Source organism: Streptomyces sp. 71268, from assembly GCF_029392895.1.
Classification (GTDB): Bacteria; Actinomycetota; Actinomycetes; order Streptomycetales; family Streptomycetaceae; genus Streptomyces.
Genome location: NZ_CP114200.1, coordinates 3338743 through 3395558, shown reverse-complemented (window position 1 = coordinate 3395558; position 56816 = coordinate 3338743). Strand labels below are relative to the sequence as shown.

The window sequence follows — 56816 nt, the reverse complement described above, 5'->3', positions numbered from 1 at the left end:
CAGGGTGGTGCCCACGGCATGGCCCATGACCGGCATCACGAGGTGGTGGAGCGCGTAGCCCGCCGGCACGCCGAGCAGGCCGCCGAGTGTGCCGAGCGCGGTGACCGGGGTGAGCACCAGGAGCATGGTCTGGCGTGGTGACATGCCGATCGCCTTGCAGACGCCCAGGTCGTGGACGCGTTCGCGGGTGTCGAGGAGGGCGGAGTCGAGTACGCCGAGGCCGGCCACGCAGACGAGCATCAGGGTGAGCAGCGCGGCCAGCGCGGACATGAGGAGGACGGTGCCGTCCTGGCCCGGGGAGGTGTGGGTCGTGGCGTCGCCGCCCAGGGGCTGGACGAGTGCGGCGACTTCTCGCGTGTACGCGTCGGCGGAGACGCCGGGCCGCACCTCGATGAGGAAGGTGTCGGGCTCGGCCGAGGGGAAGTCGGCCAGGTCGGCATGGATTTCCAGTTCGTCCCCCGAGGTGTCGAAGGACTCGCCCACGATGCGCAGGCGCGCGCTCTCCCCCGCGTGGGTGACCCGCACCGGGTCGCCGATCCTGGTGCTGGTGCGCTCCAGGAAGCGGCTGGGCACCACCACCTGTCCCGGGCCGGTGAGCCAGTGTCCGGCGAGCATCTCGTAGCTGCCGGAGCGCGCGTCACCCTCGTACAGGCTGGCCTGCACCGAGCCGGGGACGCCGGCGACGGTGACCTCGGTGTGGGCCTTGCCGTAGTACGAGTCCGTGCCCGGTCGCGAGGCGAGGGCGGCGCGGACCTTCGCCGGGTCGGCAGCCCTGAGACCGGTCGGATTGGGCGCGGCGCCGCGCGAGGGTGACGGGCTGGTCGCGCTGTCGCCCGCGGGAGGGGGCGGTGGGGGAGCGATCTGGTGGGCTCGGGTGGTGGTGACCGTGACGGCGGCCCGGCGCTCGGGGTCCTGGGCGGTGCCGATCGCGGTCAGGGACGAGGTCAGGCCCACCGCGAAGGTCGCCGCGACCGTGCCGGACGCCACCGCGAGCAGCGTCGCGAGGGCACGGACCGGGTGCGTGAAGGGGGTGGCCAGGCCGTAGGTGACCGGACGCGGCAAGGGCAGTCGCCCCAGCGCGCGGTGCGCCCACTGGCCGCGCCCCGGGCGCGGGGACCGGCCGAGCGCGATGGCCTCGACGGTACGCAGCCGCCCGGCCCGCAGGGCGGGGGCCAGCGCCGCGAGCCCCACGATCACCAGGGCGGCGGCCGGCACCAGGGCGCTCACCCACCAGGCCGCCGCGAGCGGGCCGGCGCCGTACATCTCCTCGGTGTCCGCGAGGAGCGGCACCGCCAGGAGGTTGCCCAGGGCGACGCCCAGGGCGGTGCCGACGCTGGCCGGGAGTAGTGCCTGGGCCAGGTAGGCGCGTACGACCTCGCGCGGGGTGAAGCCGATGGCCTTGAGGATGCCGATCCTGCGCCGGCTGGTGCCGACCGCGCCGCTGATCACGCTGCTGACGGTGATCACCGACATCACGATGCCGAGCACGCCGAAGGCCGTGACGAACGGGACGGTCGCCGCCGCGGCCTGGTCGGCGGCGCGCTGGGTGTCCAGCCAGGACCGGGTGCCGAGGAGCGCCCTGGGCGGCACGGCGGCGGCGAGCTTCCTCCGGTCGGCGAGGACCTGTTCCGTGGTGCTCGCGGAGTCGAAGCGGTAGAGCATCTGGCGCGTGACCGGGTTGCCCTCCGACGCCAGGGTGTTGACCTGCGCAGGCGTCGTCCAGGCGTCGGCGGTCTGGCTGACCGACACGGCGAGGCCGACGACCGTGAGGGTGGGCGCGTTCGGGGCGTCCGAGGCCCGCAGCGTGGTGCCGACGGCGATGGTGGGCCCCTCGAACGAGGCGGCGAGCACGACCTCGCCCGGTGCCCGCGCCCACCGGCCGGAGGTCAGGTCCACGCGGTCCACGGCGCCGCCCGGGTCGGGCCGGCCGACCAGGGTCAGCGTCGGCAGCCGGAAACCCGTCGGGTCCACCGGGCGGAACGTCGTGGCGGGGTAGGGGCCCGCGCTCGCGGTGACGCCGGTCGCCTGTCCGGTACGGGCCAGTTGGGCCGCGCTCGCCCTGGCCGGATCGTACTCAGCGCTCAGGTGCGCGCCGCGCTGCTTCCCGAAGGCGTGCGCGAAGGGCTCGGACGAGGCGACCAGCAGCGTCCCGGCGACCACGGCCGAGGCCACGGCCATCATCGTGGCCACGGCGATCACCACCGTCCGCCCCCACCGCCGCCCCACCCCGGAGCGTACGACCCGGCCCATGGCGCCGCTGCCGAACCGGATCACCGCGCGGCCCGCGCGGACGAGTCGCTGGCGATACGACCGTCGACCAGGTGGACCGTGCGGCTCGCGCAGGCCCGCGCCAGCGCCGGGTCGTGCGTCACCAGCACGATGGTCTGCCCGGTCCGGCGCAGGTCCAGCAGCAGGCCGCGCACGTCGTGGCCCGCCGCGCTGTCGAGCGCGCCGGTGGGCTCGTCGGCGAGCAGCAGCGCTGGGCGGTTGACCAACGCCCGGGCGAACGCGACTCGTTGGCGCTCTCCCCCGGAGAGCCGGCCCGGGTAGGCGCGGGCGTGCCGCTGGATGCCCAGCGCCTCCATGAGTTCAGCCGCGCGGGCGGCGGCCTGGCGCCGGCTGGCCCCGGCGAGCTGGGCCGGGAGCTGGATGTTGTCGGTGACGGTGAGGTCGTCGAGGAGGTTGAAGAACTGGAAGGCGATGCCGATGTGCGCGCGCCGGAACGTGGCCAGGGCGCGTTCGCTCAACCGGTCGATCCGCCGGCCGGCCACGGTCACGGCGCCGGCGGTCGGCCGATCGAGGCCGGCGACGAGGTTGAGCAGGGTGGACTTGCCGCTGCCGGAGGGGCCCGTCACGGCGAGGGCCTCGCCCTGGGCGACGCTGAGCGTGCACGGTCCGAGCGCCGGCGCTCCGCCGCTGTCGTAGCGCTTGGCCACACCCTCCAGTTCGATCACCTGACGCATACGAGTAGCCCGTCCTCACGGTCGCTGGGGGCGCCTGCTGTTGCCGGCCCGGTGAACGTAGAGGCGGTCGCGTGGCGGGCGCGTCGGCCGTGGAACCAGCATCGGGCCCTCCGGAGGGAGGAACCGGCCGCGGCGTCCTCCCCGAGGAGTACGACGTGCGGACGAGGCCCTGACCGCACAGGCGGACGCGGCCCGTGCGGCGGGCACCGCACAATCTAGGGATGGACACCGAACGCCGGCGCGGCGCCTACCAGCAGCTCGTCGACGCGCTGCGGCCGGAGGCCAAGGCGGCCCCGCCGTCCCGGCGAGCGGTGCGCGCCGACGTGGCGCTGGCGGTCGTGCTGACCGTCGTCGCCCTGTTCGTGGCGGTGCGCTACTCCGGCGACGGGCCGGTGGACATCCCGCCGCGGGTCGACGCCGGGGCCGGGGTCCCGGCTCCGCCCGCGCCGCCCGACCCGGGCCAGGTGGCGGTGCCGGCGGCGGAGGAGCGTGACCCCGTGCCCTGGGGCCTGGTCGTCCTGTCGACGCTGCCGCTGGTGGCCCGGCGCCGGTACCCGCTGACCCAGTTCGTGGTGGTGCTGGGCGCGGCCCTGGCCGTGGGCGACTCGGCTTCCTGGATCACCGTGGTGGCCTGCGTCATCGGGGCCTACAGCGCCGTCGTCCACAGCCGGTACCGGGTGGCGGCGATCGCCGTCCTGGTGATCGCCGCGGCGCTGTCCGGTTACGCCTTCCGCAACGCGGACCCCGTGCTCCCCGGCTGGTCGAGCCCGGGATTCGTACTGCTCGTGGCCGGGATGCTGGCCAGCCTCGTCCGCTTCCTGCAACTGCGGTTGGCGGCCAGCCGGGACCGGGTCGCCGAGTTGCGGGCGGCGCAGGAGGAGGCCACGCGCCGGGCCGTCGAGGAGGAGCGCGCCCGCATCGCCGCCGAGCTGCACGACGTGGTGACCCACAACGTGAGCGTGATGGTGATCCAGGCGGGCGCGGCCCGCAAGGTGATGGACGTGGTGCCCGAACAGTCGAAGGAAGCGCTGCTGGCCGTCGAGGCGGGAGGCCGGGCCGCCATGGCCGAACTGCGCCACGTGATGGGCCTGTTGGCCGCCCCGGACCAGGAGCGGCCCGACGCTTTGGAGCCCCAGCCCGGGCTCGCGCGACTCGACGCGCTGGTCCACCGGGTACGCGCCGCCGGGACGCCCGTCACCGTCGACGTGTCGCTGCCACCGACCCCGCTGCCACCGGGGGTTGACCTCGCGGCCTACCGCGTCGTCCAGGAGGCGCTGACCAACACGCTCAAACACGCGCGCGGCGCGCACGCCTCTGTGGCCATCACGTACGCCGACGACCGGCTGGAGATCGAGGTCACGGACACCGGCGGCGACCAGGCCCACCCGCCGGTGGAGAGCAACGGCCGCGGCCACCTGGGGCTGCGCGAACGGTTGGCCGTCTACCGGGGCGAGCTGACGACCGGGCCGACGAACGCCGGCGGCTACCAGGTCACGGCCCGCATCCCCTGGAGCGCCGCATGAACCCGCCCACGAGCGGGTCCGTACCCACGGACCACCCACCGCTGCGCGTTCACCCACCGCTGCGCGTCGTCATCGCCGACGACCAGGCCCTGGTGCGCACCGGCTTCCGCATGATCCTCGCCGCGGACGGCATCGACGTGACGGCCGAGGCGGCCGACGGGGCCGAGGCCGTGGCGGCGGTCCGGCGCACGCGGCCCGACGTGGTGCTGATGGACATCCGGATGCCGCAGACGGACGGCATCGAGGCCACCAGGCGCATCGTCGGCGACGCGGGCCTGGACGGCACCCGGGTCATCATCCTCACCACGTACGACCTCGACACTTACGTCTACGCCGCGCTCACGGCCGGCGCCAGCGGCTTCCTGCTCAAGGACGTCACCCCGGAACACCTGGTCGCCGCCCTGCGCCTGGTACGGACCGGTGACGCGCTGCTCGCGCCCACCATCACGCGGCGGCTGATCGAGCGCTTCGCCCCGCGCGAGGAGCCGCGCACCGTCGCACCGCACCGCGACCTGTCCGGCCTCAGCCCGCGCGAGATGGAGGTGCTCCGGTTGCTCGCGACGGGCCTCAGCAACGCCGAACTCGCCTCCCGGCTGTTCCTCAGCCCGACCACGGTCAAGAGCCACATCGGCCGCATCCTGTCGAAACTGGACCTGCGCGACCGCGTCCAGGCCGTCGTCTTCGCGTACGAGACGGGGCTGGTCACCCCGGGCGGGGACACGCCCAGCGGCGCGTAGTGCGTGGCGTGCCCGCCGGCCGGTCCGGTGGGGCGAGCGCCCGGCCCGGCGCGACGCCGTCAACCGCCCCGCCCGGTGAGCGGAGAGGTGAGCGGAGAATGGAGCGGTGACATGGCGTGGTGATGTGGCCGAGTTGCTGGCGGCGGCCGGCGTCCTCGACGTGGACGTCGAGGAGGCCGTCGCGGACGAGCACGTCCGGTCGGCCGCGTACCAGCGCGTCGTCTCGGTGGCCGCCTCCGCGCCGAGCCGCGAACGTGACCGCGCGCTCGTGGCCACGATCCTGCGCGACCCCCACGAGATGACGTCCAAGACGGCGGTGGTCGCCCTCGTGGACAAGGTCGCGACGCGGGCGAGCGGTCCCGCCGAGTTCCGGCGGTGGGCGGCCGGGCTGCTGCCGGAGGTCGAGCGCCTGACGACGGAGGCGTACCGCGAGTTCATCCGCCGTCGCGTCCACGACTGGCTGTTCCACCTGTCCGTCAGGGACGGTCACGTGCCGACGGCGGCCGAGTTGGCGCGGGTCACGGACTGGATGCAGCGCCTACTCGCCGAGGAGTCGACATCGCCGGCGGTACTCGCCCTGCTCGCCGAGTCGGGCCACCGCAGGAAGACGCGGAACGTGGCGCTGAACCGGAGCCGGAGCGTTGACGGTTCGCGGGGAGGTCGGCGAGCGGCGGCCGACAGGCGCGCCGGACGCGGTTGAGCGCGGCGGCGACGGCCGCGCCGGCTTGGGCGGGGGGCGGCCCTGCTGGCCCCGGCCGGCCAGGCGTTCAGGCCGCCGATTCCCCGAGGGTGAGAAGCGCGCGTTCCGACGGGGAGCCCGGCTCGGCCTGGTAGATCCACAGTTGGAGTTCCGGGTGGTCGGGCGGGGTCAGGACGTGCTGGCGCAGGGTGAGCGGGCCGGCCACCGGGTGGCGGAAGTGCTTGGTGGCACTGGCCTTGCGGTGGACGTCGTGGCGGGCCCAGAGGCGACGGAACGAGGCGCTGCGGTCACTGAGTTCGCCGACCAGGTCGGCCATCTGGGGGGTGTACGGCGCGGGGCCGGCCGCCGCGCGCAGCGTGCCGACGGTGCACTGGGCCAGGTGCTCGGGGTCGGGGACGAACTCCCCGACGGCGGGGTCCAGGAACGCCATCCGGGCCAGGTTGTCGCGCAGCGGGAGGCTGGCGTAGAGCGCGTCGGCGGGGCCGTTGCGTACGAGCACGTCCAGCCAGGGGGTGACCAGCATGGCCGGGGCGGTGACCCAGTGGCGTACGAGGTGGGTGAGGGCGTCTTCGGTGCCGGTGGGCAGGGTGTCCGGGGCGGTGGGTGGGGTGGGCTGGTCCGCGAGGGCGCGCAGGTGGGTGTGGGCGGCGGTGTCGAGGCGTAGGGCGCGGGCCAGCGCGGCGAGCACCTGGGAGGAGGGCCGGCGCTCGCGGCCCTGTTCCAGGTGGACGTAGTAGTCGGTGCTGACGCCGGCGAGCAGCGCGACCTCCTCGCGCCGCAACCCCGGCACCTGCCGGGCGGGCCCGGGGGCGAGGCCGTGGTCCGTGGGACGGACGAGCGCGCGGCGGGCGCGGAGGTACTCCGCGAGCGGTCCCGCCGATCTCGACGCGGCACCCGGCCCGCCCCTGTCGCCCTCGCCAGCCGCGTCACCCACGGTCACCCTCCTCACCTGTGCCAGCCATGTCACCCGTGCCAGCCATGCCAGCCGGGCCAGTCATGCTAGGCGCCGGTCTCGCGCTCGCGGGTGGGTGTGCCACCACCACCCGCGCTGCCCGGCCGGCGCCTAGCGTCGCCGTTGGTCAGGCGGCGCGGCGCGCCGTGGGAGCGAGGAGGAGAGGCATCACATGTACGTGGTGACAGGGGCCACCGGGCGTACGGGCAGCGCCGTCGTGGACGAGCTGGTACGCGCCGGCCACGGCGTGCGCGCGCTCGGGCGCGGTGCCCGTGGCCTGGCGCCGGCCGCCGCCGCCGGCGCGGAGCCGGTGGTGGCGGAGCCGACCGACGCGCAGGCGCTCGCCGCGGCCTGTCACGGCGCCGAGGGCGTCTACGTCATGGTCCAACCCAACTACATCCCCGACAGCCCCGACTTCGCGGCGCACCAGCACCGGATCGTCGAGGCCATGACGGTGGTGCTGGCCGCCGCCGGTGTGCGGCGGGTGGTGACGTTGAGTAGCTGGGGCGCGGACCAGGAGGCCGGCACCGGCCCGGTGGCCGGGTTGCACCGGCTGGAGCGGCGTACGAACACCCTGGACGCGGCGGTCACCCACCTGCGGGCCGGCTACTTCATGGAGAACCTGCTCGGCCAGGTCGAGTCCATCCGCCGGGACGGCCGGGTCGCGGCACCCTTCACCCCCGACCTCCCGATGCCGTTCATCGCCGCCGAGGACGTCGGCCGCGCCGCCGCCCGCCACCTCGTCGGGCCGACCCCGGCACGCCCGGGCGCGCCGGAGGTGGTCGAACTGCACGGCGAGCGCGACCTGAGCATGGCCGAGGTGACGGCCGTGATCGGCAGGCTCGTGGACCTGCCGGGCCTGCGATACGAACAACAGCCGATCGAGCGGTTCGTGGCCGAGCAGCGCGCGGCCGGGGCGTCGGCGAACGTCGCCGGCCTGATGGCCGAGGTGGCCCGCTCGATCAACTCCGGACGCATCGCCGCTCGCCAACCCCGGTCCGCGGCCACCACCACGCCGACGACGATCGAGACCTTCGTCGCCCGCAGCCTCCTGCCCGCGCTGCGGGCCGGTTCCTTGGAGGAGGCCGCACGGTGATCGGCGTACGCGCCCATCTGCCTTCCGCCTGAGACGTACGGGCTGTCCCTCCGAGAGGTACGGGTCGTCCGTCCGGGACCTGCGGACCGTCCGTCCGAGACCTCCGGACCTTCCGCCCGCGCTGCACGGACCTTTCGTCCAAGACAGGCGAGCCGAAGTCGGCGACGGTAGGGGCATGCGCAGACACGAAGTGGGGGGCGCCCCCACGGATCGCGATGCCGAGCGCGGCTGGGAGGTCGCCCGCCCGCTCGGCGGTACGTCACTCGACGGCGTACGGATGGCCGGATACCGCGACCGCGCCGCCGCCGGCCTGGACCTGCGGGTGCTCCCGCAGCCGGCCGTGATCCTCGTCATCGGGCTCGGGAGCGAGCCGCTCGCGGTGGAGGGCGCCACCGGGCACCGGCCCATGCGGAGCCTGGTCGCCGCGCTGTCGCCCGGCCCGGCCCGGGTGCGCGGCGAGCGCGTCGAGTGCGTGGAGGTACGGCTGACGCCCCGTGCCGCCTACGGGCTGCTGGGGGTCTCGCCGCCCGAACTGGACGGGTCGATCACCAACCTCGCGGACCTGTGGGGAGCGCGCGAACAACGTCTGCGCGAGCGGTTGACCGAAACCGCGACGTGGCAGGAGCGCCTCGCGCTGACCGAGGAGTTCCTCATTGAGCGGGCGGCGGCGGCCCCGTCAATGGCCCCCGAGGTCGCCGCCGCCTGGGACACCATCGTGGCCCGCCGAGGCCGGATACGGGTGGGTGACCTCGCCGCGTCCTGCGGCTGGAGCCGCAAGCGACTGCGCACCCGATTCCACGCCCAACTCGGCCTCACCCCCAAGCGGGCCGCCATGCTGGTCCGCTTCGACCACGCGGTACGGGCGCTACGCGCGGGCGAGAGCGCCAGCACGGTCGCCCTGACCTGCGGCTACGCCGACCAGCCGCATCTGCACCGGGACGTGGCGGCCCTGGCCGGGTGCACCCCCGGCGCCCTGGCCGCCGACTGACCTCCGCCGGCCGGCCTCAACTGGCTGGCCTGTGCCGGCTGGCCTGTGCCGATTGATCTCTGCTGAGCCACCGCCCCCACATGCAGCAGGCGGGCCGCGCCCGCGTGCCCGCGCCCTCCCACCCTTACCGCCCACCCACCCGAAGGAAGGAAAGCACCGTGACGAACACCGATGCCCAACCCATGAGCGATGTCCGAACGACAGCCGATGCCGGAGGAGCGGGCGATGCCCGAGGAGCAGGTGATGCCCGAGAAGCGGGCGTGGCCGACCGCGATCTGATCGTCCGGCTCGCGTTCGGGAGCATGGCCGCCCAGACCCTGCGCGCGGCGGTCCGATTGAAGGTGATGGAACGGGTCGGCGCCACGCCGCGCCCGGCCGCCGAGTTGGCCGCCGAGGCCGGCGCCGAACCCCAGCCCATGACGCGGTTGCTGCGCGCCCTGGCCGGCCTCGGCCTGCTGGTGGAACACACCCCCGACCACTTCTCGGCGACCCCCGCGGGCGCCCTCCTCGACCCCGGAAACCCCGACTCGCTCACCTCGTTCGTGCGGATGTTCACCGAGCCGACGATCGTGCGGGCCTGGGAGCACCTGGACGACAGCGTCCGCACCGGGGACATCGCCTTCGACGCCGTCTTCGGCACCGACTTCTTCAGCCACCTCGCCCAGCACCCCGAGCTGTCAGCCGAGTTCAACGCGGCGATGAGCCAGGCCGTCGCGGCGACCGCCGCCGCGCTGCCGTCCGCGTACGACTTCGGCCGCTTCACCACGGTCACGGACGTCGGCGGGGGCGACGGAACCCTCCTGGCCGGCGTGCTGGCCGCCCACCCGGGCCTGAACGGCGTGCTCTTCGACACCACGGAGGGCCTGTCCAAGGCCCCGCAGACGCTGGAGCGGCACGGCGTGGCGGGCCGCTGCTCGCTGGTCGCCGGCGACTTCTTCCGCTCGGTCCCCGCGGGCTCGGACCTCTACCTGATGAAGAGCGTGCTGCACGACTGGACGGACGACCAGGTGGTCACCATCCTGCGCAACTGCCGCGCGGTGCTCCCGCCCGGTGGCCGCGTCCTCATCGTGGAGCCCGTACTCCCCGAGGTCGTCGACCCCCGCGCCGAGGCCGACGTCACCGACGGCGGCATCACCTACCTGTCCGACCTCAACATGCTCGTGAACGTCGGCGGCAGGGAGCGCACCCGCGCGGACTTCACCGACGTCTGCCACCGCGCGGGCCTGACCCTCACCTCGGTCACCCCCATCGCCGACGCCGCGCCGTTCTCCCTCATCGAGGCCGTGGCTGGCTGACCCGGCGGGCCGCCGGCGGACCACGAGTCGCCGCCGGTGCGCCGCGCGCCGCCGTCATCCGCCGGTTGCCAGCCGCCGGGTGGGCCCTCCTCAGTACGATGATCCGGTGATGTCCCAACGCGGCCCGATAGCGCAGCAGTTGATCGCCGTCACCTGGCTCGTGGCTGCCCTGGGAGCGGTGGCCGCGGAGCGGTACGCGACTCAGGACGTGGGCGGCTCCGAGTGCGTCATCGCCTACTCCAGGATGACCGTCGGCACCGAGTTCAGCGACACGTGGACGCCGGACGAGGAGACCATCGACCGGGCCTACCAGAAGGCCGTCGAAACCGGCCGATGCGAGCGGCCTCGCAAGCGGTGGGAGGAATGGCTCGACTGACGACTCGGCGCCGCGCCCGGCGCTTCCAGACGGCCCGCCCCAAAATCCCGCCCCTCCCGCCACCCCCACCCCCTACCCTCCCCACCATGACCGAGCCCGAGCCCATCGCCACCCACCCGACACAGCCGCGCCCCCGGGCCGCCGGTGACCGTTCGTCCGAATCCGCACCCGCGACGGCCTATGTCTGGCGCGGGGACTTCGCCAACCCCGAGGTCAACGTCCTGCACGCGCAGGGGTTCGACCATCCGCCGTTGGACATCGACTGGCACACCCAGGTGCACCGGCACAGCCTGGGCTGGGTGTGCGCGCGGCGCGGGGAGGAGTTGGTCGGGTTCGTCAACGTGGCCTGGGACGGCGGGGTGCACGCGTTCGTGCTGGACACCGTGGTGGCTGAGGGCACGCGGCGGACGGGGGTGGGGACGCGGCTGGTGGCGGCGGCCGTGGACGGGGCGCGGGCCGCGGGGTGTGAGTGGCTGCACGTGGACTTCGACGACCACCTGCGCGCGTTCTACTTCGACGGCTGCGGTTTCACCCCCACCGACGCGGGGCTCATCGCTTTGTGAGCGGGCCCCCGGCCCCACCGCGCCCCTCCGGGCCCCCAGCTCCGCCGCGCCCGCCCGGGCCGCCAGCCCCGCCACGCCCGCCCGGGCCACCAGCCCCACCGCGCCCCTCCCGGCCCTCGGGCCCACCCCGCCCCTCGGGCCCGCCCCGAGAGGCGCTCCCGGGGCGGATGGAGCCGGCCTGGCGGGACCAGTACAGGCGCTGGGCCAGCAGTGTCAGCGTGCCGGCGAGGGCGATGCCCGCGAGGTTGAGCAGGAGTTGTTCCGTGGAGCCGCGGGTCTGGCCCAGGTCGCCGTAGCCGAGGGCGACGGCGGCGTTGGCGGCGGCCGGGACCGTGGTCACCGAGATCGCCACGCCGACCAGCGCGCCCGACTTCGCCGACGTCAGCGACAGGGTGCCGGCGATGCCGGCGAGGAAGGCCACGACGAAGGAGAACAGGTCGGGCCGGTAGATGAAGTTGGTGTTCGGCCGCTCGGCCTCCACGTCCGCCTTGTCGAAGAGCCCCACCGCGTCCATGAACAGGCTGAACAGCGTCGTCAGCGCCATCGCCACCGCGAACCCCGTCAGCAGGGCGATCAGCGAGCGCGCGGCCAGTCGCGGGGCGCGCCGCACCAGCGCGGTGCACAGCCCGGCCAGCGGGCCGAACTCGGGGCCGACGGCCATCGCGCCGACGATCAGGATCGCGTTGTCGAGGACCACACCGCAGGCGGCCAGCATCGTCGCCACCGTCAGGAAGGCCAGGAAGGTGACGGAGAGGGTGGACTCCTCGTGGGTGGCCTCCACGAGTTGTTCCCACACCACCGCGTCCGAGCCCTCGCCGGGCGCCTCCTCCTCGGCCCGGTCCGCCCGGTGCGAGAGCGTCAGGTCGATGTTCTCGACGGTGATCGCGCCGCACTCGTCGATGCCGATCGCGCGCAGTTCGTTGAGGACCTCGTCGGCGGCCTCCCGCGCCACGTCACACAGCACCACGTCACCGGCCGGGTCGCGGCCGGCCCCGGTGAGTACGGCCAGGTGGGTGGCGCCCACGCTGCGCTCGAAGAGCGCGACCACCTCGTCGGTGCGGTGCGCGGGGACGATCAACCGCAGGTGCAGCACGGCGGGCTCCTCGGAGTCGGCGTCACGTCAGCATCGGGTCGGCGTCGCCCGGACGGTCGGGTCGGGGGCGCGGAGAGGCAGCCTACGGGGGCGGGGCGGGGACGGGCGCCCCGGTCCGTACGGGGCGCGGACGCCCCGCGCGGTCACAGCTTGCGCAGCCGCAGGCGTTGCACCTTGTGGTCGGGGCCCTTGCGGAGCACGAGGGTGGCCCGGCCCCGGGTGGGGGCCACGTTCTGTTGCAGGTTGGGCCGGTTGACCGTGCGCCAGATCATGCGCGCGTAGTCGAGCGCCTCGTCCTCGGAGACCTGGGTGTACTTGCGGAAGTACGAGAACGGGTTCTGGAACGCCGTCTCGCGCAGCTTGCTGAACCGGCCCAGGTACCAGCGCTCGATGTCCTCCGTCCGGGCGTCCACGTACACGCTGAAGTCGAAGTAGTCGGCCAGCGCCACCCGTGTCCTGCCGTCCTTGCCGGGCAGCGCGGGCTGGAGCACGTTCAGGCCCTCGACGATGAGGATGTCGGGGCGGCGCACGGTCAGCCGCTGGTCGGGGACGATGTCGTACACCAGGTGGGAGTAGACGGGCGCGCTGACCTCGTCCTTGCCGGCCTTCACGTCGGCCACGAAGCGGGTCAGCGCCCGGCGGTCGTAGGACTCGGGGAAGCCCTTGCGGGACATCAGGCCGCGCCGGTGCAGTTCGGCGTTGGGCAGCAGGAAGCCGTCCGTGGTGACCAGCTCGACGCGCGGGTGCTCGGGCCAGCGCGCGAGCAGGGCCTGCAGGAGGCGGGCGGTGGTGGACTTGCCGACCGCGACGCTGCCGGCCACCCCTATGACGAACGGCGTCCCCTGCTGCGCGCCCTGGCCGCTGCCCGCGTCGCCGAGGAAGGTGTTGAGGGCGCCCCGCAGGTTGCTGGTGGCCCCCACGTAGAGGTTGAGCAGCCGGGACAGCGGCAGGTACACGTCGCGCACCTCGTCGAGGTCGATGACGTCACCCAGGCCGCGCAGCCGCTCCACCTCCTCCGCCGTCAGCGGCAGCGGCGTCTTCTCGCGCAGCCCGCTCCACTGGGCGCGCGAGAGATCCACGTACGGGCTCGACTCGGCCCGCCTCGGGACACCGCCCTGCGGCCCGCCGTGCGGCCGTTGGTCACTCACCGAAGACCTGATCACTGATTCATTGTGGGTTCTCACGGCGCGGTACGGGGCGTGCGTTCGGTCACGCCGGGGCGTGGCGACCCACTCGGCGACCCGCCCCGCGACTCATCCGGGACCCGCCCGGCGGGCCGTCGTGGCGGGTCGCCACGACGGCCCGCCGCGCGGGGGCCGCGCGTACGCTGCACCCCATGTGCGGAATCGTTGGCTATGTGGGAGGGCAGTCCGCCCTCGATGTCGTTCTGGCCGGGCTCGGGCGCCTTGAGTACCGGGGCTATGACTCGGCGGGGGTCGCGGTCCTCGCCGACGGCGGCCTGGCCGCCGCGAAGAAGGCGGGCAAGCTCGCCAACCTGCACAAGGAGCTGGCCGACCGACCGTTGCCGACCGGCACCGCCGGTATCGGCCACACCCGCTGGGCCACCCACGGCGGGCCCACCGACGCCAACGCCCACCCGCACCTGGACAACGCGGGCCGGGTCGCCGTCGTCCACAACGGCATCATCGAGAACTTCGCGTCGCTCCGCGCCGAGCTTGCCGAGCGCGGCCACGCCCTCGCGTCGGAGACCGACACCGAGGTCGTCGCGCACCTGCTGGCCGAGTCCTTCTCCTCCACGGGCGACCTGGCGGAGTCGATGCGGCAGGTGTGCGGGCGGCTTGAGGGCGCGTTCACGCTGGTCGCGGTGGTGGCCGACGACCCCGACGTGGTGGTCGGGGCGCGCCGCAACTCGCCGCTGGTGGTGGGCGTCGGGGTCGGTGAGAACTTCCTGGCCTCCGACGTCTCCGCGTTCATCGAGCACACCCGCGAGGCCATCGAGCTCGGCCAGGACCAGGTGGTGGAGGTGCGCCGGGACGCGGTCACGGTCACCGGCTTCGACGGGGCGCCCGCGACCGTGCGCCCGTACCACGTGGACTGGGACGCCTCGGCCGCCGAGAAGGGCGGTTACGACTACTTCATGCTCAAGGAGATCGCCGAGCAGCCGAAGGCCGTGGCCGACACGCTGCTCGGCCGGATCGACGCCGCCGGCAACCTCTCGCTGGACGAGGTCCGCATCCCGGCCGCCGAACTGCGCGAGGTCGACAAGATCGTCATCGTGGCGTGCGGCACCGCCTTCCACGCCGGGATGATCGCCAAGTACGCCATCGAGCACTGGACCCGCATCCCCTGCGAGACGGAGCTGGCCAGCGAGTTCCGCTACCGCGACCCGATCCTGGGCCCGCGCACCCTGGTCGTCGCCATCTCCCAGTCCGGCGAGACGATGGACACCCTGATGGCGCTGCGGCACGCCCGCGAGCAGGGCGCCCGGGTCCTGGCCATCTGCAACACCAACGGCTCGACCATCCCGCGCGAGTCCGACGCCGTGCTCTACACGCACGCCGGGCCCGAGGTCGCCGTCGCCTCCACGAAGGCGTTCCTCACCCAACTCGTCGCCTGCTACCTCGTCGCCCTCTACCTCGGCCAGGTGCGCGGCACCAAGTGGGGCGACGAGGTGCACGCGGTCATCCGGGAGCTGTCGGAGATCGCCAGCCAGGTGGAGCGGGTCCTGGAGACGATGGAGCCGGTGCGCGAGCTGGCGCGCTCGCTGGCCGACCAGGACACGGTGCTGTTCCTGGGCCGGCACGTGGGCTACCCGGTGGCCCTGGAAGGCGCCCTCAAGCTCAAGGAGCTGGCGTACATGCACGCCGAGGGGTTCGCCGCGGGCGAGCTGAAGCACGGGCCGATCGCGCTGATCGAGGACGGCGTGCCGGTGGTCGTGGTCGTCCCCTCGCCGCGCGGCCGGTCCGTACTGCACGACAAGATCGTCTCCAACATCCAGGAGATCAGGGCCCGTGGCGCCCGCACCATCGTGATCGCCGAGCGCGGCGACGCGGGCGTGGCGCCGTACGCCGACCACCTCATCGAGGTCCCGGCCACGCCGACGCTGCTCCAGCCGCTGGTGACCACCGTGCCGTTGCAGGTCTTCGCCTGCGAGCTGGCCACGGCCCGGGGCAACGAGGTGGACCAGCCGCGCAACCTCGCCAAGTCCGTGACGGTGGAGTGAGGATGCGCGTGACGGCGCGGCCGGTGGCCGCCACGGGCCACGGCCCCCACGGGGCGGCCTCGTGATCATCGGGGTGGGGATCGACGTCGCCGAGATCGACCGGTTCGGCGCGGCCATGGAGCGCACGCCGGGGTTGGCCGAGCGGGTCTTCGTACGGCGGGAGCTGTGGCTGCCCAGCGGCGAGCGCCGGGGCACCGCGTCGCTGGCCGCCCGGTTCGCCGCGAAGGAGGCGCTGGCCAAGGCGCTCGGCGCGCCGAGCGGGCTGCGCTGGACGGACGCCGAGGTGTGGACGCTGCCCAGCGGCCAGCCCCGGCTGCGGGTGCGCGGCACCGTCGCCGAGCGGGCGGCCGAACTGGGCGTGCGCACCTGGCACGTCTCGCTCAGCCACGACGCGGGCGTCGCGTCGGCCGTGGTCATCGCCGAGGGCGAGCAGGCCGCCGGTTCCGCCCCGGACGGCCCGGCGGACGCCTGGCCGGCGGACGACGGCTGGCCGGAGCGGTAGCGCGCGGCCGGCGGCGCATCCGGCGGGCCCGGGCGCGGCGCTCGCCCGGCCGCCGGGCGCCCGGCGCGGGAGACTGGGGCGCATGAGGACTGCGTACAGCGTGGAGACCGTACGGGCCGCCGAGCGCGAGCTGTTGGCCCGGCTGCCGGAGGGAACGCTCATGCACCGGGCGGCGGCCGGCCTCGCCGCCGCCTGCGCCGGGCTGCTGGGCGCGGGCGCGGGGCCCCGCACCGGGCCGGGGCCGGCGCCGCGCGGGCGGGTGTCCGGAGCGCGGGTGGTGCTGCTCGTCGGCAGCGGCGACAACGGGGGCGACGCCCTCTACGCGGGCGCCCGGCTGGCCCGTCGCGGGGCCGCCGTCACCGCCCTGCTGCTCGCCCCCGACCGCGCCCACGCCGGCGGCGCCACGGCCCTGCGCGCGGCGGGCGGCCGGCTGGTCGACGCCGCCGGCCTGGACGTGGGCCCGGACCCGGCGGCGGCGTCGGGCGGCGACGCGGCGGACCGGAGCGACGGCGGGCGCGCGGACGACGCCCGTACGGGGCGGCGCGACGACCACCCCGCGCTGCGGGCCCTCGCCCGCGCCGACCTCGTGCTGGACGGGATCGTCGGCATCGGCGGCCGGGGCGGGCTGCGGCCGGACGCCGCGCTGCTGGCTCGGGCCGTCGCCGATGCCGGCGTGCCGGTGGTCGCCGTCGACCTGCCCAGCGGCGTGGACGCCGACACCGGCGAGGTGCGCGGCGCGGCGGTACGGGCCACGGCGACGGTCACCTTCGGCACGTACAAGCCCGGGCTGCTCATCGACCCGGCCGCCGAACACGCGGGCGCGGCGCGCCTGGTGGACATCGGTCTCGGCCCGTGGCTGCCGTCCGTGCCCGACGTGGAGGCGTTGCAGCACGCGGACGTGGCGGCGGTGCTGCCGCGCCCGGCGGCGGAGAGCGACAAGTACCGGCGCGGCGTGGTCGGCGTCGTCGCCGGCTCGGCCCGCTACCCCGGTGCGGCGGTGCTCGCGGTGGCCGGGGCGCTGCGCGGCGGCGCCGGAGCGGTGCGGTACGTGGGGCCGGGCGCCGACGCCGTGATCGCCCGCTTCCCCGAGACCCTGGTCTCGGCGGGCCCGCCCGGCAAGGCGGGACGGGTGCAGGCGTGGGTGGTCGGCCCCGGCGTCGGGGACGACGCGGACGCCCGGCGGGCGCTGGCCGACGTGCTGGCCAGCGACGTGCCGGTGCTGGTGGACGCCGACGGGCTGCGACTGCTGCCCCCGGACGGCGTCCGCGCCCGCACCGCCGCGACCCTGCTGACCCCGCACGCGGGCGAGGCGGCGGCGCTGCTCGGCCGCCCCCGCGAGGAGGTCGAGGCGGGCCGGCTGGCGGCGGTGCGCGAACTGGCGGCGAAGACCGGGGCGACGGTGCTGCTCAAGGGCTCCACCACGCTGGTCGCCGGCCCGGCCACGGGCCCGGACGCCGAGCCCGTACGCGTCAACCCGACCGGCACCGGCTGGCTGGCCACCGCCGGCAGCGGCGACGTGCTCTCCGGGCTGACCGGCGCGCTGCTCGCCACCGGCCTGGACGCCCGCACGGCCGCGTCGGCCGGCGCCTACCTGCACGGCCTGGCGGCCCGCCACGCGGCCGCGGCCCCCGGCCGCCCGGGCGCGCCCATCACCGCGTCCGAGGTGGCCGATGCCCTGGGCGCGGCCTGGCGGGACGTGGCCGCCGCCGGGTGAGCTGCGGGCCAGCACGCGGACGGGCCACGGGAGGGGCGGTGGGCGCCTGAGACACTGGCCTTGATGAACGAGACACCGATGCGTGCCCGAGCCACGGTCGACCTGGCCGCGCTCCGGGCCAATGTGCGCGCGCTGCGTGCCCGCGCGCCCCGGGCCGAGCTGATGGCCGTGGTCAAGGCGGACGCGTACGGCCACGGCGCCGTCCCCTGCGCGCGGGCGGCCAGGCAGGCGGGCGCGAGCTGGCTGGGTACGGCGACCCCGCAGGAGGCCATCGCGCTGCGCGCGGCCGGCGACACCGGGCGCCTGATGTGCTGGCTGTGGACGCCGGGCGGGCCCTGGCGGGAGGCCGTCGAGGCGGACATCGACGTGTCGGTGAGCGGGATGTGGGCGCTGCGCGAGGCCGTCGCCGGGGCGCGGGCCGCGGGCCGGCCCGCGCGGGTGCAGCTCAAGGCGGACACCGGGCTCGGGCGCAACGGCTGCCAGCCGCACGACTGGGCCGACCTGGTGGCCGCCGCCCGGCGGGCCGAGGCGGACGGGACGATCAGGGTCACCGGCGTGTGGTCGCACTTCGCCTGCGCGGACGAGCCGGGGCACCCCTCGATCACCGCCCAGCTCACCGCGTACCGCGACATGCTGGCGCACGCCGAGGCCGCCGGCATCGCCCCCGAGGTGCGGCACATCGCCAACTCGCCCGCCCTGCTGACGCTGCCCGACGCCCACTTCGACCTGGTCAGGTCCGGCATCGCGACCTACGGCGTCTCGCCCAGCCCGGAGATCGGCGTGAGCGCCGACTTCGGGCTGCGCCCGGCGATGACGCTCTCCGCGTCGATCGCGCTGGTCAAGCGGGTGCCGGGCGGGCACGGCGTCTCGTACGGACACCACTACCGCACACCGGGCGACACGACGCTGGCGCTGGTGCCCGTCGGGTACGCGGACGGCGTGCCGCGCGCGGCGTCCGACACGGGCCCGGTGCTGGTGGCGGGCAAGTGGCGGACGGTGGCCGGCCGGGTCGCGATGGACCAGTTCGTGGTGGACCTCGGTGGTGACCGGGCGACGGTGGGCGAGGAGGCCGTGCTGTTCGGGCCGGGCGACCGGGGCGAGCCGACGGCCGAGGACTGGGCGCAGGCCGTGGGCACGATCGCCTACGAGATCGTCACCCGCATCGGCCAGCGCGTCCCGCGCGTGTACCTGCACGCCGACAGCGAGCCCGACGCGCCGGCCCCGGCCGTCCCCGGGACGGAGGCCGAGATCGCCCGTACGAGTGGTGTTTCCCCGGCCGGGAACGCGGGGGCGGGCACCCCGACATGAGCCAGGACACCGGGGGGACGGTCGAGGTGGCGGCCGGCGCGGTCGAGGCGGCGGCCGGGACGGTCGAGGCGGCGGCCCGCGCGGGATGGCGCCGGGGCGCGGGGCTCGCGGGCGCCGCGATAGGGGTGGTGGCCGCCGGCGCCGCCGTCGGCGTCGCCGTGGAGCGGCTGACGGTGGGCCGCGGCGTGCGCCGCAAGGCCCGGCTGGCGCTGGACGCGGCCGGCCCGTACGGCACCCTGCGGGGCACCCCCGGGGTGGCCGTCGCCGAGGACGGCACGGAGCTGGCGTACGAGGTCGAGCCCGGTCCGGCGCGGGGGCCCGAGGCCGGCGACCAGGCCGGGCCGCCGGTCACCCTCGTCTTCTGCCACGGCTACTGCCTCGGCCAGGACTCCTGGCACTTCCAGCGCGCCGCGCTGGCCGGCGCCGCCCGCGCCGTCTACTGGGACCAGCGCAGCCACGGCCGCTCCGAGCGCGGCCGGGCCCAACGCGAGCACGCCGAGCCGGTCACCATCGACCTGCTCGGCCGCGACCTCAAGGCGGTCATCGACGCCGCGGCGCCCGAGGGCCCGCTGATTCTCGTGGGCCACTCGATGGGCGGCATGACGGTCATGGCGCTGGCCGCGCAGTTCCCCGAACTCGTGCGCCGCCGGGTGGTCGGCGCCGCCTTCGTCGGCACCTCGGCCGGCAAGCTCAGCGAGGTCAGCTTCGGGCTGCCGGCGGCCGGCGTACGCGCCGTGCGGCGGGTGCTGCCCAGCACGCTGCGGGCGCTCGGCGCGCAGGCGGAGCTGGTGGAGCGGGGGCGGCGAGCGACGGCCGACCTGTTCGCCGGGGTGATCAAGCGCTACTCGTTCGGCTCGCGCGACGTGGACCCGGGCGTGGCACGCTTCGCTGAGCGGCTGATCGAGGCGACGCCGATCGACGTGGTGGCCGAGTTCTACCCGGCCTTCGCCGAGCACGACAAGTCCGAGGCGCTGCCCGTCTTCGCCGCCCTGCCGGTCCTCGTCCTGGCGGGCGAGCGGGATCTGATCACGCCGAGCGAGCACAGCGAGGCCATCGCCGGCTTCCTGCCCGACGCCCACCTGGAGATCGTCCCCACCGCCGGCCACCTGGTCATGCTGGAGCACCCGGAGACCGTCACCGCCGCCCTGCTCCGCCTCCTGGACGCCACCGGCCACCCCGTCACGCCCGACCCGAGCCCCACCACCCCGACCTGACCCGCCCCTCGCCGGGGCCGCGCCGCACGCGCGGGGCCGGGCCACCCCGCCACCCGGCCGGAACGGAAGATTCCGGGGGTCGCCCTGGGGACCGCCCGGAGGGCTCGGGGGAGTGTGGGGCCGGCCGCGCGGGCCCGTACCATCGGCGAACATGAACGTTCCGTACGCCCGCGCACAGATCACCGTCAACACCCCCGAGCGCATGGGGGACTTGGGTCGCCGCCTGGCCGCCCTGCTGCGCCCCGGCGATCTGGTGCTGCTCACCGGCGAGTTGGGCGCCGGCAAGACCACGCTGACCCGCGGCCTCGGGGCGGGGCTCGACGTGCGGGGCGCCGTGACCTCGCCGACCTTCGTCATCGCGCGCGTGCACCCGCCGCTCGGCGACGGGCCGCCGCTCGTGCACGTGGACGCCTACCGCCTCGGCGGCGGCCTGGACGAGATGGAGGACCTCGACCTCGACGTGTCGCTGCCGGAGTCGGTGGTCGTCGTCGAGTGGGGCGACGGCAAGGTCGAGGAGCTGTCGGACGACCGGCTGCACGTCGTGATCGAGCGCGCGGTGGGCGCGGAGGGCGAACTCGCCGCCCCGCACCCCGCCGCCCCGGCCCCCCGCGCCGAGACCGCCGCCATGGTGCCCCCCGCCGACGTCCCGGAGCCCATCCCCGCCAACGCCGCGGGCCCCGCCGTCCTCGACGTCGACGCCGCGACGACCGAGGCCGAGGCCGAGGTGGCCGACGTGCGCCGGGTGACCGTGACCGGCGTCGGGGCGCGCTGGGCGGGCGTGGACCTGAGCCCGCTGGAGGGGTAGCCGCCGGCCGGTCACGTGACGCTGTAGATTCCGACAAGCCGTCGGGAAGATGTTGCGTTCACCGCCTCGGGCGTGGTGACATGGACTTGAGCGCGCTAGTTAGGCGTACCTAACCGCCCGTGCGCGCCCATGCCCCAGGAGTACCGGGAGGCACCCCATGGAGACTCATCAGCCCAACCAGCCGCCGGCGCGAAGCTGCCCGAAGGCGCCATCGGTGGCTGACATGCTGGCGGCCTGTGCCGCGGCGACCGAGCTCTCCACGCCGCCCGGGGGACACGCGATCCCCGGGGTCGAACCGGCGACAGAGCCCCAGCCGACGGCGCACTGTCGCCGCGAGGCGGCCTGACCTCCGAGCTGGTCCGCGCACTCTTCCGTACCTTCGTACACGGACGCCTGTCGCTCCCGTACGCCTGCCGAGCGCCCACCCACGCACGCCGGCCGAGCACGCACCCTCGTCAGTCACGCACGCCTGTGGGGCACACACGCTCGTCAGTCGCGCGCGCCTACCGACCACATGCCTGTCACCGACGGACGCCCGTCACCCACGCACGCCCGTCCCTACCGGACGACGACGACCTCGGTGCCGATCGAGGCGAAGGTCCACATCGCCGCGCCGTCCGCGCGCTTCTCACGGATGCCACCGGTGCGCCGGTTGGAGTCCGGGTCGGGCGTCGAGCCGTCGACCGCGGCGCTGAAGCCGAACACTATGTCGCCCTCGGTGTGGAAGCGCACGACGTGCTCGACGGACACCCCGTCCGAGCCGGTGACGCTGGCGGACCGGGAGGTCACGTTGTACGTGCCGGGGGCCGGGCTGACCGAGCTGGGGTAGATCGGGTACGTGCGGATGGCCTGCTCGTTCGCGCCGACCAGCCAGACCCGCTTGTCGCTGAGCGCGTACACCACCCGACGCCCGGTGCCCGAGCTGGCCGGGATCGCGGTGGACTTCTCCTTCTTCGCCTTGTCCTTGGGCTTGGCGGAGTCGGAGGCACCGGGGCGGGCCGCCTGGTTCGGGTTGATCGGGGCGTTCGCGGAGGCGTGGTAGGCGAGGATGCCCACGACGATGATCGCCCCGGCCGTGAGTCCGGCCACGATGGTTCCGGAGCTGTTCCGAGCCACGTCCAGCCACCCCTTCGTCACGCCTCTACCGGGCCGACGGTAGCACCCGGCAGGCCGGCGCGGGATCGACGCTCGGCTCGCGGTCGTACGCTTGTGGGCGTGCTGCTGCTCGCTCTTGACACCGCTACCCCCGCCGTGACCGTCGCGCTCCACGACGGCCGGACCACTCTCGCCTCCTCCCACCAGGTGGACGCCCGCCGGCACGGCGAACTGCTGCTGCCGGCCGTGCACCGGGTGCTCGCGACGGCCTCCGTCACGCCGGGTGACCTGACGCACGTCGTGGCCGGGATCGGCCCCGGCCCGTACACCGGGCTGCGGGTGGGGCTCGCGACGGCCGCCGCGTTCGGCGCCGCCCTCGACATCCCGGTGCGCGGGCTGTGCACGCTGGACGGCATCGCGTACGCCGCCGGGCAGGCCGGGCTCACCGGACCGTTCGTCGTCGCCACGGACGCCCGGCGCAAGGAGGTCTACTGGGCGCGGTACGCGGACGGCAGGACCCGCGTCAGCGAGCCCGCCGTCGACCGGCCGGCCGACATCGCCGAGCAGGTGGCGGGGCTCCCCGTGGTGGGCGCGGGCGGCACCCTCTACCGGGAGGTCTTCGCCGCGGCGGGCGCCGGGGCCGCGCTGCCCGGCGTTCCGGAGGGGGCCGAGCTGCCCGAGCACCAGTCCGCCGTCGCGCTCGCCGCGCTCGCGGTGGAGAAGCTGGCCGCCGGCGAGGAGTTCCCGCCGAACCAGCCGCTGTACCTGCGCCGCCCGGACGCCCAGGTGCCCGCGAACTACAAGGTGGTCACCCCGAAGTGAGCGCAGCGCGCGAGACGGGCGTCCCGCCCGGCGGCGAGGCCGAGCCCCCGACCGGCACCGCCGAGCGGCCGAGCGCCGTCGCGGCGGGCGGCGCGGACGAGGCCCCGCGGGTGCGCGAGATGCGCTGGTGGGACCTGGACGCCGTGCTCGCCATCGAGGGCGAGCTGTTCCCCGAGGACGCCTGGTCGCCGGGGATGTTCTGGTCGGAGCTGGCCCACGCCAGGGGCGCCGGGGCGAGTCGGCACTACGTGGTCGCCGAGGACGCGGCGGGCCACCTCGTCGGGTACGCCGGGCTCGCCGCCGTGGACGGCACCGGTGACGTGCAGACGATCGCGGTGGCCAGCAGCCACTGGGGAACCGGACTCGGCGCGCGGCTGCTGAGCGACCTGCTGACCGCCGCCACCGCGTTCGAGTGCCACGAGGTGCTGCTTGAGGTGCGGGTGGACAACGCGCGCGCCCAGCGCCTGTACGAGCGCTTCGGCTTCGAACCCATCGGCTTCCGGCGCGGCTACTACCAGCCGGGCAACGTGGACGCCCTGGTCATGCGGCTGTCCGGCCCGGCGGCCCCGACGGCCCCGGTGGCCCAGGCGGCCCTGACCAGCGATGCCGTACCCGACGAAGGGGCCGACGGCCCCATCGACGGCCTCTTCGACGCGGCAACCGAACAACCACCCGAGCACGCGCCCGAGCGCGCTCCCGAGACAGCGCCGCGGGCGGCGCGCGAGACAGAGACGGGAACCCATGGCTGACGCAACCGGCCGCCGAGACGAGCCCCTCGTCCTCGGCATCGAGACCTCCTGCGACGAGACCGGGGTCGGCATCGTGCGCGGTCACACGCTGCTGGCCGACGCGGTCGCCTCCAGCGTGGACGAGCACGCGCGCTTCGGCGGCGTCGTGCCCGAGGTGGCCAGCCGGGCGCACCTGGAGGCCATGGTTCCCACCATCCAGCGGGCCCTGAAACAGGCCGGCGTCGCGGCCAGCGACCTGGACGGCATCGCCGTCACGGCGGGCCCCGGCCTCTCCGGCGCGCTGCTCGTCGGCGTGTCGGCGGCGAAGGCGTACGCGTACGCGCTGGGCAAACCGCTGTACGGGGTGAACCACCTGGCCTCGCACATCTGCGTGGACCAGCTGGAGCACGGCGCGCTGCCCGAGCCGACGATGGCCCTCCTGGTCTCCGGCGGCCACTCCTCGCTGCTGCTCGCCCCGGACATCACCTCCGACGTACGGCCGCTGGGTTCGACCATCGACGACGCGGCGGGGGAGGCGTTCGACAAGGTCGCCCGCGTCCTGAACCTCGGCTTCCCCGGCGGCCCGGTCATCGACCGCATCGCCCGCGACGGCGACCCGGACGCGATCCGCTTCCCGCGCGGCCTGACCGGCCCGAGGGACGCCGCGTACGACTTCTCCTTCTCCGGCCTGAAGACCTCCGTCGCCCGCTGGATCGAGGCGAAGCGGGCCGCCGGCGAGGAGGTCCCGGTGGCCGACGTGTCCGCCTCGTTCCAGGAGGCCGTGGTGGACGTGCTGACCCGCAAGGCGGTGCGGGCCTGCAAGGACAACGGCGTCGACCACCTGATGATCGGCGGCGGCGTCGCCGCCAACTCCCGCCTGCGCGCGATGGCCGAGCGCCGCTGCGAGGACGCCGGCATCGTGCTCCGCGTCCCGCGCCCGGGCCTGTGCACGGACAACGGCGCGATGGTGGCCGCCCTCGGCGCGGAGATGGTCGCCCGTGGCCGCGCCGCCTCGGCCTGGGACCTGTCGGCCGACTCCTCCCTCCCGGTCACCGACCCCCACGTCCCGGCACCCCCGGTCGCCCCGGACCACGACCACGGAGCCGGCCACGAACACGGCCACGGCCACGGCCACTCGCACGGTGACGGTCACACGCACGGTGACGGTCACTCCCACGACCACTTCCACGAGCTGAGCAAGGACAACCTCTACTCATGACCCTCGCGTTGATGTGGGAGGCCCGCGCCGCCGACGGCCGCGGCCCGGAACTCCTCGACTGGGCCCGCGACCAACCCCTGACCCCCGCCCCCCTCCGCCGCGAGACCTTCCGCGCCCCCGGCGACCGCGTCCTCGTCATCACCTGGTGGGACGCCCCGTACGAGGCGGACCTCCCCGAACTCCCCACCCCACCAGCCGAGTTGCTGAGCCGCCCGGTCCACCGCTGGCGGTTCGAGGCGGTGGCGGGGGAGTAGGGGACGTTCGCGGCGCGCGGGCGGGTGGGTTACTGACCGGCTACTGGCCGGGCTCGGGCGGCGGGGGTTGGCTTGGGGTGGGGCGGTTGCTGAGTTGGTCGTCTTCACGCCCTTGCCGAGCCTGGGAGGTTCGAGGATACGGAAGGTCATTCGCTCAGGCCGCACGGCCCGTAATCCGGATTGCACTGCCAATCATCGAAGTTGCCCTCCGGGTGCTCCAGAACGTGGTTGAAGTCGATGAACCAAAGCACGGCGTATATCACGAGTGCGACGAAGGTAAGGGCTATCAGCCACGGCAGAACTTTGCGGATCACATGACCAATCCCGTGAGGCGAACGAGACCCGTGACGCTCGATGTCCTCCTCGTCGCGTTCGCCTTCCTCCTCTTCATCGCTTGAGTGATGCGACCAGTGGTGGTCTTCGGTCTCGTCCGGCCTGTGGGAATTGCTTGAGTGGTGCCCCCTTGTCATTTCTTCTTCATCCTCCCGGGTCCCTCCTACGGCATCGAAGTCCTGAGTGATTCCGGCTGCATGTGGGCGGGTTATCTCGGTGCGCGGGCCGGCTACTGGCCAGACTCAGGCTCGCGCGGCGGGGGTCCGCTTGGGGTGGGGCGGTTGCTGAGTTGGTCGGCGACCGAGGCGAGCCAGACGCGTGCGGAGTACGGGGTTGGCGGATCGCCTCCATGCCCAACTCGGCGGAGTTCGCGAAGTGTTCACGCGGCGTGAGGGGTGTGGTGTCCCGCCCCGGAAGCAGTTCGGGAAGATGGTCTGAACGGTGCAGCTCTGCGCACAGGCGGTATCCCGCCTTAGTGCGCCGCCCGCCGCCCGCACACCCACCGGACCTCGGTTCGTCAGGGTTTCTCGATCGGGGTAGGCGGCAGACCCGGTACGCAACGGCTCAGTCCTCTCCGAGAGTCCGCCAACGGTAGCTGTGGTGCTCGCGCATGTGCGCAGTCATCGTGTCCGCGATGAGTGGCAGCCATTCCGTCCATGGCAGAGAGCCCGAGCCCATGAGGTAGCCCTCCTGGAAGAACCAGAACAGGGAGTCCTCGTCGTGGAAGAGGGCCAGCGCTTCGTGGCATTCGCCGACCAGCCCGGGGAGCCGCCAGGGGCACGTGGGATGGACGCTCTGGATGTACATCTCCAGTCCCTGGACCTCGGTGGTCTCGTCGTCCTCGTAGGCAATGCCGTCTTGGCCAAAGTACACCTGGAGGAGGTGGTTGAGGTGCGGGAAGCGGAAGTTCAGCTCGTGGCGGGTGGGGGTGGCGTCGTTTAGTTTGGATGTGAATCCAGTCTCCCACTGTTCCACATAGTCGGCTATATCGTAGAGAGCGGCTGCCGTTTCTTGATTCGATTGCGACCTTGGAATGTGCTCAACGCTTTTCGGGACTGCTCCTTGGTGTAGAGAGAAGATTCGGGCGGCCTCGCGAATCTGTGCCGCTACCTCGTAAAGCGTGCGCCCGCCTCGCTCGCCCATAGCCCAGGCGGCGCGAATGGTTGGTCGGAGCATCAGAATTCTTTCCTCAGCGGAGGACGGTAGCCCTGCGTGGGGAAACACAGAAAGAATATCTCGGGCGCCAGAAAGGCTGAAGAATTCGCAAGTATCTCGATCCAGCATATCTGATTCCTTTGCGCTACTTGTTCGTTAGTGTTGACGTGATGATAGTGAAAGGCGGATCGAGGTCGGGTGCCGATTTGATCTTTACCTGCACTCCGTGCACTTCCTCTACCGTGACACGCCTCGTGCCGTCGCTGCCAGTTTGAAAGAAGGCGCTGGTGCCAGTTACGGTTCCAGAATCCTTGAGGTTCAGCCTGAAATCCGCAGTAGAGTCTGTGCCGGAATTCAGGTATCTGTCTATGGCTCCCTTGTTGTGCTCAATGCACTGCTGGGTGAATCTCTGAGCGGTGCTGAGGTCAGTAAACGAAGATGCTCCCGGGATGTTTTTCTGGTCGCGTAGTCGTTGCACCAGTTGGTCGTCCGTTTTCCCCACATGCTTGTCTATCGCGTGAGCGCCACCAATGCCTTCCTGGTTGGCCAGGTCCACGGGGTACGTGAAGCTGTTGGGCGACGTCCCCGGAACGGTCCACTTGTGCTCCTTCTTGAACTCGTTCAGGGATCGCGCGCCGAATGCCTGGGCGCGTGCCTGTTCCGCGTGGAAGGTTGGTGCGCTCTTGTAGGCCTCGTCCAGTGCGGGCATGAGGTCCGTCAGCCTTCTGGCCAGGTCGTGACACTTCTCGTGGTACGCCTCTACCGCCCTGTTGATGGCTCCGTCGTCCATGTTGGACCTGAACGAGACAACGGCCTTGCAAGGATCTCTGCGGCCCCCACGTAGGGGACGACCTTGATGGCATCGTCCCACGAGGGGGTCGTGAGATCTTTCGCCATGTCTTTGATCTTGCCCTTTGCGGCATTGATGGCGGCCCGCTCGGAGACCTCGCGTGCGCGGTCCGCGGCATCCGCTATGTCCAGGCACGCTTGCGCTAACTCGCGGGCGGTGTCATGGAGAACGTCAAGTATCGGTTGGCGCTTTGCGGGCGCGTCCGTGGTTTTTCAGAACTGTCCGTGGCGAGTTCTCCCCCAGGCCGTGGTGCCCCAGACGGTCTGACAGAACGCGCTCATGGCGCGCTTCCACTCGTCATCGCTCCTGTCGGTGATGCCGCCTACGAGGCCGCTGAGGTGATCGCCGGTGCTGTGCGCGACGCTTCCGGCCTGGCGCCAGTGGCTCGCTACCGATTCGAGCTCTTCCCGGAACACGGTCGCGCTCGGGGTGATCTCGTGACTCTTGCCTGTCTTGAGACCCTTTTCGATGATCGGGTCGATGATGCCTGACAGGAAGTCGGGTACCTCGCCGAGCGCTCGCACGATGGCCGAGCTGGAGTCGTGGTCCGTGCCGTACCACTTCAGAGGTCAAGTATTTTGCTGGGAGACGGGCTGGCCGAGCTGCCCGAGTCGGTCCGGGTGAGTTCGTTCGCTTCGACGGCGATGTCCAACGTCCCCTGGACGCGCTGAAATCCGCGCAGGTTGTCCAGCTCCTGCGCCGTGAACCCATCACTGCTCATCCGCACCGCTTCTTCCAGTAGTTGCAGCGAGGACTTGATGCGTACCAGGTCCTCCGCCACGCTCTGCTGGAACTCGGTGTACGTGCTGGCCGCTGGGCTGCGCCAGCCCGATTCGATGGCGTCGACGATGGTCGCCATGCGCTTGGCCTGTGTCGCGAGGTAGGACTGCATCTCGCTGAGGTCCGAGGCAAGGCCGGGCAGACCGTCCTCCGGCACGGCAAGGTCGCTCTTGTTCATTGCGCCCCTAATGTGAGGTAGCTGCTTCGCGGTCGGAAGTCCGCGAAGCGCGGGAGGGCTACGTCAGAGGGTTCTGAAAAGGCGAAAGGCCCGTGCGGCGCTTTCGGCTGGCATACCAACTTCCGGGCACATTGGTTCCGGTGGTCCAGCATGCCTCCCCCTTGTCACCCTGGAGGTCGGCACTGTAACAGTGAGTTTTGAATGGCTGTCGTCCATTCGGCCGCGCTGGTCCCGCAGGGAACCTGCCGGCTCAGAGGGCTAACGGGGGAGCCTCTACGCCCAACAGCCCGATCGCCAGGGGCCACCCCGCACGGCATGCCGAACCCCCGCCCCCGCACCCCTCAGGCCGACACCCCCCGCACCAGCAACCGCCCCTCCAGCGTCCCGATCACCACGTCGCCCGCGACGGTCGTGGTCAGGGTCAGGGGGGTGAAGGGGTGGCCGCCCGGGGACGTGAGGGGGTGGTGGGCGTGGAGGGTGCCGGTGGTGGGGGAGAGGGTGAGGAGGTCGCCCGTGGCGGTGGCCGCGTAGAGGGTGTTCGCGTGCAGGTCCAGGCCCGCGATGGCGGAGTCGGTCGGCAGCGACCAGGTCGGCTCGCCGTGCGGGAGGGACCTGCGGGTGAGGCGGGGGGTGCCGGAGTCGGCGGTGGCGAGGATGAGGGCGGGGCCGGCGGCGTCGTCGACGTAGACCGCCGGGCCGCCACGGACGGCGGTCCTCGGGCCGAGCGGGAAGAGTGGCTCGACGGCGCCGGGCGCGTTCCGTTCGCCGGGGGTCACGCGGGCCAGCCACGTCTCCTGGCGGGCCAGTCGCGCCTGCTCGGCGGCGTACGCGTACGACCCTCCGGCGGATATGCCGGCTTCCGTGACGTCGGCCTCCGTGCCGGGCGGCGCCGGGCGGTCCCGTACGACCAGGGCGTACAGGTCCGGTGCGCGGCGGACGGTGAGTTCGGTGCGCGGATCGTAGTGGCCGAGGGGGACCGCGCCGAGCGGGGTGCCGTCGGGGGCGAAGAGCAGGGTGGCGGACGGGGACCACGAGGGTGGGGCGGGGAAGAGTTCGCAGGTGTCGCGGGCGGCCCAGACGCCGTCGGCGCGGGCCGTGAGGAGGGCCGGGTAGCGGAGGCGGTGTTCCGTGCGTACGGAGCCGTCGGCCAGCGAGACCGCCAGCACGGTGGAGCGGCGGTCGTCGCTGGTGCCGGTGGCCACCGTGACGCGGGCGGTGCGCTCGTCGGGGGTGACCTGGAGCTGGAGGCCCACGTACTGGAAGGACTCGGCCGGCGGCGGCACCGTCCACATCCGCCGCCCCTCGGGCGACCAGCACTCCAGCAGGTTGTCCTCGCGCGCGGCCAGCACCCGGCCGTCGCGCAGCCCCGCCACCGCCCACACCGCGCGCCGCGCCCGCCAGTCGCGCCCGTCGGCCGTGGCCAGCTCGCGCAGCTCGGCGTGGCGCGCCTGGACGGCCACCTCCGGTAGGCGCGACTCCCAGTCGGGCGCGGCCGGTCGCCGTGCGTCCAGGGGCGCGGGCTCGCGGGAGTCCGGGGACCCGGTAGCCCCGGCGGGCTCGGGGCCCAGGGTGAGCCAGTCGCCCGAGGGTGGGCGGGGCACGGCGGACTCCGCGTAGCGGATCAGCCCCTCCGACGCCAGGTCGTGGTCGGCCTCGGCGAGAAGCACGTCGAGCGTGTCGCCGTCCCGCCAGCGCAGCGCGGCCACGCCCGCGTCGGCGCACACCACCCGCGCCTGACGCCCCGTCACCACGTCGGCCAGCAGCAGCGTGCCGTGGCGCGCGTACTCGTCCCCCTCGTCCGTGCCGACCGCGAGGAGCGGCAGGGTGGGGTGGAAGGCGAGCGTCTCGACGGACTCGCCCGGCACCGCCACGGTGCGGTGGTACGACAGGTCGGCGCGCCGGTAGACCAGCACGCGGGGCGCGGGGCGCGACCCGTGCGGCAGGTCGACGACGCGCGAGCGGGAGAAGGCGCCGCCCAGGTAGCCCACGACGGCGAGCCACTGCCCGTCGTCGCTCAGCGCGGTGTGGAAGGCCGTGCCGACCTCGGGGAACGGCTCGTCGGGCACGATCCGTAGTGGCTGGCTCATCCCTTCACCGCCCCGGGGGCGAGCAGGCCGTCGACGAGCGCGTGCGGCCCGTTCGGTACGTCGCGGGCGCTCGCGACCTCGTGCCACTGGTCGCCGAGCGAGGTCAGCCGGGGCTGGAAGACCACGCACCCGGGCGTGAGCATGTCGGGGACCGGGCGGGGCGTCGGGCCGTCGGTGGCCTCGCTGGCGCGGCGGTCGGTGGCGGCGTGGTGGGCGAGGTCGCCCGCCATCCACACGGCGCCCTGGTCGGTGACGTGTCCGAGGCCAAGCACCTCGACCATCCACGGCAGCCGCTGAAGCTCCAGGCGCGGAGGCCGGCCCACCGACCGCCCGATGGCGCGCGCGCCACCCGCTCCCGCCCCTCGCACCGTCGCCGCCTCCTCCGACGCCGGCCCGGCCTTCCTGTCGTTCAGCGCCGGGATCGTCGTCGGACCGGTCATCGCCCCCCGCGCCGTGGTCGCCGTAGAGCTGGGGCGTACGGGCCGCACAGGCGGGCGGCTCACTCCGCCGGCTCCGCCGGGTGGCCGATCAGCATGGAGGGGGCACCGGCCACCCGGGTCAGGAACACCGTCGCCGACGCCGGGCCCTGTGGCCTGACCTTCTTGCGCAGTTCCTCGGGCGTCACCGGCGACCCGCGCTTCTTCACCGTCAGCACCCCGACCTCCCGCTCGCGCAACAGCGCCTTGAGGCGCTTGACGTTGAACGGGAGCACGTCGGTGATCTCGTACGCGCTGGCGTACGGGGTCGGCACCAGTTCGTCCGCCGTGACGTACGCGATCGTCGGGTCGATCAGCCGCCCGCCGACCCGCTGGGCCACGTCCGCGACCAGGTGGGCCCGGATCACCGCCCCGTCAGGCTCGTACAGCCAGCGGCCCACCGGGCCCGGCTCGGGGTCCGGCAGTCCCGCGCCGGTCAGCGAGGCCCCGCCGGGCAGCAGGGTCGCGCGGCGGGCGCCCGGGGTCGTGCCGAACCACAGCACGGCCTCCTTCACGTCCCCGCCGTCCGAGATCCACTCCGCCTCGGCGTCCGGCGGGATCGCCTCGTGCGGCACGCCGGGCGCGACCTTCAGCGCCGCGTGCGGGGTGGCGCGGGCGGCGCCGACGGCCCAGGACAGCGGGGGCGAGTACGCCTGGGGGTCGAAGATCCGGCCCCGGCCGCCGGTCGTGGAGCCGCCCCGCCCGGCGGCCCGCCGCGCCGGGTCGACGAAGACCGCGTCGTAACCGGAGGTGTCCACGTCGGCGACGTCGGCGCAGCGCACCTCGATCAGCTCGGCGAGACCCAGCGCCGCCGCGTTGGCGTGGGCGACGGCGCAGGTGAGCGGGGAGCGGTCGACGGCGAGCACCCGCACGCCGGCGCGCGCCAGCGCGATCGCGTCGCCGCCGACGCCGCAGCACAGGTCGGCCAGTCGGCGCGCCCCGAGGCCCGCGAACCGCTCCGCCCGGTGCGCGGCCACGGTGGCGCGGGTGGCCTGCTCGACGCCGTCGGGCGTGAAGTACATCCGGTACGCGTCGGCCGCGCCGAACTTCGCCACCGCCCGCTGCCGCAGCCGCGCCTGGCCGATCGCGGCCGAGACCAGCTCGGCCGGGTGGTCGCGGCGCAGCCGGGTGGCGGCGGTCAGCTCGGCGGCCGGGTCGAGGTCGCGCAGCGCGCCGAGCAGGGCCTGCCCCTCGTCGGTCAGCAGGGCGTGGAAGGTCTCGACGGGCAGGGTGGTCGCGCTCACCGGCCCATTCTCGCAGCGCGCCCGCGACCGGGCGGCGCGGGCCAGCGGCCGACCCGGACACGCCCGGCCCGCGCTCCGAACATGTTCCGCAGGCGACCCGGCCCATGCCCCGCACGCGACCCGTACGTGGCCCGGCCCGCGCTCCGCACGCGCCCCCGACGCGCCCCGTGCGCGACCCGGCGTGCGGCGCCGCGTTGGCACTCCGCTTGACCGAGTGCTAACCGCGTCCTAGTCTCAGGGCTGGCACTCCACATCGCGGAGTGCCAAACACAGCGACGGGCAGATCCGGCACCCGCGACGACGGATCTACCAGGTCGCCACCTCAGACAGTTAACCCCGTGAGATCTCCGAAGGGGGAGGTCGGATCGTGACGACCGCCAGCTCCAAGGTTGCCATCAAGCCGCTTGAGGACCGCATCGTGGTCCAGCCGCTCGACGCCGAGCAGACCACGGCCTCGGGCCTGGTCATTCCGGACACCGCTAAGGAGAAGCCCCAGGAGGGCGTCGTCCTGGCCGTGGGCCCGGGCCGCTTCGAGGACGGCAACCGTCTTCCGCTCGACGTCTCCGTCGGCGACGTCGTGCTCTACAGCAAGTACGGCGGCACCGAGGTGAAGTACAACGGCGAGGAGTACCTCGTCCTCTCGGCTCGCGACGTGCTCGCGATCATCGAGAAGTAATTCACCCAGTTTTACGTGATCTGCGCCCCGGCCACCCGTGTCTGAACAACCGGGCGTCCGGGGCGCGGCACTTTGGAGAGGACTCTAGGCAACCATGGCGAAGATCCTGAAGTTCGATGAGGACGCCCGTCGCGCCCTCGAACGCGGTGTCAACAAGCTCGCTGACGCCGTCAAGGTGACGATCGGCCCCAAGGGCCGCAACGTCGTCATCGACAAGAAGTTCGGCGCCCCGACCATCACCAACGACGGCGTCACCATCGCCCGTGAGGTCGAGGTCGAGGACCCGTACGAGAACCTGGGCGCCCAGCTCGTGAAGGAGGTGGCGACCAAGACCAACGACATCGCGGGTGACGGCACCACCACCGCCACCGTGCTGGCCCAGGCGCTGGTCCGCGAGGGCCTGCGCAACGTCGCCGCCGGCGCCTCCCCGGCCGCCCTGAAGAAGGGCATCGACGCCGCGGTCAAGGCGATCTCCGAGGACCTCCTCGCGACCGCCCGCCCGATCGACGAGAAGTCCGACATCGCGGCCGTCGCCGGTCTGTCCGCCCAGGACAAGCAGGTCGGCGAGCTGGTCGCCGAGGCGATGGACAAGGTCGGCAAGGACGGTGTCATCACCGTCGAGGAGTCCAACACCTTCGGCCTGGAGCTGGACTTCACCGAGGGCATGGCCTTCGACAAGGGCTACCTGTCCCCGTACATGGTCACCGACCAGGAGCGTATGGAGGCCGTCCTCGACGACCCGTACATCCTGATCCACCAGGGCAAGATCAGCTCCATCCAGGACCTGCTGCCGCTGCTTGAGAAGGTCATCCAGCAGGGTGCCTCCAAGCCGCTGCTGATCATCGCCGAGGACGTCGAGGGCGAGGCGCTGTCCACCCTCGTCGTCAACAAGATCCGCGGCACGTTCAACGCCGTGGCCGTCAAGGCCCCCGGCTTCGGTGACCGCCGCAAGGCCATGCTCGGCGACATCGCCACCCTCACCGGTGCGACCGTCATCGCCGAGGAGGTCGGCCTCAAGCTCGACCAGGCCGGCCTGGACGTGCTCGGCACCGCCCGCCGCGTGACCATCACCAAGGACGACACCACCATCGTGGACGGCGGCGGCAACGCCGACGACGTCAAGGGCCGGGTCGCGCAGATCAAGGCCGAGATCGACGCCACGGACTCCGACTGGGACCGCGAGAAGCTCCAGGAGCGCCTCGCGAAGCTGGCCGGTGGCGTGTGCGTGATCCGCGTCGGCGCCGCCACCGAGGTGGAGCTGAAGGAGAAGAAGCACCGCCTGGAGGACGCCATCTCCGCGACCCGCGCCGCGGTCGAGGAGGGCATCGTCTCCGGTGGTGGCTCCGCGCTCGTCCACGCCGCCAAGGCGCTGGAGGACGGCCTGGGCAAGGAGGGCGACGAGGCCACCGGTGTCGCCGTCGTCCGCCGCGCGGTCGTCGAGCCGCTGCGCTGGATCGCCGAGAACGCCGGCCTTGAGGGCTACGTCATCACCTCCAAGGTCGCCGACCTGGAGAAGGGTCAGGGCTTCAACGCCGCGACCGGCGAGTACGGCGACCTGATCAAGGCCGGCGTCATCGACCCGGTCAAGGTCACCCGCTCCGCCCTGGAGAACGCCGCGTCCATCGCGTCGCTGCTGCTCACCACCGAGACCCTGGTGGTGGAGAAGCCGGCCGAGGAGGAGCCCGAGGCGGGCCACGGTCACGGCCACTCCCACTGATCCCCGGATCAGCCAGTACCACCGACGAGGCCCGGCGCTCCCCCCAGGGGGAACGCCGGGCCTCGGCGCGTCGGCCACCGCCCCGCCCCCTGGCCGTGCTGGACATGGCCCTGACATCCGGCCGCGCGGGGCACGCCGCGCTGGACGCCGGTCGTGCGGAGCCCGCGTGCTGTACGAGGCGTACGAGGCGTACGGAAACAGGGCGCCAACTCGCCCACGTACGCGACCGGTTCAGAAACCTGGGACAGGCGTCAGCGCGGCCCGTAGCGGCGGCCGGTCCTGGAGGAGGCGCGGGCCAGCGCGGCGCGGGGCGCGAGCCTGGCCAGGCCGGTCAGCGCCTTGTACCGGGGGTCGGGCACCGACAGCGACTTGCCACGGGCCAGGTCCCTGAGCGCCGCGTCCACCAGTCGGTCCGCGTCCAGCCACATCCAGCCGGGGATGCTCTCGGTGTTCATTCCGGCCCGCTGGTGGAACTCCGTCCGTACGAATCCCGGGCACAGCGCCATCAGCCGCACCCCCGAGTCGCTGAGGTCGTGGGCCGCGCCCTGAGTGAACTGCACGATCCACGCCTTGCTCGCGCCGTAGGTGCCGCGCGGCACGAACGCCGCGACCGAGGCCACGTTCACCACCCCGCCCCGGCCCCGCTCGCGCATCGGCACCACGGCCGCGGTGGTCAGCCGCAACACGGCCTCGCAGTGCACCTTCAGCATCGTCAGCTCGTCCGCCACCGGGACGTCGAGGTACTGGCCCTTGTTGCCGAACCCGGCGTTGTTGACCAGCAGGTCAACCGGGCGCGCGCGGTCCTGGAGCCGCTCCTCGACGGCCGCGATGCCCGCGTCCTCCGACAGGTCGGCGGGCAGCACCTCGACCTCCACGCCGTGCCGGTCGTGCAACTCCGCGGCCTGCTCCCGCAGCCGCCCCGCGTCGCGCGCCACCAGCACCAGGTTGTGCCCGGCCCCGTGCCCCTTGGCTCGCGCGGTGCCCTGTGCGGCCAGTCGCCGCGCGAACGCCGCGCCGATGCCCGCCGTCGCTCCCGTGATCAGTGCAGTCGTCATACGGGGCACGCTATCCGGCCCCGGCGCGCGGACGGGCGCGGGCGCCCTGGTCAGTGCCGCGGCCCGGCCGCGCGGCGCGTCGCACGGCCGGGCCGAGCGGGACGAACTAGGAACTCTCGCGGCGCGCGCCCGCGTTCGCGCGCCGCAGCGCCTTCTCGTACGCCTCCGGGTGCAGCGCCCGGCCGGCCGCCAACACCCGTGGCCACAGGTCGGGCTCGCCGGTGTTGGCGCGGAACAGGAAGGCGACGCTCACCTCGTGTTCGGGGCGGTGCGCGATCTCGATGGCGTCCCCGGCGCTGATCTCGCCCGGCTCGATCACGCGCAGGTACGCGCCGGGCAGGCCGGCCTGGGTGAACCGTTTCACCCAGCGCTGCTCGCCGAGGAAGCCCGCGAAGGTGCGGCACGGCGTGCGCGGCGAGGTCACCTCGAGGAGCAGCGAGCGCCCGATCCGCCAACGCTCCCCGATCAGCGCGCCGTTGACGTCGAGTCCGCTGGTGGTGAGGTTCTCGCCGAAGACGCCGTTGGGCAGCGCGCGGCCCAACTCGCCCTCCCACATGTCGAGGTCCTCGCGCGCGTAGGCGTACACCGCCTGGTCGTCGCCGCCGTGGTGACGGGTGTCGCAGACCGCGTCCCCGGCCAGTCCGCTGGCTCCGACGCCCTTGGGGCCCGGGGCGCTGACGGCCACCGGGCCCGTGACGGGACGCTTGTCGATGCCGGTGTAGTCGGCGTCGGTGTGCGCGGAGCGCTCCGGGCGGCCGAGATTGAGTGAGAGCACGTGCATGCCCGCACGGTAGGCGACCCTGCCCCAAAGCGTCGAGCGAAATTTTACGTTTCCCCCCAAGGGTCCCTTATGCTCGAAGCATGATCGAGGCCCGTCACCTCCGAGTGCTCCGCGCGGTGGACGCCACCGGTTCCTTCTCCGCGGCGGCCCGCGACCTGGGCTGTACGCAGCCGGCGGTCAGCCAGCAGATGAAGGCCCTTGAGCAGGCCGCGGGCACCGCGCTGCTGGTGCGCACGGGCCGCGAGATCCGGCTGACCGAGGCGGGCCGCGCGCTGCTGCGGCACGCGGTCGGCATCCTGGCCGGGCTCACCGCCGCCGAGGAGGAAGTGGCCGCCATCGCCGGCCTTCGCGCGGGCCGGGTGCGGCTGGTCTCCTTCCCGAGCGGCAGCTCCGCGCTGGTGCCCACCGCCCTGGCCGAACTGCGCGCGGCCCACCCGGGCACCGAGGTCTCGCTGGTGGACGCCGAGCCGCCGCGCTCGGTCGAACTGCTGCGGGCCGGCGACTGCGAGATCGCGCTGGCCTTCCGCTATCCGGGGGTCGGCGGCGCGGCCGGCACCCCACGGGACGCCGCCGAGTGGAGCGACCTGGCGGTACGTCCGTTGCTGACCGACCGGCTGGTCGGCCTGGTCCCCGAGGGGCACCGGTTCGCCGAGGCGCGGGTGGTGGGGATCGCGGAGCTGGCCGAGGAACCGTGGATCGCGGGCTGCCCACGCTGCCGCCGGCACCTGGTCGAGGTCTGCGAGGAGGCGGGCTTCACGCCCCGCATCGACTTCGCCACCGACGACTACCCGGCCGTGGTCGGCCTGGTCGGCGCGGGACTGGGCGTCGCGGTGCTGCCCGAACTGGCGCTGGAGTCGGTGCGTACGAAGGGGGTGCGTACGGTGCGCGTCGAGCCCGCCGTGCACCGCGAGGTGGTGGCGCTCACGCTGCCCGACCTGACGCGCGTCCCGGCCGTGGCGGCCACCCTGGACCGACTGGAACTCGCCTCCCGACGTGCCGTGGGCAACCCGCCGCTGCCCGCCGCCCCCGCTGGCGCGACCACTGCCGGCGCGACCGTTGCCGACGTAGCACCCGGTACCGCACCCAGCGCCGTCGCCCCCGACGCCGCGGCGCGGCCCGCGCCCGCGTCCACATCCGGCCGGCCGGACCTCCAGCGCGTCACCCGCTGAGCCGAGGCCCCGCCTCGGTCGTGCTCCGCCGGCGCGCCAGGGGCTCGCGCCTGCGCACATTGCTCGCGCCGCGCTCCGCCGAACGGGTGGGAAGTGGGCCGTCGGCGTGGCGGTCAGCTCATGCGGTACGGCGCGGGTTGCGGCGCGGTCGACGGGCCGGGGAGGCTCGGGGGTGGCCAGCGAATGAGGAAACGTTTCTGCTTCTCGGGGTGGAGCGGGGGCGTCAGCTCGCCGACGGGGTGGCGGCCGCGATCGCCCGGTGGCGGGCGCGGCCCATCAGCTCCTCGCGCTCGTCCTCCGTCAGGCCGCCCCACACGCCGTACGGCTCCCGCACGGCGAGCGCGTGGGCCGCGCACTCGGCGCGCACCGGGCACCGCATGCACACCTCCTTGGCCGAGGTCTCACGCGCGCTGCGCGCCGCGCCGCGCTCGCCCTCGGGGTGGAAGAAGAGCGAGCTGTCGACCCCCCGGCACGCGGCCAGCAACTGCCAGTCCCACAGGTCGGCGTTGGGTCCGGGAAGGCGGGAGAAATCTGCCATTGCTATCCCCTTGCAGGCGATCTGATGCGGACGGGGTGTCGCGTGGTCGCGCATCTGCTGTGTAAGCAGATGTAAATATGACTCATTGCGAATCTAGCCATAGACGCCGCCGAAATGAAGTAAAAGCCACCAAATAGGGCAAAGGATCCGAAGAGGGTGCGGCCTTCGGTTCGCGGCTCGGAACGTGTTCCTCCCCTCACGGAGCGTGCCGAAGGTGGGCCTCTCACCCCGTAACTCTTTCGGGTGACCGTCGTTGAGAGTGCGAGGCGGTTGATGAATGAAGCGTTCGGGCAGATGTCCGACGGATCGACCGCTCAGGTGACGAAAAGTACCCAGCCTGGAGGCTCAAGGTGACGCGCATCAGCTCCGGAGGGCGGCCATGACTTCCGTCCTCGTTTGCGACGACTCCCCGCTTGCCCGAGAGGCGCTGCGCCGCGCGGTGGCGACCGTGCCCGGCGTCGAGCGCGTGACGACTGCGGCCAACGGCGAGGAAGTCCTCCGCCGCTGGGGCGCCGACCGCTCGGACCTGATTCTGATGGACGTACGGATGCCGGGACTCGGTGGCGTGGAGACCGTGCGCCGCCTGCTGTCCGCCGACCCCGGCGCCCGGATCATCATGCTGACGGTCGCCGAGGACCTGGACGGCGTGGCCCTCGCGGTCGCCGCCGGCGCCCGCGGCTACCTGCACAAGGACGCCTCGCGAGCCGAGTTGCGGGCCACCGTGACGCAGGCGCTCGCCGACCCGACCTGGCGGCTGGCCCCGCGCCGGCTGCGGTCGGCCGAGATGGGCGCGGCGCCCACGCTCACGGCGCGCGAGATCCAGGTCCTGGAGGGCATGAGCCACGGCCGCTCGAACGCCGAGATCGGCCGGGAGCTGTTCCTCTCCGAGGACACGGTGAAGACGCACGCGAGGCGGTTGTTCAAGAAGCTCGGCGCCTCGGACCGGGCCCACGCCGTCGCGCTGGGCTTCCGCTGGGGTCTGGTCCGCTAGGACCCCCGCCATGGATCGCCTGCCTCCCGCTCGCTGGGGGGACGACGCTGACGGTGCCGCTGACCGCCTGCGTCGCCCCGTGGGGCGTGGTGGCGGCGTGGCGCTCCCCGTCCGCCGTGCGGTGGGCGGGGGCGGCGGGAACGAACGCCTCCGGAACCGATTTGAGCCGGTCGTACGTCACCTTCCGTACGCGCGTGACCAGCGAAGAGGCCGCCGCCTCGAGCGAGCCGGCGGCGTGCTGGGCGGCGGATGTGGCAGCCGCTTGTGTCAGTTCGGCCCGCGCTGCCGCATCCTTGAGGCATGGAGTTCCTCGGGGACGGCTTGGGCAGGCGTGAGGGGAGGGCGCGCGAGGTGAGTGCGAACGCTCCCGCTTATAACGCTTCGACGTACAACCACGGGCGCGGTGCCACGGAAGTCGCGGCGCCAAGGCACCATGGACCGATGCGTGACGACGAGAAGGCTGGGTCGGCTGTGGCCGCGGGTCCTGGCGACATCGGAACCCTCGTCCGCCGCGCCACCGCGGGCGACGATCGGGCCACCCACGACCTTCTCGCCCTCGTGCACCCACTCGCCCTGCGGTACTGCCGCAGGAAGCTGTCCCGGCTGCCGGGCGACGCCCGGCACTTCGTGGACGACCTGGCGCAGGAAGTGTGCCTCGCGGTGCTGTGCGCGCTGCCCCGCTACCGCGACACGGGCAAGCCCTTCGAGGCGTTCGTCGTCGCGATCGCCGCGCACAAGGTGGCCGACCTCCAGCGGGCCGCGATGCGCCGCCCCGGCAGCACGGCCGTGCCCTCCGACGAGATGCCCGAGCAGCCCGACGACTCGCTCGGCCCCGAGGAGCGCGCCCTGCTCAGCAGCGACGCCGCCTGGGCCAAGAAGCTGCTCGCCAACCTCCCCGAGCACCAGCGCGAGCTGGTGCTGCTGCGGGTCGCCGTCGGCCTGACCGCGGAGGAGACCGGGCAGGTGCTCGGCATGTCGCCGGGCGCGGTCCGGGTCGCCCAGCACCGCGCGCTGAGCCGGTTGAGAGCCCTCGCCGAACAGTAGGGCCCGACGCCCAACACCGTCCGCCAGGCCCACACCGCCTGCCGCCCCGCCCCGCTCGCTTCCTGGTCCGCCCGCCGCCCGGCCGACCCGCCGCCGGTCTCGCCCGCTACCCGGGCCACCCGCTGCCCGGTCCCGTCTTCGGTGCCGTGGCGGGCCCGTGGTCCCGGCCGAGCGGGGACGTTGGTCGGGTCGAGCGGGGGACGTACGGCCGACGACGGGCGGGCTGACCGGCCCGGAAGTGGAACGTGGCGTCCGGGTGGCCGGAGGGCGGAATGTTGGGGTCGCCCCGGCCGTTAGCATGGGAGTCCGCGCCGAGGCAAGACCATCTGGAAGGGTGTCATGACTGACAACGTCGACGGAGTGCCTGAGAAGTTCGCGATGCTCGGGCTGACGTACGACGACGTGCTGCTGCTGCCGGGCGCCTCTGAGGTGCTGCCCAACGCGGTGGACACCTCGTCCAGGATCTCCCGCAACGTGCGGGTGAACATCCCCCTGCTGTCCGCGGCGATGGACAAGGTCACCGAGTCGCGGATGGCGATCGCGATGGCCCGCCAGGGCGGCGCGGGCGTGCTGCACCGCAACCTCTCCATCGAGGACCAGGCCAACCAGGTCGACCTGGTCAAGCGCTCCGAGTCCGGCATGGTCACCGACCCGATCACGGTCCGCCCGGACGCCTCGCTGCACACGGCGGACGCGCTCTGCGCGAAGTTCCGCATCAGCGGCGTGCCGGTCACCGACGAGGCGGGCAAGCTGCTCGGCATCGTCACCAACCGCGACATGGCCTTCGAGCTGGACCGCAGCCGCCAGGTGCGCGAGGTCATGACGCCGATGCCGCTGGTCACCGGCAAGGTGGGGATCTCCGGCGAGGACGCGATGCAGTTGCTGCGCCGCCACAAGATCGAGAAGCTGCCGCTGGTCGACGAGGCGGGCGTGCTCAAGGGCCTGATCACGGTCAAGGACTTCGTCAAGGCCGAGCAGTACCCGCACGCGGCCAAGGACTCCGAGGGCCGGCTGGTCGTCGGCGCGGCCGTCGGCGTGGGCGACGAGGCGTTCGACCGGGCGCAGGCGCTGGTGGAGGCCGGGGCCGACTTCCTGGTGGTGGACAGCGCGCACGGGCACAGCCGCGGCATCCTCGACATGATCGCCAAGATCAAGTCGAACGTCCGGGTGGACGTCGTGGGCGGCAACGTCGCCACCCGGGACGGCGCCCAGGCGCTGATCGACTCCGGCGTGGACGGCGTGAAGGTCGGCGTGGGCCCGGGCTCGATCTGCACCACGCGCGTGGTGGCCGGCATCGGCGTGCCGCAGGTGACGGCGATCTACGAGGCGGCCCGCGCCTGCCACGCGGCGGGCGTGCCGCTGATCGGCGACGGCGGCCTGCAGTACTCGGGCGACATCGCGAAGGCCATCGCGGCCGGCGCGGACACCGTGATGCTGGGCAGCCTGCTCGCCGGCTGCGAGGAGTCGCCGGGTGAGATGGTCTTCATCAACGGCAAGCAGTTCAAGTCCTACCGGGGCATGGGCTCGCTGGGCGCCATGCAGTCCCGTGGCCAGGCCCGCTCGTTCTCCAAGGACCGCTACTTCCAGGACAACGTCCTGTCCGAGGACAAGCTCGTCCCCGAGGGCATCGAGGGCCAGGTGCCCTACCGTGGCCCGCTCGCCTCGGTGGCCCACCAGCTCGTCGGCGGCCTGCGCGCGTCCATGGGGTACGTCGGCTCCGCCAACGTGGCCGAGCTGAAGGACAAGGGCCGCTTCGTGCGCATCACCGCGGCGGGCCTGAAGGAGAGCCACCCGCACGACATCCAGATGACGAGCGAGGCGCCGAACTACTCGCGGCGCTGACCGGCGGCTCCACCGTCTGGCGCGATCGGCCCGGCCGTCCCACGGCCGGGCCGATCGCCGTTCCGGCCCCGGGCCGGGGCGACAGCCGCTACGCTCGTCGACGCCGACCGAAGGGGGTCCGATGCTGTACGCGGTGAAGTTCACCGAGGAAGCGGCCCGGGTCCGCGACGAACTCCCCGGCGACCGCCGAGCCCTGTTGGAGCGGGGCCTTTCGGTGTTGGCGCAGGACCCGCAGCCGAAGATCTCGGTGCCCATCTCGGGCGACGAGACCACCCGCTCGCTGGCGCTGACCCCGAACATCGGCATCGAGTACCTGGTCAGCGACGGCCTGCTGCTGGTCCTGGTCGTACACGTCGTGGACTTCACCCACGTGCTCGTCGAGGAGTGAGCGCGCGGCCTCGCGTCATGCGCCCGCAGAGCATCCCGTGCGCCCCCAGTGCCCCCGGTCGGGGATACTGGGGGCGTAATCCGTAGGAAGGGCCACACAGTGACTGAGATCGAGATCGGCCGCGGCAAGCGCGGTCGCAGGGCGTACGCGTTCGACGACATCGCCATCGTGCCGAGTCGTCGCACCCGGGACCCCAAGGAGGTCTCGATCGCCTGGCAGATCGACGCCTACCGCTTTGAGCTGCCGTTCCTGGCCGCGCCGATGGACTCGGTCGTCTCGCCGCGCACCGCCATCCGCATCGGTGAGCTGGGCGGGCTGGGCGTGCTCAACCTCGAAGGGCTGTGGACCCGGTACGAGGACCCCGAGCCGCTGCTCGCCGAGATCGCCGAGCTGGACGAGCACACCGCGACGCGTCGGCTCCAGGAGATCTACCAGGCCCCGATCAAGGAAGAGCTGATCGGCCAGCGCATCAAGGAGGTGCGGGACTCCGGCGTCGTGACGGCCGCCGCGCTCTCCCCGCAGCGCACCGCGCAGTTCTCCAAGGCCGTGGTCGACGCGGGCGTGGACATCTTCGTCATCCGCGGCACCACCGTCTCGGCCGAGCACGTCTCCGGCGCCGCCGAGCCGCTCAACCTCAAGCAGTTCATCTACGAACTCGACGTGCCGGTCATCGTCGGTGGCTGCGCCACGTACACCGCCGCCCTGCACCTGATGCGCACCGGCGCGGCGGGCGTCCTGGTCGGCTTCGGTGGTGGCGCCGCGCACACCACGCGCAACGTGCTGGGCATCCAGGTCCCGATGGCCACCGCGGTGGCCGACGTCGCCGCCGCGCGCCGGGACTACATGGACGAGTCCGGCGGCCGGTACGTGCACGTCATCGCCGACGGCGGCGTCGGCTGGTCGGGTGACCTGCCCAAGGCGATCGCGTGCGGCGCGGACGCCGTGATGATGGGCTCCCCGCTGGCCCGCGCCACCGACGCGCCGGGCCGCGGCTACCACTGGGGCATGGAGGCCGTCCACGAGGACGTGCCGCGCGGCAAGCGGATGAACCTCGGCGCGGTCGGCAGCACCGAGGAGATCCTGCTCGGCCCCTCGCACATCCCCGACGGCTCGATGAACTTCTTCGGCGCGCTCCGCCGCTCGATGGCCACCACCGGCTACTCGGAGCTGAAGGAGTTCCAGCGGGTCGAGGTGACGGTCGCCCCGTCGCAGCACGACAAGCGGTGACGATGCACCGCTCCTGACCCGTTCGGCCGCCCCCGTCGCCGAGCCGGCCCGCGCCCCGCGCGGCCCGGCTCGCCCGACCTCGGCGACCACGTGCGGTCCAACACAGCGCCGCGCCCCGCCGATTGACTCGGCGGGGCGCGGCGCTGGTGCGTGGGGTGGGCGTCAGCCCGTCGCTCAGCGGTTGCTCAGCTTGTGCGCGGCACCGTAGGCGGCGATCGGCGACAGCGCCATGAAGATGTACGTCACGGCGTCGGCGTCTTCCTTCCAGCCGTCGTACAGGTCGCCGAAGTGGTCGAAGAACAGGTCGTTGGCCGACGGCGCCTGGCTGCTGTCGCCACCCATGCGCTCCGCGACGTTGGAGAGGAAGTCGCTGGCGACCAGCGCGTAGCCGTACATCTCGCCGAGGAAGACAGCGATGAGGGCGAAGACGGCGCCGACGATCCACAGGCCCTGGTTGCGCCCGCCCAGCTTGGCGACGACGAAGCCGACGAGCGCGCCCAGCGCCACACCCGCGTAGGCGAACTGCGTGATCTCCGGCTGCTGGCCGTCCGTGTCCGCCAGCGCGCTCAGCAGGAAGGCGTAGAGCACGCCGCCGACGAGGGCGGCCGCGACGCCGGCCAGGAGGGCGAGGCCCGCGTTGCCCTGGGGCGCGGGGGGCGGGGGCCGGTGGCGGGAAACCACCGCCGTACTGCGGCTGCTGCTGACCACCGGGGTGGGGCTGCTGCGGGTAGCCGTAGCCACCCTGTTGCTGCGGGTACCCGCCTGGCTGCTGGGGCTGCTGGGGCTGTTGTGGCTGCTGCCAAGGCTGGCTCATGAGATCCCCCGGGGATGAAGGTGTGTGCGACCGCGCTCCGGGGACAGGAAAAGGTGGAGTGCGGTTGGTTATTTTCGAGCCACAAACTAACAGCTTGGTCGGACGGTCAGACAAGCTGAGAAGTCGTCCGTGACACGCCTGGGACGTGGCCGAGACAACCTGGCCCGCTATATGCCCATTCGGCGCTGTCGGCCGTGAAGAGTTGGTGCAGGGCCTCCACAGCATGCGACCGCTTGTGGGGTGGGGGCGGCGGGGGCCGCGCGCGCCGGGAGGGCGTCAGGGGAGCCCCGTCTGGCGGGCGTTAAGCCGAGATAAGAATCCGGCATAGGGAATAATCTCATCTTATGGCGCAAAGTAAGTCGTTCAGCGGACGTGACATGGGCATCGACCTCGGCACCGCGAACACCCTGGTGTACGTGCGGGGCAAGGGGATCGTGCTCAACGAACCATCGGTCGTCGCCGTCAACGCGGTGGACGGCACGGTCCTGTCGGTGGGGTCGGAGGCCAAGCGCACCATCGGCCGCACGCCCTCCAACATCGTGGCCGTGCGCCCCCTGCGGGACGGGGTCATCGCCGATTTCGAGATAGCCGAGCGGATGCTCCGGCACTTCATCAAGAAGGTCAGTGGCGGGCGCTGGTTCTCCCGGCCCCGGGTGGTGATCTGCGTGCCGTCCGGGATCACCGGCGTGGAGCGGCGCGCGGTCATCGAGGCCGCCTCGCAGGCCGGGGTGCGGCAGGTGCACCTGGTGGAGGAGCCGATGGCCGCGGCGATCGGCGCCGGGCTGCCGGTCGGCGAGCCCACCGGCAGCATGATCGTGGACATCGGCGGCGGCACCACCGAGGTCGCCGTGATCTCCATGGGCGGCATCGTCACCGCGCGCTCGGTCCGCACGGCGGGCGACACGATGGACGCGGCGATCATGTCGTACGTCAAGAAGGCGCACTCGCTGGCGATGGGCGAGCGCACGGCGGAGCACGTGAAGATGGCCATCGGCTCGGCCGCGCCCACCGGTTACTGGTCGGCGCGGGCCCTGGAAGCGCTCAGCCAGCGGTCCGGGTCCGACGTGGAGTTGCCCGCGGAGCAGGCCGCCGCGGTCGAGGAGGCGGCCGAGAACGCGGCGGAGAGCGACGCGGAGCGCACCCAGGCGCTGGCGCCGCCGGACCGGTGCACGGTGCGCGGCCGGGACCACGCCAGCGGGCTGCCGAAGACGCTGGAGCTGACGGCGGACGAGGTGCGGCACGCGCTGTCGGAGCCGGTCGAGGCGATCGTGAGCGCGGTGCGCCAGACGCTGGACGAGACGCCGCCGGAGCTGGCCGGCGACATCATGGACCGCGGCATCGTGCTGACCGGTGGCGGGGCGCTGCTGCGCGGCCTCGACACCCGGCTCAGCCAGGAGCTGGACATCCCGGTACTGGTCGCCGACGAGCCGCTGGACTGCGTGGCGGCGGGCACCGGGCGGTGCGTGGAGGACTTCGACGCGCTCCGCAAGGTGCTGGACGCGCAGCCGCAGCGCCTGGTGCAGATGGCCCGCGTCTGAGCCCTCCGGCCCGCCGGAGGGCGGTGGCGGCAGCGCACGGGGAGGGCCGCGCCCGGCCGTGGCGGGACCGGCGACTAGTGGCGGTCGTAGCCGGGGTCGGAGCCGGGGTCGTGGTCGGGCTCGGCCAGGGGGAGTTCGGCGGTGAGGTGGAAGCCGCCGTCGGGCGTGGGCTCGGCGCGTAGCGTGCCGCCGACGCGCGCCACCGTCTCGGCCAGCGCGTTGATGCCTTGGCCGGTGCCCGGCAGCGACTGCCGTGGCTCGGGTGGTGGGTCGTTGACGACGCTGGCCCGCAGCGCGTCGCCGGTGTGGGTGACGCGCAGGCGGGTGGCGGCGCCGCGGGCGTGCCGGGCCGCGTTGTTCAGGCCCTCGCGCAACACCCGGGAGCACAGCCGCTGTGTCCGCTCGGGGGCGTCGTGGGCCGCCGCCCGCACGTCGGCCTCCAGCGGCATGCCGTGCGCGCGGTAGGTGCGCAGCAGCGGTTCCAGCTCGTCCAGCAGGGGTTCGCTCGGGCGGGCCACGGAGGCCGGGCGGCGCAGCATCTCCAGCGCGACCCGGAGTTCCTCCATGGCCTCGCCGGCGGCGTCCGAGATGGCCCAGCACTTGTTCCGGGTGCGCTCGTCCGTGCCGGGTTGCACCTCGATGGAGGCGGCCTGGATCGACATCAGGCTGATCCGGTGGCCCACGCCGTCGTGTACGAGGGCGCTGATGCGGTTGCGCTCGTCGAGTTCGCGGGCCCGCAGCTCGCTCTCCCACTGGGCCCGCCGGGAGCGTTCGGCGGTCTGTTGGGCGCCCACGGCGAGGCCGAGCAGGGCGGGGAAGAGGAGTTCGCCGAGTTCGTTCAGGACCGGCCGCTCCTCGAAGAGGGCCGCGCCGTCGAAGACGCGGCTGGTGGTCCACGCGGCGATCGGCACGGCGACGGTGGCGAGGGCGAGCCAGGGGCGGCGTAGCCGGACGGCGGTGTAGGTCGCCACGTACAGCGGCAGGTGCTGCCCGCTGGCGAGGAAGGCCGCGCTCGCGGCGCACGTGAAGGCGGTCGGGTGCCGGCGGCGGACGGCGATGGTGGCGGTGCCCGCCAGCGCGGTCAGCAGGGTGAGCCAGAGCTCGCGGACCAGGCCGAGTTCCGGTCGCAGCAGCGTCGCGGGGACGACGATGACGGCGACGGTGACGGCGAGCAGCGGGTCGCGGTGGGGCGAGCGGACCAGGGCGAGGAACCGGTCCTCCGCGTACGCCGCCGCCCGGCGCGTGCTCAGTTGCGGCATCGGTCCGCCCGGAGGGGTTGTGGAAGGGCGCGGGGATCGGCTGTTCGGGTGGGTCGGGGCACGCCGGACGTGTCGGTTGGTGTACGGCTGGCGTACGGGTGTTGAACGGGACCCGTCCACGATAGACAGAATGTGCGGCGGTGTGACCGTTATGTCGCCAGGCTCACGGCAGGCAGGCAGGCAGGCGGACGGGTGCTGGGGCGAGGGGGGCGCGTACGGGGAGCCGCGCGGGCTACAGGCGGTGGGCCGTGCCGGCCGGGCTGGCGCCGCGGGTGTCCAGCAGGAGTTGGGCCTTGGCGGCCAGGCCCTGGAGGTCGTACGTGCGGTGCTGTTGGAGCAGCACGGTCAGGTCGGCCTCCGCCGCGGCCTCGTACGGGGACTCGGCGCGCGGCACCGTGCGGCCGAGCACGCGCCAGCGTGGGACGTACGGGTCGTGGAAGCTGAGCTGGGCGCCCAGTTCCTGGAGGCGGGAGGCGATCTCGCGGGCGGGGGTGCTCGTCTGGTCGGCGACGTCGGGCTTGTAGCTGACGCCGAGCAGCAGCACCCGCGCGCCGCGTGCCGACTTGCCGTGCTCGTTGAGCAGGGTCGTGCAGCGCTGGGTGACGTAGCGCGGCATCCGGCCGTTGACCTCCTGGGCCAGCTCGACCATCCGCAACGGGTAGCCGATGGTGCGGCCCGGGTAGCCGAGATGGCCGGGGTCGACGGCGACGCCGGGGCCGCCGACGCCGGGCCCGGGGCGGAACGCCTGGAACCCGAACGGCTTGGTCTCCGCGCAGCGCACCACGTCCCACAGGTCGACGCCGATGTCGTGGCAGAAGATGGCCATCTCGTTGACCAGCGCGATGTTGACGTGCCGGTAGTTGCTCTCCAGGACCTTGACCGCCTCCGCCTCGCGCGGGCCTCGGGCGCGGACCACCTTGTCCGCGAACCGCCCGTAACAGGCGGCGGCCGCCTCGGTACAGGCCGGGGTGAGGCCGCCGATGACCTTGGGCGTGTTGGCGTAGCCGAAGGCGCGGTTGCCGGGGTCCACCCGGCTGGGCGAGTAGGCGAGGTGGAAGTCCCGGCCGGCGCGCAGCCCGGAGCCGGCTTCGAGGATCGGGCGCAGGAAGTCCTCGGTGGTGCCGGGGTAGACGGTGGATTCGAGCAGCACCGTGGTGTGCGGGCGCAGGTGGTCGGCGAGGGTGCGGGCGGCGTCGCCGACGGCGGTCAGGTCGAGCGACCGGTCGGCGCCGAGCAGGGTGGGCGCGCAGATGACGGCGGTGCGCACGCGGCCGAGCACGGCCGGGTCGGTGGTGGCCCGGAAGCCCCCGGCCAGCATGCGGCGCAGGCCGGCAGCGGACGGTGGGCCGGCCCCGGGCTCCGGCTGTGCCGCGCCGCCCCCGGCGCCACCGGGCGGGCGGCCCGCGGTGAGTTCGGCGACGGTGTGCGGGTCGGGGTCGTAGCCGATGGTCTGGAGGTGGGCGGCGGTCGCGGCCTGGGCGAGCGGGAGGCCGAGGTGGCCGAGGCCGATGACGGCGAGATCGGCGCGCATGGAGGTGCCGTCCTTCCAGGGCGATTCCGGATGGCGCGAATTCACACTAAGCGGAAATATGACCCACGGTGCGGATTGAGGGCCGGGCCTGACGCGGCGTAGCCCGCTTGGGGGTCTGGCCCGCCGTGGTGCGGCCCGCGACGGGGGCGGGCGGGGGCGCGGTCGGCGTACGCGGTGCGTGACCTCGAGCCGGGCGCGGGTGGCGCGCGGCGGTCACGCGCGGGCGCGCGGGCGCGTAGGGCGGGAGTGCACGGTCGCGGGCGGCGGGGTAGGCGGGGGGTGCGGTCGGCGCGGGCGACGGTGTGTCCCGCGCTGCCGGGTGTGGGGCGTACGGCGCTGGTCACCCGGGTGGCGTAGCGGGCCGGGGCGGCGGCGCAAGCTGGCTGGTCGTGCCCCAAGCGGTCAAAATCGTGCAGAAGTGAGCGTGACCCCGATCACAGTGGAGGCAGTGGTGAGGACAGCGACCCTGGGACCGGCGGAGCGCGCCACGGCGCTCGCCCAGATGGCGGGGCAGGAGCTGGACGTGCTGGTCATCGGCGCCGGCGTGGTCGGCGCCGGCACCGCGCTCGACGCCGCGACCCGCGGCCTGGCCACCGGCCTGGTCGAGGCGCGGGACTGGGCGGCGGGCACCTCCAGCCGGTCCAGCAAGCTGATCCACGGCGGGCTGCGGTACCTGGAGATGCTCGACTTCGCCCTCGTACGCGAGGCGCTGAAGGAACGCGGGCTGCTGCTCGAGCGGCTCGCGCCGCACCTGGTCAAGCCGGTGCCGTTCCTGTACCCGCTGCGACACAAGGGCTGGGAGCGGCTGTACGCGGGCTCGGGCGTCGCGCTCTACGACGCCATGTCGGTCTCCTCGGGACACGGCCGCGGACTGCCCGTGCACCGCCACCTGACGCGCGGCCGCGCGCTGCGCGTGGCGCCCGCTCTGCGCAAGGACGCGCTGGTGGGCGCGTTGCAGTACTACGACGCCCAGATGGACGACGCGCGCTTCGTGACGACCCTGGTGCGCACCGCCGCCTCGTACGGCGCGACCGTCGCCAACCGCGCCCGCGTCGTCGGCTTCCTGCGCGAGGGCGAGCGCGTCGTCGGCGCGCGGGTGGCCGACCTGGAGCAGGGCGGCGAGTTCGAGGTGCGCGCCCGACAGGTCGTCAACGCCACCGGGGTGTGGACCGACGACACCCAGGCCATGATCGGCGAGCGCGGCCAGTTCCACGTCCGCGCCTCCAAGGGCATCCACCTGGTCGTGCCCAAGGACCGCATCCACTCCACGACCGGGTTGATCCTGCGTACCGAGAAGAGCGTGCTGTTCGTCATCCCCTGGGGCCGGCACTGGATCATCGGCACCACGGACACCGACTGGGACCTGGACAAGGCGCACCCGGCCGCCTCCAGCGCCGACATCGACTACCTGCTCGAACACGTCAACTCGGTGCTCGCGACGCCGCTCACCCGGGACGACGTGGAGGGCGTGTACGCCGGGCTGCGCCCGCTGCTGGCCGGCGAGTCGGACGCGACCAGCAAGCTCTCGCGCGAGCACACCGTCGCTCACCCGGTGCCGGGCCTGGTCGTGGTCGCGGGCGGCAAGTACACGACGTACCGGGTGATGGCCAAGGACGCGGTGGACGAGGCCGTGCACGGGCTCGACCAGCGCGTCGCCGGCTGCGTCACCGAGGACGTGCCGCTGGTGGGCGCCGAGGGCTACCGCGCCCGCTGGAACGCGCGGGCCCGGCTCGGCCGCCGCGCCGGGCTGCACGCGGCCCGGGTCGAGCACCTGCTGAACCGGTACGGCTCGCTCGCCGACGAGCTCCTGGAGATGATCGCCGCCGACCCGCGGCTCGGCGAGCCGCTGCCGCACGCCGAGGACTACCTGCGCGCCGAGATCGTCTACGCCGCCTCCCACGAGGGCGCCCGCCACCTGGACGACGTGCTGACCCGGCGCACCCGCATCTCCATCGAGACCTTCGACCGCGGCACGCACAGCGCCCGCGAGGTCGCCGAGCTGATGGCACCGGTGCTCGGCTGGGACGCGGGACAGGTCGAGCGGGAGGTCGAGCGGTACGAGAAGCGGGTGGAGGCCGAGCGCGAGTCGCAGCGCCAGCCGGACGACCTGACGGCGGACGCTGCCCGGCTGGGCGCTCCGGAGATCCAGCCGCTGTGACCGCCGGCGCCCGGCGCCCGCGCGGCGCCGGCCGCGCCGCGCCGTCCCGCCGCCTCCCGTCCGGGCGATGGATGAGGCCACGCCCGGCCGAACGTTGGCCGAATATCTACGGAATGACGACGGAACAGCGGGCGCGGCGCGCCGCTGGGGCCGCGTCGAACGTGCCTGCTCAACCAGGAGTGGCGGGAAATGATTGGCCCCCCGACCGCCTCGCGCGACACCCCGTCGGCCCGTGTCGTGACCGGGGCGCGTCCACACGCGCGCTGGGCCGGTACTTCCGCCGGTTCGTGGATGAGAGACAATGGACGCTCTGCCAGGGTGGGTTGATTGCAGAGGGGACGCATGTCGGAGGCGGAGCAGACGCAGGGCACGACTGGGCGCCTCCTCGCTGGGCGGTACCGGCTCGCCGAAGTCCTGGGCCGGGGCGGCATGGGGACGGTCTGGCGAGCCCGTGACGAGACGCTGGGCCGCACCGTCGCGGTGAAGGAACTGCGCTTTCCGTCAAGCGTGGACGAGGACGAGAAGCGCCGCCTGATCACCCGTACGCTGCGCGAGGCCAAGGCCATCGCCCGGATTCGGAGCAACGGCGCGGTCACGGTGTACGACGTCGTCGACGAGGACGACCGGCCGTGGATCGTCATGGAGCTGATCGAGGGCCGCTCCCTGGCCGACGTGGTACGCGACGACGGCGCGCTCAGCCCGCGCCGCGCCGCCGAGGTCGGCCTCGCCGTCCTCGACGTGCTGCGCGCGGCGCACCGCGAGGGCATCCTGCACCGCGACGTGAAGCCGTCCAACGTGCTGATCGCCGACGACGGGCGGGTCGTGCTCACCGACTTCGGCATCGCGCAGGTCGAGGGCGACCCGTCGGTGACCTCGACCGGCATGCTGGTCGGCGCGCCCTCCTACATCGCCCCCGAGCGTGCCCGCGGCCACCGGCCGGGACCGCCGTCGGACCTGTGGTCGCTCGGCGGCCTGCTGTACGCGGCGGTCGAGGGCGTCCCGCCGTACGACAAGGCCACGGCGATCGCGACGCTGACGGCCGTGATGACCGAGCCGCTGGACCCGCCGAAGAACGCGGGCATGCTCGAAGAGGTCATCTACGGCCTGCTGGCCAAGGACCCGACGCACCGGCTGGACGACGCGGGCGCGCGGGCCCTGCTGACGGCGGCGGTCAACGCGCCCGACGACGTCATCGACCGGCCGGTCTCGGCCGTCGAGCCGACCCGCACCATGCCGCTGCCCGCCGCGCCGACCGGCCCGCTGACCCCGCCGCGCCCCACCGGAGCCCATCCGGCCCCGGCCGCGGGCTCGCTGCCCGGCGCCGCCGGCCGGCCCACGGGCCGCGCGGCGAGCGCCACCGGCCTGGCGAGCGGCGGCCAGCCCGGGCCGCGCCGGGATGCGGCGACCCCGCCCCGGCCGCACACCGTCCCGGGGGCGCCGGCCGCGCCGGGGCCCGTCGGCGGCTCGCGCGCCTCGATCACGGACGTGGTGCCCAAGCGGACGCTGGTCATCGTCGTGATCGTCGTCCTGCTCGCCGTGCTGGGCACGGTGCTCGCCTTCGCCCTGGACGGCGGCGGCGACGACAACAAGTCCGGTGCCCAGCCCAGCGCTTCGAGCGGCCAGGGCGGGGCCACCGACGCCGAGCCGACCGGCGACGACGGCGCGAACGCGCCGTCCACCGACGCCGAGCGGTCCACCGGGCAGGGCGGGGAGAAGGACGGACAGGGCAAGGGGGACGGGAAGTCCGAGAAGCCGAGCGACGCGCTGCCGGCCGGCTACCAGCGGGTGAGCGACGGCGCGTTCCACTTCGCCATGGCGCTGCCCGAGGGGTGGCGTGCGCGGCCCATCCCGGGCTACAGCGGTGGCACGGTCTACAGCGCCTCCGGTGGATTCCCGCGCGTGCAGGTCGACTTCAACGCCAAGCCGCTGCCCGACGCCGCCAAGGCGTGGCGCGGCGCCGAGCCCGGTGCCTCCCGCACGATGAAGGGCTACCGGGGCCTGGGCATCCGCCCCGTGGAGTGGAAGGGCTACCCGACCGTCGCCGACTGGAGCTTCGAGCGCCAGCAGCGCGGCCAGTCGGTGCGGGTGCTCAACCGTGGCTTCAAGGTGGACGCCGACCACGGCTACGCCGTCATGATCACCTGCGCCAAGGACGCCTGGGCGGAGGAGGAGTGCGCGACGCTGCGGCAGACCGCGCTGCGCACCTTCACCCCGCGCGGCTGACGGGTCGTAGGCTCGGGCGTGGGAGCGCGCCCGGCGCCCTTGCGGCGCAAGGGCCGTGCCGGTCCGCTCGGGATCGAGCGGACTCGGTGGAGCGGTCGGCGGGAAACCGCTCGGGCCCGTATCGTGAGAACCCGCCGCCGTGGGTAGCTGTACAAGCGCGGAGTTAGAGACCGGTAGAACGGTGACGCGCGGTGAGCCTTGGGCGAATCGCGCGCTGGGGAGGCGACGTGGACGACTACGCGGGTCGGGTACTCGCCGACCGCTATCGACTGCCGTTGCCGCCCGCCGACGAGTACGAGTTCGTGGAGACCCGCGCGTTCGACACCTACAGCGGCCAGGAAGTCCTGCTGCGGCAGGTGCCGTTGCCCGAGGTCGTCGAGGCCGAGGTGGTCGGCGACGGCGCGGCCCACGGGGCGTACGGCGCCGGCGGCTGGTCGGGCGGCGGCCTCGACGCGCGGCGCGGGACGACGCGGTACGACGGCGTCGGCGACCCGGCCGTGCGGCGCGCCATCGAGGCGGCCACCGCCGCCGCCCAGGTGCCCGACCACCCCCGACTCGACCAGGTCTTCCACGTCTTCGCCGAGGCCGGCAGCCTGTGGATCGTCAGCGAGTACGTGCCGGCCCGACCGCTGGCCGCGCTGCTCGCCGAGCGCCCACTCACCCCGCACCGCGCCGCCGAGGTCGCCGCCGACGTGCTGACCGCGCTGCGCGCCCTGCACGCGCACGGCTGGACGCACCGCAACATCACCACCCGCACCGTGCTGGTCTGCGACGACGGGCGCGCGATGCTCACCGGGCTGGCGGCGGGCGCGGCGGAGGAGGCGCTGTGTGGCTACGACCCGGTGCCCGAGGCGCTGCGCGCACCCCGTCCGCGCGAGCCGCTGGACGACGCGGTCCCCGCCCGCGCCACGGAGCCGGGCGCCCGCCCGGCGGCCGGCGCCCCACGGGTGGACACCGGCGCGGTGCCCTCGGCGCGCCCCGGCACCGGGCCCGACTCGGTGCGGGAGACCGCCCCGGGCGGCCCGCCGCCGGGCCCGGGCCCGACGCGGAACGCCACGCCGCCGCTGGCGGCCCCGGTCGTACGGCGCGGCCCCGCCGGCCCCGTCTACCGGGACCAGGGCCCGCCGGGCGGCGCCGCCGCGACAGCCGGCGGCCCGGGCGAGCCCGGAGCGGACCCGCAGGGGCGTGCCACGCCCTCGCGCGCGCCGCGCGCGGGCGCCATCGCCGCCTACCGCGCCGGGGCGCGGGCCGCCGTGCGCGAGGCCGCCGAGGGCCCGCCCGTCGACGCGGCACCGGGCACGGCCGGGGCGCGGCCGGGCGCGGCGGTCGAGGACGAGTGGTGGGCCGAGGGCCGGGACGAGCCGTACTGGGACGACGACCAGGAAGGGGCCGAACCGGAGGCGCCCGAGGCGAGCGAGCCGGCCGACGACGCCGACGCGCGCGTGGCCCCCGCCGAACCCCGGGGCGGCGACGGCTACCGCGGCCCCGACTCCGCGCTCGCCGCCGAACGGGCCCGGCAGGCGCGCATCGTCGTGGTCGGCGCCGTCACCGAGCGCTGGGCCCCCGAACAGGCCGGCCCAGTGCACGAGAACTGGCGGCTGGCCCCGCCCGTCGGCCCGGCCGCCGACCTGTGGGCCGTCGGCGTGCTGCTGTTCCGCGCGGTGCAGGGCCACGCGCCCTACCCCGAGGACAACGCGAGCGAACTGGTCCACCTGGTGTGCGCCGAGCCGCCCGCGTACGCCGAGGAGTGCGGCGCGCTGCGTCCCGTGGTCGAGTCGCTGATGCGCCAGGACCCCACCGAGCGCCCGGACTTCGAGGAGTTGCGCGGCTGGCTGCGCTCGCTGATCAGGTCGGCGCCCGAGCCCGACGTCGGCAGCCGCACCGTCACCGTGCCGCCCGCCGAGGCGATCGGCCCCGGTGACCCCAAGCGGCTGCCGATCCTGCGCCGCCGAGGCGAACTGGTGCGCCGCCGACGCCAGGCCGCGGCCCTGCACGGCCGCCACCGGCACAAGCGGGGCAGGCCGCCCCGGGTGCCCCGGCAGCGCCACGAGACGCACGACGCGGCGCCCCGGCAGGAGAAGCACCTGCGCCTGGAGACGCACGACACCGCCCCGCCGCGCGAGAGCCGCGCGCCCGGCGCGCGCGCCCCGCGCCACCTGGGCCGGCTGCTCCTGTTGCTGATACTGCTGCTGCTGGCGGCCGGGGTGCTGTACGCCATGTTGTTCATGCCCAAGGCCGACGAGGGGGAGGGCGCGGACGGCGGCGCCGGCACCTCGCACAGCGCGCCCCCGGCCACCGGCCCGAACGCCGGTCGCGACGACCCCGGCGAGCGGGTCGGCGACGGAGGGCCCACCGGGCAGCAGCCGCAGTCCACCGACCCGACCGGCCTGGCCAAGGGGTTCGCGCTGCGCAAGGACCCGGACGGCTTCCAGGTCGCCGTCGCCGAGGACTGGAAGCGCCGCCCGCCCAACGGCCGCGGCCAGATCCGCTACCTCGGCAGCGACTACGAGATGATCGTCGTGCCCGGCCGGGACAAGACCGCCGAGTACGGCAGCGACCCCATGAAGTACCAGCAGGACCTGGAGCCGGAGCTGGCCCCGTACCGCGACTCCGACTGGGCGTCGGCCACCGGGCTGCGCCGGATCGACGTGGGGCAGACCGCGATGGCCGAGGGCGCGTTCGGCTGGAAGGACACCAGCGGACGGCAGGTGTACGTGCGTAACCTCGCCATGATCATCAGCGGCCGGTACCACGTGCTCCAGATCATCGGCCCGGCCGACGAACGCGGCGCCGTGGACCGCTACTTCGACCAGGCTTCGGCTAGCTACCGCGCCACCCGCTGAACCGGCCGCCACCCCGCCCAACCGGCCGCCCCGAGTCACCGACCGTCCCGAGCCGCCGGCCCGCCGACCGGCGCGGGCGTCGGCGGGTGGGCGCGCGGGCCGGGGTGGAGTGTCGATGGCGATGGCGATGAACGGGTGCATCGCCCCGAACCGGCCGGCCGGGCGCGGGGCCCGGCCGTTCGGCCTCAGTCGTCCTTGGGCGCCGGCCTCCCGCTCGGGCTCTCCCGGTCGCCGCCTGGCTGCGCGTCGGGCTTCGCGTCGGGCTCGGCCTCGGCGTCTGGCTTCGCGTCGGTGGCGGGCGTGGTGCCGGCTTCGGGCGTGGCGTCGGTGGTCGGGGTGGCGGACGGGTTCGGCGGGGTGTCGACGCGGAGTTGGTCGCGGGCGATGGCGAAGAGTTCGTCCTGCTCGGTGCGGTGCGGTCCGGTCGCCGTGGTGTCGATGAGGAGCTGGTAGACGCGCTGTTCGGCGCCGGGAACGAAGAGTTCCAGGCGGCGGCGCTGCTCGCGCTTGCCCTTGGCCCGGTAGTCGACCTCGATCCAACGGGCCCGCTGGCCGTACCAGTCGATGCTGTGCCGGCGGGTGCGCACGCCCTCCATCGCCGAGTCCTTGGTCGTGCGGTACCAGGTGATCTGCTGCTCGGACGCCTCGGTGGCGGTCGCGCCGCGGCTCGTGTCGCGCTTGAGGCTGATGGTGAAGGCGCGCTTGTCGCCGCCGACCCAGTCGGCCTGGGTGCGGCTCGCCTCGCGCAGCGCGTAGCCGTCGGGCAGGGCCACCGTCGCGGTCAGCGG

General features: G+C 73.9%; 49 protein-coding genes and 2 pseudogenes (2 of these 51 only partly in view). 30 read left to right on the top strand and 21 right to left on the bottom strand.

What is annotated here, in order from left to right; all coding sequences use genetic code 11:
- Both OYE22_RS12710 and OYE22_RS12705 read right to left on the bottom strand, forming a co-directional pair.
- Positions 1-2250: the 5' portion of an ABC transporter permease gene (locus OYE22_RS12710; RefSeq protein ID WP_277324110.1), read on the bottom strand. It extends 144 nt beyond the left edge of the window; the window shows 2250 of its 2394 coding nt (coding positions 1-2250); its start codon is at positions 2248-2250; the stop codon falls past the left edge of the window.
- 20 nt (positions 2251-2270) lie between these two features.
- Positions 2271-2963 (bottom strand): ABC transporter ATP-binding protein, encoded by a 693-nt coding sequence (locus OYE22_RS12705; RefSeq protein ID WP_277320529.1) that lies wholly within the window; start codon positions 2961-2963, stop codon positions 2271-2273.
- A gap of 221 nt (positions 2964-3184) precedes the next feature.
- On the opposite strand from OYE22_RS12705, the gene OYE22_RS12700 reads away from it, so the two are divergent.
- The 3 genes from OYE22_RS12700 (at position 3185) to OYE22_RS12690 (ending at position 5923) form a co-directional block, all read left to right on the top strand.
- A complete protein-coding gene (locus tag OYE22_RS12700) occupies positions 3185-4486 on the top strand; it encodes a sensor histidine kinase (RefSeq protein ID WP_277320528.1) in 1302 nt (433 codons plus the stop codon).
- Positions 4483-5223, top strand: coding sequence for a response regulator transcription factor (locus tag OYE22_RS12695; RefSeq protein ID WP_277320527.1), 741 nt, complete (start codon positions 4483-4485; stop codon positions 5221-5223). Before OYE22_RS12700 ends, OYE22_RS12695 begins: the two co-directional genes overlap by 4 nt.
- Positions 5224-5329: 106 nt before the next feature.
- Positions 5330-5923 carry a hypothetical protein gene (locus tag OYE22_RS12690; protein WP_277320526.1) on the top strand — a complete coding sequence of 198 codons (594 nt, stop codon included), beginning with the start codon at positions 5330-5332 and terminating at the stop codon, positions 5921-5923.
- 67 nt (positions 5924-5990) lie between these two features.
- Here the strand turns inward: OYE22_RS12690 and OYE22_RS12685 are convergent, their stop codons facing one another.
- Positions 5991-6857 (bottom strand): helix-turn-helix transcriptional regulator, encoded by an 867-nt coding sequence (locus tag OYE22_RS12685; protein ID WP_277320525.1) that lies wholly within the window; start codon positions 6855-6857, stop codon positions 5991-5993.
- A gap of 190 nt (positions 6858-7047) precedes the next feature.
- Here OYE22_RS12685 and OYE22_RS12680 point away from each other — a divergent pair, with 190 nt between their 5' ends.
- The 5 genes from OYE22_RS12680 to OYE22_RS12660 all read left to right on the top strand — a co-directional run bounded on the left by OYE22_RS12680 (position 7048) and on the right by OYE22_RS12660 (position 11193).
- Positions 7048-7971, top strand: a complete 924-nt coding sequence (locus OYE22_RS12680; protein ID WP_277320524.1) for an NAD(P)H-binding protein — start codon at positions 7048-7050, stop codon at positions 7969-7971.
- A 175-nt stretch (positions 7972-8146) separates the two neighbouring features.
- Entirely contained in the window at positions 8147-8959 is an 813-nt protein-coding gene (locus OYE22_RS12675) for an AraC family transcriptional regulator (protein ID WP_277320523.1), read from the top strand.
- Between the two features lie 260 nt (positions 8960-9219).
- A complete protein-coding gene (locus OYE22_RS12670; protein WP_277320522.1) occupies positions 9220-10254 on the top strand; it encodes a methyltransferase in 1035 nt (344 codons plus the stop codon).
- Positions 10255-10363: 109 nt separating this feature from the next.
- Positions 10364-10630, top strand: a complete 267-nt coding sequence (locus tag OYE22_RS12665) for a hypothetical protein (RefSeq protein WP_277320521.1) — start codon at positions 10364-10366, stop codon at positions 10628-10630.
- 86 nt (positions 10631-10716) lie between these two features.
- Positions 10717-11193 carry a GNAT family N-acetyltransferase gene (locus tag OYE22_RS12660; RefSeq protein WP_277320520.1) on the top strand — a complete coding sequence of 159 codons (477 nt, stop codon included), beginning with the start codon at positions 10717-10719 and terminating at the stop codon, positions 11191-11193.
- Positions 11194-11371: 178 nt separating this feature from the next.
- Here the strand turns inward: OYE22_RS12660 and OYE22_RS12655 are convergent.
- Positions 11372-12286, bottom strand: a pseudogene (locus OYE22_RS12655) (DUF389 domain-containing protein); the annotation flags it as partial.
- 143 nt (positions 12287-12429) lie between these two features.
- A complete protein-coding gene (coaA, locus tag OYE22_RS12650) occupies positions 12430-13434 on the bottom strand; it encodes a type I pantothenate kinase (protein ID WP_277320519.1) in 1005 nt (334 codons plus the stop codon).
- Between the two features lie 188 nt (positions 13435-13622).
- Here coaA and glmS point away from each other — a divergent pair, with 188 nt between their 5' ends.
- The 6 genes from glmS (at position 13623) to tsaE (ending at position 21013) form a co-directional block, all read left to right on the top strand.
- A complete protein-coding gene (glmS, locus tag OYE22_RS12645) occupies positions 13623-15470 on the top strand; it encodes a glutamine--fructose-6-phosphate transaminase (isomerizing) (protein ID WP_277320518.1) in 1848 nt (615 codons plus the stop codon).
- A gap of 61 nt (positions 15471-15531) precedes the next feature.
- Positions 15532-15972: a holo-ACP synthase gene (locus OYE22_RS12640; RefSeq protein ID WP_277320517.1), complete on the top strand. Its 441-nt coding sequence runs from the start codon at positions 15532-15534 to the stop codon at positions 15970-15972.
- Positions 15973-16054: 82 nt separating this feature from the next.
- Positions 16055-17686 carry an NAD(P)H-hydrate dehydratase gene (locus OYE22_RS12635; RefSeq protein WP_277320516.1) on the top strand — a complete coding sequence of 544 codons (1632 nt, stop codon included), beginning with the start codon at positions 16055-16057 and terminating at the stop codon, positions 17684-17686.
- Between the two features lie 63 nt (positions 17687-17749).
- Complete coding sequence (gene alr, locus OYE22_RS12630) at positions 17750-18994, top strand: alanine racemase (RefSeq protein ID WP_277320515.1); 1245 nt, start codon at positions 17750-17752, stop codon at positions 18992-18994.
- Entirely contained in the window at positions 18991-20208 is a 1218-nt protein-coding gene (locus tag OYE22_RS12625) for an alpha/beta hydrolase (protein WP_277320514.1), read from the top strand. Before alr ends, OYE22_RS12625 begins: the two co-directional genes overlap by 4 nt.
- A 151-nt stretch (positions 20209-20359) precedes the next feature.
- A complete protein-coding gene (tsaE, locus tag OYE22_RS12620; RefSeq protein WP_277320513.1) occupies positions 20360-21013 on the top strand; it encodes a tRNA (adenosine(37)-N6)-threonylcarbamoyltransferase complex ATPase subunit type 1 TsaE in 654 nt (217 codons plus the stop codon).
- A gap of 558 nt (positions 21014-21571) precedes the next feature.
- Here the strand turns inward: tsaE and OYE22_RS12615 are convergent.
- Positions 21572-22129: a hypothetical protein gene (locus tag OYE22_RS12615; RefSeq protein ID WP_277320512.1), complete on the bottom strand. Its 558-nt coding sequence runs from the start codon at positions 22127-22129 to the stop codon at positions 21572-21574.
- A gap of 99 nt (positions 22130-22228) precedes the next feature.
- Here OYE22_RS12615 and tsaB point away from each other — a divergent pair, with 99 nt between their 5' ends.
- From tsaB to OYE22_RS12595, 4 genes are all read left to right on the top strand, one after another.
- The gene (gene tsaB / locus OYE22_RS12610) at positions 22229-22930 is read left to right on the top strand and encodes a tRNA (adenosine(37)-N6)-threonylcarbamoyltransferase complex dimerization subunit type 1 TsaB (RefSeq protein ID WP_277320511.1); all 702 of its coding nucleotides are present in this window, start codon (positions 22229-22231) and stop codon (positions 22928-22930) included.
- Between the two features lie 119 nt (positions 22931-23049).
- Positions 23050-23679: a ribosomal protein S18-alanine N-acetyltransferase gene (gene rimI / locus OYE22_RS12605; RefSeq protein ID WP_277324109.1), complete on the top strand. Its 630-nt coding sequence runs from the start codon at positions 23050-23052 to the stop codon at positions 23677-23679.
- Entirely contained in the window at positions 23672-24877 is a 1206-nt protein-coding gene (gene tsaD / locus OYE22_RS12600) for a tRNA (adenosine(37)-N6)-threonylcarbamoyltransferase complex transferase subunit TsaD (RefSeq protein WP_277320510.1), read from the top strand. The genes rimI and tsaD overlap by 8 nt, the downstream gene beginning before the upstream one ends.
- Positions 24874-25131, top strand: coding sequence for a hypothetical protein (locus OYE22_RS12595; protein ID WP_277320509.1), 258 nt, complete (start codon positions 24874-24876; stop codon positions 25129-25131). Before tsaD ends, OYE22_RS12595 begins: the two co-directional genes overlap by 4 nt.
- 146 nt (positions 25132-25277) lie before the next feature.
- Here OYE22_RS12595 and OYE22_RS12590 read toward each other — a convergent pair whose 3' ends face one another.
- The 8 genes from OYE22_RS12590 to OYE22_RS12555 form a co-directional block, all read right to left on the bottom strand.
- The gene (locus OYE22_RS12590; protein WP_277320508.1) at positions 25278-25601 is read right to left on the bottom strand and encodes a hypothetical protein; all 324 of its coding nucleotides are present in this window, start codon (positions 25599-25601) and stop codon (positions 25278-25280) included.
- A 427-nt stretch (positions 25602-26028) separates the two neighbouring features.
- Positions 26029-26439, bottom strand: a complete 411-nt coding sequence (locus tag OYE22_RS12585; protein ID WP_277320507.1) for a contact-dependent growth inhibition system immunity protein — start codon at positions 26437-26439, stop codon at positions 26029-26031.
- 325 nt (positions 26440-26764) lie between these two features.
- Positions 26765-27409 carry an RNase A-like domain-containing protein gene (locus OYE22_RS12580; RefSeq protein WP_277320506.1) on the bottom strand — a complete coding sequence of 215 codons (645 nt, stop codon included), beginning with the start codon at positions 27407-27409 and terminating at the stop codon, positions 26765-26767.
- Positions 27410-27681: 272 nt separating this feature from the next.
- The gene (locus OYE22_RS12575; protein WP_277320505.1) at positions 27682-27993 is read right to left on the bottom strand and encodes a hypothetical protein; all 312 of its coding nucleotides are present in this window, start codon (positions 27991-27993) and stop codon (positions 27682-27684) included.
- Between the two features lie 38 nt (positions 27994-28031).
- A complete protein-coding gene (locus OYE22_RS12570; protein WP_277320504.1) occupies positions 28032-28427 on the bottom strand; it encodes a WXG100 family type VII secretion target in 396 nt (131 codons plus the stop codon).
- A gap of 341 nt (positions 28428-28768) precedes the next feature.
- Positions 28769-30514, bottom strand: coding sequence for a hypothetical protein (locus OYE22_RS12565; protein ID WP_277320503.1), 1746 nt, complete (start codon positions 30512-30514; stop codon positions 28769-28771).
- Positions 30511-30954, bottom strand: coding sequence for a hypothetical protein (locus OYE22_RS12560; RefSeq protein ID WP_277320502.1), 444 nt, complete (start codon positions 30952-30954; stop codon positions 30511-30513). Before OYE22_RS12560 ends, OYE22_RS12565 begins: the two co-directional genes overlap by 4 nt.
- A 59-nt stretch (positions 30955-31013) precedes the next feature.
- Positions 31014-32234, bottom strand: coding sequence for a class I SAM-dependent methyltransferase (locus tag OYE22_RS12555; RefSeq protein ID WP_277320501.1), 1221 nt, complete (start codon positions 32232-32234; stop codon positions 31014-31016).
- Positions 32235-32601: 367 nt separating this feature from the next.
- Here OYE22_RS12555 and groES point away from each other — a divergent pair, with 367 nt between their 5' ends.
- Positions 32602-32910, top strand: coding sequence for a co-chaperone GroES (groES, locus tag OYE22_RS12550; RefSeq protein WP_014178834.1), 309 nt, complete (start codon positions 32602-32604; stop codon positions 32908-32910).
- A 94-nt stretch (positions 32911-33004) separates the two neighbouring features.
- Entirely contained in the window at positions 33005-34627 is a 1623-nt protein-coding gene (gene groL / locus OYE22_RS12545) for a chaperonin GroEL (protein WP_277320500.1), read from the top strand.
- Positions 34628-34878: 251 nt separating this feature from the next.
- Here groL and OYE22_RS12540 read toward each other — a convergent pair whose 3' ends face one another.
- The gene (locus OYE22_RS12540; RefSeq protein ID WP_277320499.1) at positions 34879-35682 is read right to left on the bottom strand and encodes an SDR family oxidoreductase; all 804 of its coding nucleotides are present in this window, start codon (positions 35680-35682) and stop codon (positions 34879-34881) included.
- Positions 35683-35788: 106 nt separating this feature from the next.
- Entirely contained in the window at positions 35789-36463 is a 675-nt protein-coding gene (locus OYE22_RS12535; protein ID WP_277320498.1) for an MOSC domain-containing protein, read from the bottom strand.
- A gap of 80 nt (positions 36464-36543) precedes the next feature.
- Between OYE22_RS12535 and OYE22_RS12530 the strand changes: the two are divergent.
- Positions 36544-37458: pseudogene (locus OYE22_RS12530) on the top strand (LysR family transcriptional regulator); the annotation flags it as partial.
- Between the two features lie 397 nt (positions 37459-37855).
- Here the strand turns inward: OYE22_RS12530 and OYE22_RS12525 are convergent.
- Positions 37856-38170 (bottom strand): WhiB family transcriptional regulator, encoded by a 315-nt coding sequence (locus OYE22_RS12525; RefSeq protein WP_176163571.1) that lies wholly within the window; start codon positions 38168-38170, stop codon positions 37856-37858.
- 379 nt (positions 38171-38549) lie between these two features.
- Between OYE22_RS12525 and OYE22_RS12520 the strand changes: the two genes are divergently transcribed.
- From OYE22_RS12520 to OYE22_RS12500, 5 genes are all read left to right on the top strand, one after another.
- A complete protein-coding gene (locus OYE22_RS12520) occupies positions 38550-39161 on the top strand; it encodes a response regulator transcription factor (RefSeq protein WP_003948568.1) in 612 nt (203 codons plus the stop codon).
- Positions 39162-39602: 441 nt separating this feature from the next.
- Entirely contained in the window at positions 39603-40205 is a 603-nt protein-coding gene (locus OYE22_RS12515) for a sigma-70 family RNA polymerase sigma factor (protein WP_277320497.1), read from the top strand.
- A gap of 339 nt (positions 40206-40544) precedes the next feature.
- On the top strand, positions 40545-42047 hold the full coding sequence (gene guaB / locus OYE22_RS12510; protein WP_277320496.1) for an IMP dehydrogenase: 1503 nt from the start codon (positions 40545-40547) through the stop codon (positions 42045-42047).
- Positions 42048-42168: 121 nt separating this feature from the next.
- Positions 42169-42435 (top strand): hypothetical protein, encoded by a 267-nt coding sequence (locus OYE22_RS12505; RefSeq protein ID WP_277320495.1) that lies wholly within the window; start codon positions 42169-42171, stop codon positions 42433-42435.
- A gap of 99 nt (positions 42436-42534) precedes the next feature.
- Positions 42535-43662 (top strand): GuaB3 family IMP dehydrogenase-related protein, encoded by a 1128-nt coding sequence (locus OYE22_RS12500; protein ID WP_176163575.1) that lies wholly within the window; start codon positions 42535-42537, stop codon positions 43660-43662.
- Positions 43663-43836: 174 nt separating this feature from the next.
- On the opposite strand, the gene OYE22_RS12495 is transcribed toward OYE22_RS12500, so the two are convergent.
- The gene (locus tag OYE22_RS12495) at positions 43837-44370 is read right to left on the bottom strand and encodes a hypothetical protein (protein ID WP_277320494.1); all 534 of its coding nucleotides are present in this window, start codon (positions 44368-44370) and stop codon (positions 43837-43839) included.
- A gap of 450 nt (positions 44371-44820) precedes the next feature.
- On the opposite strand from OYE22_RS12495, the gene OYE22_RS12490 reads away from it, so the two are divergent.
- A complete protein-coding gene (locus OYE22_RS12490) occupies positions 44821-46014 on the top strand; it encodes a rod shape-determining protein (protein WP_277320493.1) in 1194 nt (397 codons plus the stop codon).
- Between the two features lie 74 nt (positions 46015-46088).
- Here OYE22_RS12490 and OYE22_RS12485 read toward each other — a convergent pair whose 3' ends face one another.
- Entirely contained in the window at positions 46089-47273 is a 1185-nt protein-coding gene (locus OYE22_RS12485) for a histidine kinase (protein WP_277320492.1), read from the bottom strand.
- A 232-nt stretch (positions 47274-47505) separates the two neighbouring features.
- Positions 47506-48804 carry a nucleotide sugar dehydrogenase gene (locus tag OYE22_RS12480; RefSeq protein WP_277320491.1) on the bottom strand — a complete coding sequence of 433 codons (1299 nt, stop codon included), beginning with the start codon at positions 48802-48804 and terminating at the stop codon, positions 47506-47508.
- Positions 48805-49255: 451 nt separating this feature from the next.
- Between OYE22_RS12480 and OYE22_RS12475 the strand changes: the two genes are divergently transcribed.
- The 3 genes from OYE22_RS12475 to OYE22_RS12465 all read left to right on the top strand — a co-directional run bounded on the left by OYE22_RS12475 (position 49256) and on the right by OYE22_RS12465 (position 56028).
- Positions 49256-50962 carry a glycerol-3-phosphate dehydrogenase/oxidase gene (locus OYE22_RS12475; RefSeq protein WP_277320490.1) on the top strand — a complete coding sequence of 569 codons (1707 nt, stop codon included), beginning with the start codon at positions 49256-49258 and terminating at the stop codon, positions 50960-50962.
- A 342-nt stretch (positions 50963-51304) separates the two neighbouring features.
- Positions 51305-53185 carry a serine/threonine-protein kinase gene (locus OYE22_RS12470; protein ID WP_277320489.1) on the top strand — a complete coding sequence of 627 codons (1881 nt, stop codon included), beginning with the start codon at positions 51305-51307 and terminating at the stop codon, positions 53183-53185.
- A gap of 227 nt (positions 53186-53412) precedes the next feature.
- Positions 53413-56028 carry a protein kinase gene (locus OYE22_RS12465; RefSeq protein ID WP_277324108.1) on the top strand — a complete coding sequence of 872 codons (2616 nt, stop codon included), beginning with the start codon at positions 53413-53415 and terminating at the stop codon, positions 56026-56028.
- Between the two features lie 185 nt (positions 56029-56213).
- On the opposite strand, the gene OYE22_RS12460 is transcribed toward OYE22_RS12465, so the two are convergent.
- Positions 56214-56816, bottom strand: partial view of a protein kinase gene (locus OYE22_RS12460; RefSeq protein ID WP_277320488.1) — the final stretch only. Its footprint extends 1743 nt past the window's final position; only the last 603 of its 2346 coding nucleotides appear in the window; the start codon falls outside the window, past its right edge — the gene reads right to left on this strand; the stop codon is at positions 56214-56216.

Excerpts from the sequence above, each read along its gene's own strand:
- OYE22_RS12635 (WP_277320516.1), top strand. The coding sequence starts at position 16,055 with ATGAGGACTGCGTACAGCGTGGAGACCGTACGGGCCGCCGAGCGCGAG.
- alr (WP_277320515.1), top strand. The coding sequence starts at position 17,750 with ATGAACGAGACACCGATGCGTGCCCGAGCCACGGTCGACCTGGCCGCG.
- OYE22_RS12695 (WP_277320527.1), top strand. The coding sequence starts at position 4,483 with ATGAACCCGCCCACGAGCGGGTCCGTACCCACGGACCACCCACCGCTG.
- OYE22_RS12590 (WP_277320508.1), bottom strand. The coding sequence starts at position 25,601 with ATGACAAGGGGGCACCACTCAAGCAATTCCCACAGGCCGGACGAGACC.
- OYE22_RS12665 (WP_277320521.1), top strand. The coding sequence starts at position 10,364 with ATGTCCCAACGCGGCCCGATAGCGCAGCAGTTGATCGCCGTCACCTGG.
- OYE22_RS12485 (WP_277320492.1), bottom strand. The coding sequence starts at position 47,273 with ATGCCGCAACTGAGCACGCGCCGGGCGGCGGCGTACGCGGAGGACCGG.
- OYE22_RS12705 (WP_277320529.1), bottom strand. The coding sequence starts at position 2,963 with ATGCGTCAGGTGATCGAACTGGAGGGTGTGGCCAAGCGCTACGACAGC.
- OYE22_RS12505 (WP_277320495.1), top strand. The coding sequence starts at position 42,169 with ATGCTGTACGCGGTGAAGTTCACCGAGGAAGCGGCCCGGGTCCGCGAC.
- OYE22_RS12480 (WP_277320491.1), bottom strand. The coding sequence starts at position 48,804 with ATGCGCGCCGATCTCGCCGTCATCGGCCTCGGCCACCTCGGCCTCCCG.
- OYE22_RS12625 (WP_277320514.1), top strand. The coding sequence starts at position 18,991 with ATGAGCCAGGACACCGGGGGGACGGTCGAGGTGGCGGCCGGCGCGGTC.
- OYE22_RS12470 (WP_277320489.1), top strand. The coding sequence starts at position 51,305 with ATGTCGGAGGCGGAGCAGACGCAGGGCACGACTGGGCGCCTCCTCGCT.
- OYE22_RS12535 (WP_277320498.1), bottom strand. The coding sequence starts at position 36,463 with ATGCACGTGCTCTCACTCAATCTCGGCCGCCCGGAGCGCTCCGCGCAC.
- OYE22_RS12540 (WP_277320499.1), bottom strand. The coding sequence starts at position 35,682 with ATGACGACTGCACTGATCACGGGAGCGACGGCGGGCATCGGCGCGGCG.
- OYE22_RS12560 (WP_277320502.1), bottom strand. The coding sequence starts at position 30,954 with ATGACCGGTCCGACGACGATCCCGGCGCTGAACGACAGGAAGGCCGGG.
- tsaD (WP_277320510.1), top strand. The coding sequence starts at position 23,672 with ATGGCTGACGCAACCGGCCGCCGAGACGAGCCCCTCGTCCTCGGCATC.
- OYE22_RS12660 (WP_277320520.1), top strand. The coding sequence starts at position 10,717 with ATGACCGAGCCCGAGCCCATCGCCACCCACCCGACACAGCCGCGCCCC.
- OYE22_RS12490 (WP_277320493.1), top strand. The coding sequence starts at position 44,821 with ATGGCGCAAAGTAAGTCGTTCAGCGGACGTGACATGGGCATCGACCTC.
- OYE22_RS12520 (WP_003948568.1), top strand. The coding sequence starts at position 38,550 with ATGACTTCCGTCCTCGTTTGCGACGACTCCCCGCTTGCCCGAGAGGCG.
- OYE22_RS12680 (WP_277320524.1), top strand. The coding sequence starts at position 7,048 with ATGTACGTGGTGACAGGGGCCACCGGGCGTACGGGCAGCGCCGTCGTG.
- OYE22_RS12525 (WP_176163571.1), bottom strand. The coding sequence starts at position 38,170 with ATGGCAGATTTCTCCCGCCTTCCCGGACCCAACGCCGACCTGTGGGAC.
- OYE22_RS12570 (WP_277320504.1), bottom strand. The coding sequence starts at position 28,427 with ATGAACAAGAGCGACCTTGCCGTGCCGGAGGACGGTCTGCCCGGCCTT.
- OYE22_RS12565 (WP_277320503.1), bottom strand. The coding sequence starts at position 30,514 with ATGAGCCAGCCACTACGGATCGTGCCCGACGAGCCGTTCCCCGAGGTC.
- OYE22_RS12675 (WP_277320523.1), top strand. The coding sequence starts at position 8,147 with ATGCGCAGACACGAAGTGGGGGGCGCCCCCACGGATCGCGATGCCGAG.
- OYE22_RS12595 (WP_277320509.1), top strand. The coding sequence starts at position 24,874 with ATGACCCTCGCGTTGATGTGGGAGGCCCGCGCCGCCGACGGCCGCGGC.
- OYE22_RS12515 (WP_277320497.1), top strand. The coding sequence starts at position 39,603 with ATGCGTGACGACGAGAAGGCTGGGTCGGCTGTGGCCGCGGGTCCTGGC.
- rimI (WP_277324109.1), top strand. The coding sequence starts at position 23,050 with ATGCGCTGGTGGGACCTGGACGCCGTGCTCGCCATCGAGGGCGAGCTG.
- groL (WP_277320500.1), top strand. The coding sequence starts at position 33,005 with ATGGCGAAGATCCTGAAGTTCGATGAGGACGCCCGTCGCGCCCTCGAA.
- OYE22_RS12580 (WP_277320506.1), bottom strand. The coding sequence starts at position 27,409 with ATGGACGACGGAGCCATCAACAGGGCGGTAGAGGCGTACCACGAGAAG.
- OYE22_RS12700 (WP_277320528.1), top strand. The coding sequence starts at position 3,185 with ATGGACACCGAACGCCGGCGCGGCGCCTACCAGCAGCTCGTCGACGCG.
- tsaE (WP_277320513.1), top strand. The coding sequence starts at position 20,360 with ATGAACGTTCCGTACGCCCGCGCACAGATCACCGTCAACACCCCCGAG.
- glmS (WP_277320518.1), top strand. The coding sequence starts at position 13,623 with ATGTGCGGAATCGTTGGCTATGTGGGAGGGCAGTCCGCCCTCGATGTC.
- guaB (WP_277320496.1), top strand. The coding sequence starts at position 40,545 with ATGACTGACAACGTCGACGGAGTGCCTGAGAAGTTCGCGATGCTCGGG.